We start from the raw sequence: 54,958 nt of genomic DNA, 5'->3' as shown, positions 1-54,958 counted from the left end.
GGTGGACGTGGAGCCATCGGGCAACGCCTTCAACGAAATATCGCTGGCTCCGGGCACCGGCCGCCCGGCCAACGCGATGATCAACGCCGGGGCGCTGACCGCCACCTCCCTGATCAAGGGCAGCGGCGGCAAGACCGGGTTCCGGCGCATCCTCGAGCACTATTCCGCCTTTGCCGGCCGCGAACTGTCGGTCAGCGAACGCACGTTCCAGTCGGAGGCGCGGCACGGCTACCGCAACCGGGCGCTGGCGCACCTGCTGCGCTCCTTCGAGATCATCGAGCAGGATCCGGACCCGGTGGCCGAGGACTATTTCCGGCAATGCTCGGTGCTGGTCACCTGCCGCGACCTGTCGGTCATGGCGGCCACCCTGGCCAATGGCGGTACCAACCCGCTCACCGGCAAGCAGGTGCTGGACCTGGAGGTGGAGGAACGGGTCCTCTCCGTGATGGCTACCTGCGGCATGTATGACGACGCCGGTGCGTGGCTCTCCGACGTGGGCATGCCGGCAAAGTCCGGGGTCGGCGGCGGCCTGCTCGCGGTGCTGCCGGGTCAATTGGGGCTGGCCGTCTATTCGCCGCCGCTGGACGACCACGGCAGCAGCGGGCGCGGGGTGGCGGCCAGCCGGCGGATCTCGCACGACATGGGGCTGCACTTCGTCCGGGCCGCGCGCACCGGCCGCAACGCCATCCGCGCCAGCTACGACATCACCGACGCCCCGTCCGGGATTCGCCGCAACGACGAGGCCGCCGAGGTGCTGCGCGCCCACGGGCACCGCGCCCGCGTGATCGAGCTGAACGGGGACCTGCTGTTCGCCGGCACGGAATCCATGGTGCGTGAGGTCAGCGACCTGGACGAGTCGGTGGAGCTCGTCATCCTGGACATGCGCCGGGTGGATGAGACCGCCCCGGTCGCCCTGGACATGCTGGAGCAGCTTCGGGCCTCGCTCGCGGACGCCGGGCGCGAACTGGTGATGATCGACGGCGAGGGCGCCCTGTCGCAGCGGTTCGAAGACTCCGGGCGGCCGGTGCCGTCGTTCGCCACCCGCAGCACCGCCGTCGAATTCGCCGAAAACCGGTTGATCGCCGCCTATGGCGACGAGCTCTGCAGGCCCGCGACGGTGGACGTGGCCGATTCCCCGGCGCTCAGCCCGCTCGACCCCGAGGACTCCGCCGCGCTCGCGGAGCTGATGGAAGAACGCAGCTATGACGACGGCGAGCTGATTCGCCGGGTTGGCCAGCGCTTCGCCGGTGTCTATTTCATCCTGTCCGGCCGCGTCACCACCACCTCCACCGGGCCGGAGAACACGAGAGTCAAACTCACCACCCTCAGCGCCGGCATGACGTTCGGCGAAATGGCACTGGGCAGCGCGGACCGGCAGGAAACCACCGTGCGCGCCGATGGTCCGGTTCGGGTCAGACTCCTCCCGGCCGAAACCATGAGCCGCCTGGAGAGCGAAAACCCGCGCCTCGCCGTCGAACTCTGGAAAGCCCTGACCCGCGACGCCTACGCGCACGTGGACCGCTACATGCGCGAAACGGCCGTCCGCATCCGCGACTGAACATAGTCAAGGGCAACGAACGCCACCTGTGGAGTTCAAAAAGTTATTGTGACGCGGTCATGCGTGAAACTGTTTCGCCCTCCTCGATCTCCTTCACTCGACGGCAAAGAATTCCAAGCGTACGGAATCAGGCGTGCGAACGCCGGCCCCGATGAACAGCTTCGAATTGACCCAAGCGAAAGACCCGTCGATTGCTGCTGTGAGCCGCGGAGTGAACCGGAAGTAAATCAAAGCAGGGTCAACAGTTTCCCCGGTTACCAACCGGGCCAGGTTCTCCGGTGAGCCGGTCCGGATGGCCTCGTTATCGACGAAAATCCGGCTGCCGTCATCGGCCTGAATGACATACATTGCCTTCAGGTAGGCGGTATCCGCGGAAGGGTACACCTGGAAGTCAGCACCCGCGTTAAGTACTTTTCCGTCCCATCCGTCACCGCGAACAATTCCGCCGAGGATCGGAATGACGCGGCGCCTCCCGTCTATGGTTTCACCGATATCAATTGCTTCGCCTACCTCTACGGAGACGGAGGCGAAAAAAGTCAGCTCCGGCTTCATGAACGTCTCAATCATGCGCCCAATCTAGCAACGGTCTTCCGGCGCTGAAAGACAGAAGGACAAGCCTGACGTCCCGAGCGGTCGAGGCTTCAGGACCGCGGGACCGAACAGCGCTCCCGAGGCACGGCAATCAAGAAAAGTGATGAGGGTCTTCAGAAAGTATCATTTTTGCTTCCCTGTGATCTGGTGCACAGTATTGAGTGTCCTCCTCGGCAAATGGGCCGGGAGGTGCCCAAGAGGAGAACATTTTGAAAATCAAGGCCTTCGCCACTGCCGGACTTCTGGCAGCAACGCTCGCCGGCTGCGGCGCCGCCGGAGCCTCGTCCGGCTCTGCGGGTGATTACCCAACCAAGAACGTAGAGATGCTCGTCGGGTTCGCCCCGGGGGGGCACAATGACACCACCGCCCGGAAGTTTGCGGCCTCACTTGAGAATGAACTCGGAAAGAAGATAATGGTCGTCAACCGTCCCGGCGGTGGTGGCGTTCTCGCGTCCACCGAAGCGGCCAACGCCAAGCCTGACGGATACACCCTCCTCTTTGCTCCGACCGGAGCGTTCACCTCGGGCATGTTGCAACAGGCGGTAACCTACGACTTTGATGATTTCCGCTCTATCCAGCCCACCTCCGACAACGGCTTCGTTGTGGCAGTGCCGGCTGACTCTCCCTTCAAGACCCTGGATGACCTGGCGGCAGCAAAGGAGAGGCTGACGTACTCAAGCTTCGGTGAGGGGCACCCCACGCACCTCATTGGGGCGGAGATTGCGGCGGTCAAGGGTTTCCAAGGCGAAAATGTCGCCTACGACGGTTCCCCGACTGCCCTCCAGGCGATCGTCAATGGCGATGTTGACTACGGCATTCAGGATGTCACAAGTGCGCAGCCGCGCTTGAAATCCGGAGAAATCCGAGCCCTTGCCATCAGCACTGCAGAGCGCATCCCGGCGCTTCCCGACGTTCCGACCGTTGTGGAGGAAGGCGTTGAAAAGGCTGTCTTCTCAGGCTCCCAAGCGCTCGTGGTCCAAGCGGATGCACCTGAAAACGTCATTGCCACGCTTGAAAAAGCCGCATCAAATGCTGCAGCCGACCCGGAGTTTGTCGAGTTCGTCGAGGCTAACGCGGGCACCGTTCCGAGTGTCGAGGGTGAAAAGTGGTTCACCGAGGTCATCCCCGCGGAACGTGACCGCTTCGTGGAAATGTACGAACGCCTTGGAATCGGCAAGTAGCGTGGTCGGCACCGCTGGGTCTGGCCCGCACGATGGTCTGGATGAAGATGAGCGTCCTTCTCCGGACGACTCCGGAGCGGCCGATCGGTACTCACCGTTGTTGGTGGCCGTCATCGCAGTCATGGCCATCGTCGGCTCAATGCAGCTGGGTCTAGGCGGCATCTCCCGCCCCGGCCCCGGCCTGTGGCCCATGTCGGTGGCCATCCTGGCCTTGGTCCTGACACCCGTCATCGCCACGTCCGGGCATCGCTTCCAAGTACCCAGCCGTTCTGGCTTGCGCCGCATCCTTTGGCTGCTGGTCGGATTGTGCCTGTTTCTCATCACCTACCCCTTCATTGGGTTCGTCGGAGCAGGCTTTGCGATGGTTTTGGCGGTGGTTCGATTCTCCGCTGCCGAGAAGTGGGTTACTGCCTTGGTCACTGCTGCCGTTACCCCTGTGGTTGCCTATGTGGTCTTTGCCACCGCGCTCGGCGTGAATCTCCGGCTCTTCTAATCGCAAAGGACATCTCGTTGTGAATATCCTCGAGGGTCTAGGCACCGGCTTCCAAGTCGCGCTAGACCCCATGAACTTGTTGTTCGTGTTCATCGGCGTAACCGTGGGCACGCTCATCGGCCTCTTGCCAGGCCTCGGCCCGGTCGCGACCATCGCATTGCTTCTGCCTCTGACCTTCAACTTGGAACCCGCAACAGCCATCATGATGCTCGCCGGAATTTACTACGGCTCGATGTACGGCGGGCGCATCCCCGCCATACTCCTGCGCCTCCCGGGAGACGCCTCGGCGGTCGTCACGACTTTTGACGGTTATCCGCTGGCGCAGCAAGGCAAAGCCGGGTCGGCGCTGGCCATCACCGGTATCGGCTCATTCCTCGGCGGTACCGTTGCCATCGTTGGCTTGACGCTGTTGGCTCCCACGATGGCTTCAGTAGCAGGTGGAATCAGCGCCCCGGATATGTTCGCGCTGGCAGGCCTCGGACTGCTGATGGTTGTCTTCATCGGTTCCGGGTCAAAGCTGAAGGCTTTGGCGGCTGCCGCACTGGGGATCCTCATCGCGTCCATTGGGCTCGACCCGGTCACCGCTGCCCCAAGGTTCACCTTCGGCAGCACGGACCTTATCGCCGGGGTCCACGTCGTCGCTGTCGCCGTAGGCATGTTCGGCATTGGGGAAATACTGCACAACGCGGAAACCGGGTACTACAAGGCCTTGGGCAACCCTAAGCTCAAGCGCATTCTGCCCGAGAGGGCGGATTGGCTACTGAGCCGGTTCGCAATCTTGCGCGCCTCGATCATCGGGTTTTTCATCGGAATCATCCCCGGCGGGGGCGGAACGATCTCCTCGGTCATTGCCTACGGGGTTGAGCGGCGCTTTTCAAAGCATCCCGAAAAGTTCGGGAAGGGTGCCATTGATGGGCTTGCCGCTACGGAAACCGCCGACAATGCATCTTCTAATTCGGCATTCGTACCGCTGCTGACTCTGGGTATCCCGCCGAACCCGGTACTGGCTCTGATTTTCGGTGCACTGCTGCTTCAGAACATCACGCCCGGACCGCAACTGGTCAACGAGCATCCCGATGTGTTCTGGGGTGTCATCGCGTCGATGTACATCGGCAATATCATTTTGCTGGTCCTGAACCTCCCGCTCATCGGAGTCTTTGTCCAGTTGTTGAGGATCCGCGGGGCCATCATGGCACCGATCATCCTCGTCGTCGCCGTGGCGGGCGTCTACAGCGTACGGAACAGCATGTTCGACGTCATGATGACTGTCGCCTTCGGTGTGCTCGGGTACATCCTGCGCAAATTCAACTATGACCTCGGCCCGTTCATCCTGGGCTTCATTCTGGGGCCGATCCTGGAAGACAACTTCCGCCGCACCATGGCACTGTCCGACGGCAGTTTCTCAATTTTCATTGAGCGTCCGCTGCCTATAGCCGTCGTCGCCGTCGTCGTAGCAGCAGGCCTATGGTTCCTCGTGGACAGGCGCCGCAGACGCCGTCCGATTCTTGCAGGCCATCCCGAGGCTGTCGGGGTTCGTCTTCAGCGGCAGGAAAAGAAGCGGTAAGCCGTGAAAATCAGCCACCCACCGCATGCGAAACGCGCAGCCCGATTAGGCGGCACCGCTTCCCGGGATTTTGCTGTCACCTGCGTGCACGGCCAAGTGCCGGCGGAGGAAGTCCAAGGCGGCATGCACGCGGCGCGGTGGCGTCGTGCCCGGTGCCAAGACCGCACTGATCGGATTTACTGGCAGTTTGTCGGCTATAGGAACGTAGCTGACAGGAAGGTCATCGGATGTCGTGCGGATCGTCGGGACGGTGTTGACGAACGAATAGCAAAGTCCCCGCGCGACCATGGAACGTATGGTCTCCATGCTGGCGCTGGTCCAACGCACTCGCGGCTCCAAGCCAACCGACTGGATGAGGGCCACCACACGGTCCACGGTCGGCGGGATATTCACCAGCACCAGCGGTTCCTCGATGACGTCTTTGAGCCACACCTGGTCTGCGTTCGCGTATCGATGATTGGCAGCGAACATCAAGTGCTGACGCGTCCCGCCGAGAGTTACCTTTCTCAGGTGCGGACCCGCCTGCATCGCATAGATCAAACCGAAGTCCAGCGTGCCGTGGGCGACTGCCTGCTGCAGTTCGTCCGGGTACAGCTCGGAAAAGTCGACCTCGACCAGGGGGTAGTTCTCGACGAAGTGCTCCAGCAGCGGGGGAATCGTCCGAGGCGAGATCGTGCCTGTTACGCCGATGCGCAGGGGCCCGCGCATCTCCTCGACGCCGCCGCGGACAGCATCTGCCAATTGACTGGACAGAAGCATGAGGTGCCGGCCGCGGGCGATGAGCTCCTCGCCGGCTGCGGTGGGAACGACCCGCTTGGAACGCGTACGAAGCAGCAATTCGACTCCGAGTGCTTTCTCCAGTTGCGCGATCGCCATCGACACAGCCCCTTGGCTGACGTGTCGGGCCTCTGCAGCAGCGGTAACAGAGCCGTGATCGGCGATGGCAACAAAGTATTCAAGCTGGCGAAGTGTGAATTCGGACATTTATTTCCCTGATGGATGAATTCGTAGTCCCTAAGTATGGGTGATGGAGCAGAGTGCCGTCACCGGATTGGAAGAAAAAAGACATGTATAAGACACAGATCGTTGCCCTGGGAACCGCCGGAGGACCGCGATGGTGGAAGGTTGATGGAAAGGCCACCGAACGCACCGGAATTTCGACCGCAATCGTCGTAGAGGACGGCTTCTATCTAGTGGATTGCGGCCATGGTGTAGGACGACGATTGAGCGAGGCCAATCTGGAGCTTTCCCGGTTGAAGGGCATCTTCATCACGCACCTTCATTCCGACCATACGGTCGACCTGGCTTCGCTGGGGATATTTGGACTGTACGAGCTCGCACACCGGGCCGGGAACCCCGTGCCCATTATTGGACCGGGGAACCGCTCGGTGCTGCCGCCGGTCTCGCCTCGGGCGCAGGTGCCGCCGACTCCCATCGCCCCCCACTCGCCCACCCCCGGGACACGTGAAATGTTCGAGCAGCTAATGTTCGCGCACGCCACAGACCTCAATGACAGGATCCTAGACAGTCTGCGCCCCTCGCCGCTGGATTTGTTCGATGCACAAGACATCGAGATTCCGGCTGCCAGCGGTTACCACCCCAACGACAACCCGACACCTGACATGGAACCGTTCAAGGTCTTCGAAGACGGTGCAGTTAAAGTCATGGCAACGCTCGTACAGCACCCACCTGTCGCCCCTGCGTTTGGATTCCGTTTCGAGACCGCTAACGGTTCGGTTGCGTTCTCGGGCGACACGACGTACACACCGAATATGGTGAGGCTTGCCCGGGACGTCGACCTGCTCATGCATGAAGCCCTGGATTTTGACTACATTGACATGCTCTATGCCGGCCGGACGGATGAGGTATCCGTCGCTTCCCGCGACCATCATTACAAGTCTCATACGTCCGTTCAGGACGCTGCCCGTATTGCGGAGAAGGCAGGAGCAAAGCAACTGGCTCTGCACCATTTGGTGCCTGGGATGGGTTGGGAAGGGGTGACGGACCAGGCAAGGGAGTATTACTCCGGCACCTTTCATGTACCGGCTGATCTCGACGTGATTACCTTGCGCCCGTAACCCGCCTGCCCAGGCGGGTCACCGCCGTCGTCCACTCACTGGTTCGTCCTGTCGCTGGCTGTTCAGGGCCTTCTGCCCCAACGTGGAGTGTGGGAGGCCCTGAACATCCCTAGAACGGGTACTGCGCGTGCCCGTTCTGCTGGATGGTGATCCAGCGCTCCTCGGTGAACGAATTGATGCCGGCCTGCCCGCCGAACTTGCCGTAGCCCGACTCGTGGATACCGCCGAACGGGGCCATCGGTTCATCCTGCACCGGCTGGTCGTTGACGTGGCTAATGCCGGTCTTGAGCCGCTGCGCCACCTCGATGCCTTCGGCCAGGTTCTCGGTGATGACCCCGGAGGTCAGGCCATAGTTGGTGTCGTTCGCCAGCTTCACCGCCTGTTCCGGGCCATCCACCTCCATAATGGTGGTCGCGGAGCCGAAGATCTCCTCGTCGTAGATCCGCATCTCCTCGGTGATCCCGGAGAGCACCGTCGCGGGCACCACGGCCTGGGCCGCCTTCCCGCCGCCGGCCAACACCGTCGCGCCCTTGGACACGGCGTCGTCGATCAGTGCGTACTGGCGGTCCGCCGAGGCTTGGGTGACCTGCGGTCCGATCACGGTGTCCTGCTTCATCGGATCGCCGGTGGGCAGCTTGGCGACCTTCTCCGCAAACCGGCCCGAGAACTCCTCGGAAATGCGGCGGTCCACGATCACGCGGTCCACCGACATGCAGATCTGCCCGGCGTTCATGAACGCGCCGAAGGCCGCAGCCTGCACGGCGTAGTCGACGTCCGCGTCTTTGAGCACCACCAGGGAGTTCTTGCCGCCGAGCTCAAGCACCGCAGGCTTCAGGTTCTGCGCCGCCAGCGTGCCGATGATACGTCCCACCTTGGTGGAACCGGTGAAGTTCACGTTCCGCACGCGGGGGTCGGAGATCAGGGTGCTCACCACCTCGTTCGCGTCCGCCCGGTCATTCGTGATGACGTTCAGCACCCCCGCGGGCAGGCCCGCGTCCAACAATGCGTCCGCCAGGAACAGGCCGCAGGACAGCGGCGCGTCCTCGCTGGGCTTGAGCACCACCGTGTTTCCCACGGCCATCGGGATGGCCATGGCCCGCATGCCCAGGATGAACGGGGCGTTCCAGGGAGACAGCGCCGCCACCACGCCGTAGGGCTGCCGGACGGAGAACGAGAACTTGCCGGGCAGGTCGGTGGCCAGCACGTCGCCGCGCGGCGCGGTGGTGGCTGCGGCTGCCGAGCGCAGGATATTGGCGGCCAACTGGACGTTGAACCCGGCCCAGACCGCCACACCACCCACCTCGCCGGCCATCAACTCGATGCCCTGCTGCATCCGTTCTTCAAACAGGTCGGCAGCTTTCAGGAAGATCTTCGCCCGCTGGGTGGGAGGCGTTGCGGCCCACGCGTCGAAGGCCGCCGACGCCGCTTCGACCGCTCGCGTGACATCTTCCGGCCCGGCGGCCGCGACGGTGGCATAGGGCTCGCCTGTGTAGGGGTTGATGTCCTGGGTGGTCTTGCCGGAGGCTGCCGGGACGTGCTCGCCGTTGATGATCAACTCACGCGTGATGGGCATGGCGCTCATTCCTTTCCGAAGTGGCTGGGCCACGCCGCCGGCCACAGCCGAAGCACCGGCCGTCCCCGCGGCCCGGATAAGGCGGAGCCTACTCCCGCCGCCGGGCCCGGACAATGGCCGCTCTGTTGCAGGGGGAGAGCGGCCCGGATCGACGACGGCCGTGATGCTCCCCACTCTTCCGGGCGCCAGGGCACAGGAAAGCGCTGCGAACGAGGCCATTTTGTTCCCGCCCATGTACTCCCCACCGCCCTCGGTCGCGCCGCAATCCGGAGCAAGAAGCGGGTGTCATTCGGTGACTTTCAGGTTACCCACAGGTAAATTTCAGGGCTTGGACAGTTACCGAACCGTTATGTACTGTTTTCAACACATCGGCGATCATCCGCTGATGTCCTCGGAGGGTATTGCCTAGCTCTGCCAGCCTTTCCGGGTTCGTTCGCTAGACATCTGGCAGAGGCGGGGGACCCACTTTCCGGGCCCCTCTTGGGGCTCTTGGGGTTAAGCCGTACGGAGTGCATACCGCGCTGCCGCACGGCCGGGTGACTCCCACCCGAACCCGACAGCTTACCTCGCAGGCATTGGGAGAGGTATCTTCTTGCTGCTCAAAAACAATCGCGCACGCCACCGTGCCACCCCGGTCCGCAACACCACCGTGGCCGGTCTGTCCCACGCCGTCTCATCCCGCGCCGGCACCGTCGGCCGCGGCGCCGCCGTGGTCACGGCCGCCGGTGGCCTGATGCTGGGGGCCGGCCTGCCGGCCAACGCCGCCGCCGATGTCACGGTCCCGACCTACGGTGCCGCCGACGCAACCGGCACCGTCGCCGCTCCGGCCAACGCCGGCTTCGAGGTGGAGCGCGCTTCGGTGAGCAGCTCCGCTGCCGACGCCGGTGCTGCTTCCGGTGCCACCACGCACACCGTGGTCGCAGGCGACACCGTCGGCACGATTGCCGCCCAGTACGGCAAAAATGTGCAGGACGTGCTGGCCATCAACGGCCTTGGCGCTTACTCCATCATTTACCCGGGCGACCAGATCGCACTGACCGGATCCGCGCAGGGCACTCAGTCCGGTGGCGGCCCGGCAGCCCCGGGCAACGGCGGAGCCGCTACGACCCTGGCTGCGTCGACAGACGCCGCGACGGTTTCGCTGGCCAGCGCCGACATCAAGCCCGCCTCCACCGGCGGCAACCAGAGCATCGTGGACATCGCCATGTCCGCCCAGGGCACCCCCTACGTCTGGGGCGGCACGTCTACCGCCGGTTGGGACTGCTCCGGCTTCACCCAGTGGGTCTACGCCCAGGCTGGCGTCGATCTGCCCCGCCTCAGCCAGGAACAGGGCAGCGCCCTGACCCCGACCAGCAACCCGCAGCCGGGCGACCTGGTAGTGCAGAACGGCGGCGGCCACGTGGGCATCTACCTGGGCGGCGGCAAGATGATCAGCGCCCTGAACCCGAGCCAGGGCACCATGGTGCACGACGTGAACGCCATGCCCGTTACCGGTTACTACACGATGTAACCACCCCTCATACTCCTGGAACGGCTTCCCCCCAACGGCCGGTCCAGGATCACAGGGAAGCCTCGTCGGCCTTGCGCCGGCGGGGCTTTTCCTCTTTAAACGCGCAGCAGGACTTCGCCTCCTTTTTGTCGCGCAGCAGGACTTCGCCTCCTTAATGTGCGGCGGGCTTCTCCTCCAGCGGCGGGCTTCTCCTCTTTAAGCAGACCTAATGTGAGGCCTCTTCGCGCTGCGCCCTCCCCCGCCGGTCGGAGGTTTTCTCCCGGCGGCGAGCATCGGCGTCGTTGTTTATTTGCGGTTGCCGCGCTCTGGGAATAGGAGTCAGCGGGGGCAGGTTAAGCTACTACTCTGCCGTACGCTCGGCGTTCTTGGGCCATTTTCGGCCGCCTGCAACAGCACGAACTCCACCCGAGGATCCTCCCGTGAATAAAGAACCGTCGACGAAAAAAGCCTCGGCGCAGCCCGGATCAGACAACGGCGGCGGGTTGACGGCTGATGAATTGCGCCGGAACCGCCGCGTGATTGGCATCCTGTTGGTCTCTGCGTTCGTGGTGATCCTGAACGAGACCATCATGTCTGTCGCGCTGACCGAGCTGATGGATGACCTCGGCATCAGCGCCCGCGCGGCCCAGTGGCTGACCACGGCGTTCATGCTGACGATGGCGGTGGTCATTCCGGTGACCGGATTCCTCCTGCAGCGTTTCACCACGCGTCAGGTTTTCACCGCTTCGATGGCGCTGTTCTCCGCGGGAACGCTGCTGGCCGCGCTGGCTCCGGGGTTCGAGGTGCTGCTGGTGGCCCGCGTGGTGCAGGCATCGGGCACGGCGATTATGATGCCGCTGCTGATGACCACGCTGATGAACCTGGTGCCTGCCGAAGACCGCGGCAAGACCATGGGCAACGTCTCGATTGTCATATCGGTGGCGCCGGCCATCGGCCCGACCATTTCCGGCATCATCCTCAACACCCTGTCCTGGCGCTGGATGTTCTGGTTGGTGCTGCCAATCGCGCTGGGCATGCTGGTTGTCGGCAACCGGCGGATCCAGAACGTGACCGAGCCCCGGCCGGTGCCGCTGGACCTGCCCTCCGTGGCGCTCTCCGCCATCGGCTTCGGCGGGCTGATTTACGGCCTCAGCCAGGTCGGCGCCGGGCAGGGGACAACGACGGCGGGGCCGGGCACGAGTGCCGCCATGTGGGCTGCGTTTGCGTTCGGCGGCGTGGGACTGCTGGTATTCCTACTGCGCCAGGTCCGGCTGCAGCGCTCGGAGAAAGCGTTGCTGGACCTGCGGACGTTCCGCTCCGGCAACTTCTCCGTGTCCGTTGGGCTGATGGCCGTCAGCATGGCCGCACTGTTCGGCACCATCATTTTGCTCCCTATATATATGCAGCAGGTCCTGGGGCTCGAGCCGCTGCAGATCGGGTTGATGCTGCTTCCGGGCGGGCTGTTGATGGGCCTGCTGGCACCGCCCGTTGGACGGCTCTATGACAAATTCGGCCCGAGGGTCCTGCTGGTGCCGGGGACGACGGTGGTCAGCGCCGTGCTCTGGTTCTTCTCCACGGTCAGCGAGAACACCGCCCCGCTGACACTGCTGGTGGCGCACATCGTGCTCAGTGTGGGCCTGGCGCTGCTGTTCACGCCGCTGTTTTCCGCAGGTCTCGGCTCCGTGCGGCGGCAACTGTACTCGCACGGAAGCGCCGTCATCGGCACCGTGCAGCAAGTGGCCGGGGCAGCGGGCACGGCCATGTTCGTCACCGTCATGTCCATGCAGGCGGCTGTACTTTCCGCCGAAGGTGCGGCATCCACGACGGCGGTGGCGGGTGGAGTGCGGATGGCCTTCCTGTCCGGCGCCCTCATCTCGATCGTGGCCGTGGTGGCCGCGTTCTTCATCCGGAAACCGGTCGAGGAGCCCGCCAAGGATGCGGCGGCCTTGGAAGGCGCGCCGGTCGCCCACTGAAGACGGAGGTTCACCGGGATCTGGATCGGGAGGCCCGCCGCGCTCAGGAGCGGGGAGGTCCGGCCACATCTGCCCGGTCGAGGTCCCTCTGGAGCTCGAGGTCCGGCGGCATCAGCCGCTCGAGGTTTGGCCGCGCCCCCTGTTGAGGTCCGACTGCACCCAATGAGAACGCCTGGTTCTCGAGGCCCTTGCTCGAGTGCCTCCACTTCTTCTCCACAGAATGCGCCACGAACTTTTCATCCACATACCAGCCCTTGCTTCTCCTACCCTGTTCGGGGGCTTCATAAGCTGTATCTATGGCGATTGAGGCGCTGGATGAGGCTCCGGAAGCAGGGCAGGATGATTCCGCCCTGCTAGCCCGGATCCGCGCCGAGGTCGGTGAACTAAATAATCGCCTTCGAAACGAAGGGCTGACACGCAGTACCAAGTCGGTGGCCAAGACGGCGGCACAGGTTGAAGAGTTGGCCAACATTGTTGGCCAAACCCAGCTGATCGTCGCCGGCATCATCAAGGCGCAAAACATCGCCGCCGTTGGAGAAACGGACAAGCCGCATGACCCCGAGGAACCGAATCATCGTCTGCGCGGCGCCTACAAAACGAACGAAGACTATCTGCGGGCGAAGCTGGGCATTCCGAGGCAGGAGGCCGCACGACGGTTCCAACTCGCGGAAGCCACCGAAGCCCGCCCGGCGCCTCAGGGCAAGCCTGTTGCGCCGCCCAGGCTGCCGGTGCTCGCGCGTGCAATGGATGAAGGAATGGTCTCCGGCCAAGCCGCAACTCTGATCCGGAAGGCTGTCGACGGGTTGCGTCGCACTGCCGACCCGAAACAGCTCCGCGAGATGGAAGAGGCACTGGTTCAGCATGCCTCGGATTACGACGCCGACTCGCTGAGGCTGCTGATCCGGCATTGGGAGGGCGGCCTCAACCCAGCCGGTGCCGACCTCGGGCCTGCCGAGCTCAAAGCACGCCAGGGCCTGTTCTACCGCGGTCGGCGCAATGGCCTGCACTGCTACGAAATTAACGCCACCGATGAGCAGAACGAGGTTCTTGCAACCGTCTACAACACCGCCACAAACCCCCGCTTGAGGGATGGGACGGCCACAGCCGTGGCAGTAGGATTTGAAGCGGTTGACGCACCCAGCACAGACTCTCAGTTGAACGGCGCTATCAATAACGCCGACGACTTCGTCACCACAGACGCTCAGGACCCCGGACCGGACGCCTTTGTTGACGCAACGGTAGAGGACGGGCGTACCCGCCAGCAGAAGCAGCTCGACGGACTCATTGGCGCCTGCAAAACCGCGCTCACCACGGATTTGCTGCCCGCCGCTGGCGGTCGCCGCCCGCAGCTGCTGGTCACCATCGACTACAAGGACTTGGCCTCCGACGTCGGACGTCCGGGAACCAGCACCTTCTCCGGGCCGCTGAGCGCCAAGACGATTCGGCGGATAGCTTGCGATGCCGACATCATCCCGGTGATCCTCTCCGGCACGGGTGCGATTCTGGATGTTGGCCAAACACAGCGGCTGTTTCCGAAGTACATGCGGCTGGCGATCATCGCCAGGGACGGAGGTTGCGCCTTCCCTGGCTGTAATGCGCCCTCTCCTTGGACGGAAGTGCATCACATCCAGTGGTTTGAAAAGGGTGGTCCGACCTCTGTCGACAATGGGGTCTTGGTTTGCGGGCACCACCATCATCTGCTGCATCAAGGAAATTGGCGGGTCGAGGTGATCAAGGGCGTGGCTTGGTTCTTACCGCCGCTCAGTGTCGATCCAGCACAAAAGCCGCTCCGCAACCACGTGTGGATGAAAGACGCGCGGCTGCCCGAACGCCTGCCCGAGCCGGCGGCGGTGGGCTCAGGCTCCCGTCAGTCAGGCGGCCCTTCACCTGGTGGAGACCTATTAGACCCTGACGCGGCGGCCCTCAGGACGCCGATCCGCCAGTCGGGTCCGCTGAAGGTCCCCATGCAGTCGGAACTCGATATCGGAATGGATAGCACCGCGGGAGCCACCGCGCCCGGCAGAAGTTCCAGTCCATTTGACGGTTGGCCGGCCCAGCCTGAAACTCCCCCGTTCTGACAGCCGGCGTTGTCGCAGGGACCCCGCGCCGCAGTCGGGCCTAAAGGCTTTCCCATTCCGCGCAAGAGCGGTTGGGAGTAGTCAGGCGGTTGCCTAACTAGCCAGCGCCGTTGTTGTGGCAGGCCTGCTGCATGGAGGCCAGGGCGTCGGCCGGAATCTGGTCGCCGGATTCGGCGATCTGCGACATCGGGCCGGTGATCTCTGCAGGAACACCGGCTGCGTCGGCGGCGGAAACCAGACCCGCGAGCATCTCCTGTTCCTCTGCACCGATGCTTCCGTCCTGAATCGGGGCGCACACCTGCTTGACTGCTTCCCCGACCGCTGCGTTGGCCAAGTTGGACGCGGCTTCGTTCACGGCCGCGGAAGCAGAGCTGGCGGCTTGGTCGACGGCGTCGGAGGCGGCCTGTTCGACCTGCGCACACCCGGTAGCAAGCAGAGCGACGAGTGGCAGCATGAGCAGTGCGGAGTTTCGACGAATCACCCTGCAACTTTACTATGCCGCGGTTGCGTTCCTGCGCGGGCTCCGCCAGCGGGCTTAGCCTGGACCCTGGGCCGACCAGCGCCAGCACGCCCCTCGGCGCCCGGACAATGGCCGATCCCGGACCCGTCAGAGATGGCCACGTGCTCACAGCTCGGCCTGCCGGCAGCCGCCGATCGCTGCCTGGGCCCAGTCGTCGCACCCTCGGCTGACCGCACCAACCAGGGCCTTCGGCCAACCAGCCGTCAAGGGTAGTCAGCCAGCGGGGCCGTGGCTACGCTGGCAAAGAGGCACAACCTCACGGAGGAATCCAGATGGGCTTTGACCAGTATCACGAACCCGCCGCAGAGCTCTCCGCCGAGACGCGGACCTTTGCGCGTATGTGCGCCAACCTTACAGAGGAAGCCGAGGCCATCGGCTGGTACGAACAACGGATGTCGCTGGAGAAGGACCCGGAATCGGTCGCCATCATGGAGGACTCCCTGGCCGAAGAGTTCAAACATTTCAGCATGGACTTGGAGTTCCTCCTTCGGAGGAAGCCGAAGTGGCGCCAGATCGCCCGGGGAACCCTCTTCCAAGACGGCGACATTGTGGCCAACGGCGGAGCGGCCGAGGCAGCAACTGCTGCCGGTATAGGCACGGAGGGGCCGGTTCCAGTCTCTGCTCATGGGCCCGCTGGCCGCTCTCCGTCGGGTGCGGCAACTCATACGTCCCCTCGCCGGGGGCCGGCCGGTTCTGATTCGTCGCTGGGAATCGGCAGCCTCAAGGAGGACTTCTCATGACCATGGATCACCTGCTGCGCGAGCATGCCCCAGTCTCCGACGGTGGTTGGGCGCTGTTGGACCGCGAGGCCAAGGAGCGACTCACCGTTGCCCTCGGCGCCCGCAAAATGGTGGATTTCGCCGGTCCATTCGGCTGGGAGTATTCGGCCACAAACCTTGGCCGCACCGAAAGCATCACGGGGCCGGCACTGGCCGACGGCGTGACGACGCGACGGCGCGGCGTGCTTCCCTTGGTGGAGCTGCGGGCACCTTTCAAGGTTTCCCGGTTGGAACTGCTTGACCATGACCGGGGTGCGGCCGATGTGGACCTGACGGACTTGGCCGAGGCGGCGATGCAAATTGCCATCGCGGAGAACGCGGCCGTATTCCACGGCTGGAGACAGGTGGGCATTGAGGGGGTCACGAGCGCCACCCCGCATTCACCGGTGCCTCGCGTGGCTGACTTTAATGACTACCCAAAGCGCATTGCCAAGGCTGTCTCGGCCCTGCTCCAGGCCGGCATTGGAGGTCCGTTCGGCCTGGCACTCGGCCCAGGGCATTACACAGCCGTAGTAGAGGCGACCGAGCGCGGCGGCTATCTGTTGTCCGAGCACCTGCGCAAGTTGCTGGGCGGTCCGATTGTTTGGGCGCCGGGAGTCCGCGGGGCCATAGTGATGAGCCTGCGCGGCGGGGACTTCCTGTTTGAATCCGGCCAGGACCTCTCGGTTGGCTACGACCGGCACGATGAGGAGTTCGTCCACCTGTACATCGAGCAGTCCTTCAGTTTTCGGGTGGCCACGCCGGAAGCCGGGATCCATCTCACCGGCAGCGACGGCTAGGACAGCGGAACCGGACCCCATTCCGTGGAGGTCTGGCCGGCGCACCCGCCCGACGGAACCGGGGTACAAGGCATAGATTGGGATGGACCACACCGAAAGGAACCCCATGTCACGCATTGCCATTTTCGGAGGCCACGGCAAGGTCGCGCTGCACCTGTCCCGCATCCTCACCGCGCAGGGCCACGAAGTCAGCTCCATCATCCGCAATCCGGACCACGTCGCCGACGTCCGGGACACCGGAGCGGTGCCCGTGATCGCCGACGTCGAGACGACGACCACCGACGATTTAACAGACCAGCTGCGCGGCCACGACGCCATCGTCTGGTCGGCGGGCGCAGGCGGAGGCAATCCCGCGCGGACGTATGCGGTGGACCGGGACGCGGCCATCCGATCGATGGACGCAGCCGTGGCGGCCGGGGTGCAGCGCTACATCATGGTGTCTTATCTGGGCGCCGGCAAGAACCACGGAGTGCCGGCGGACCACGCGTTTTTCCCGTACGCAGATGCCAAGGCCGCCGCGGACGACTACCTGAAGTCCTCGTCGCTGGACTGGACGATCCTGGGGCCGAGCTCGTTGACGTTGCAGCCCGCGACCGGGAAGATCCAAGCCGGACCGGGCACTCCCGGCGGTGAAGTGAGCCGCGAAGACGTTGCAATGGTGGCGGCCGAAGTACTGGCGGTGCCTGCCACGGCAGGCAAGGTGATCGAGTTCATCAACGGCGGCACGCCGATCAGCGAGGCCGTCCGAAGCGTGTGATTTTAACCATAGAACCCCGCGCCGGTCTCAGCGCGGGGTTCTGAAGGTTGAGGATTTAGCCTTCGCAGTCGCGGCAGTACTTCTCGCCGTTCTTTTCGCGGGCTACTTGGCTGCGGTGACGGACGAGGAAGCAGGAGCCACAGGTGAATTCGTCCTCACGGGGAGGAACAACCTGGACCACCAGTTCTTCACCGGAGAGGTCGGCACCGGGCAGATCGATGCCCTCGGCGGTGTCCGAATCTTCGACGTCGATCAGCGCCGTCTTCGCACCGCCGGAGCGCTGAGCCTGAAGGGCTTCGAGCGACTCATTATTGTTGTCGTCGTCCTTGTTGCGCGGTGCGTCGTAATCGGTTGCCATGCGGGTTTAAAACTCCTGAAGCTCTCGTTGTTTTGACCTATCTGCGAGCGCCCATCATAGCCGCTCTTCCAGAGATTTCAACATCGGTCAACAACGCCTCACCCACGGCGATAATTCCCATTTCCCCGCGCCGTTGCTCGGCGGGCCCGAGCCGAATGACACCGCTGTGAGCAAGGCCACTGCCTGAGGCCGAGGGGGTCCAATTGCGAGGGGATTAACCAGTCACAGCCGAGGGTCGACCAGCCACTGGCAGTAGCCCGCTCAGTTACTGCCAGTGAGCCGCCCTCAAGAGGGCGATCAGCCGGTGCCAGGGATCCTCAACAGGGACTGTCGAGGGACTCCGTTAGAGAACCGCCAGCGGGCCAACAGCGGCCACGGTCGCCACGGCAGCCGCCCAGCAAAGCAGGATGACTACAGCGAACCCGGCCAGCCAGAGCGAGGCCGGCACTCCGGTCCGCCGCGCCATGATGAACGCGTCGGAATTAGCCAGTTGATGCCGGCGCCGGGTATGCACGCTCAGCAGATTCAGCCAGTCCCGTACAGCTCCCACCAGAAGTCCGGCGCCAATGGCGAGCGTGAGGTGCCCGAGCATCTCCACCGGTGCGAACCACACGAGCAGTTGAGCGCCCACCGCCAACCCGACAGCGATGACGACGCCCTCGAGGTTCCGGATGAACAAGAGCGTGGCAAGCAGCAGCAGCGCGCTGATGGACAGGGCGGCACCGGCCCAGCCGACGAACGCGGCCCACACTAACGCCGCCCCGACCAGCGCGGGCACCGGGTATCCCCAGAAGCCGGTCCAGGCAGCCGACGCCCTGCCCGCCCCGCGGCTGATCATGGCGCCGGATTGGTCGAACCGCAAATGGATGCCGCGCACCAGCCGCCCCGTGGCCAGCGCCGCGAAAGCGTGCCCCAGCTCGTGGACCGCTGTGACAAACAACCCGAAATAGCGCCAGCTGGCCCGGGGCACCGACAACAGCAGCGCCACACCAAGGATGAGTCCCAACTCCAGCACTCCGGTTTCGAGTGGTTCACCGCGCATGAAGCCGGCGGTGATCCGCGTCCACCATTCGGCGGCGAATTGCTGCAGCAAGGTTCCTCGTTTCATCCGTGACTACGCGATATAACTAGACCACATCGCCGACCACCGGAGAGCTCCCCATGGACAAGCTGGATTTCAAGAAGGACCAGAAGGAGCTGTACGCCCCGGGCAAGGATTTCCAGCTGGTCACCGTGCCACCCATGCCGTTCCTGCAGGCGGACGGTCACGGCGATCCAAACACGACAGACGGGTACGTCCAGGCGGTCGAGGCCTTGTACGCAGTCTCCTACACGCTGAAGTTCGCCAGCAAGAAGCAGTTCGGTCGCGACTACGTTGTCGGTCCGCTGGAAGGCCTCTGGTGGGCGGAGGACATGACCGCGTTCACCCGACGGGCCAAGGACGAGTGGTCCTGGACGATGATGATCCGCCAGCCTGACTGGCTGGAGCCGGCACACATTGAAGACGCAATGCGCCAAACGGCAGCCAAAAAGGGGCTTCCTGCGGTGGAATCGCTCCGGCGCGGGTTGCTGGACGAAGGGCTGAGCGTCCAGATCATGCATGTTGGTTCGTACGACGACGAAGGTCCGGTTTTGGCCCGGCTGAGGGATGAATTCCTGCCGGCCAACAAGTTGGAACCGAACGGGCACCACCACGAGATCTATCTCGGCGACCCACGCAAGACCGAACCGGCCAAGCTCAAGACAATCCTGCGCCAGCCGGTGCGCGGTACCTGAGCGCCCGGCCAAGCGGGCATGCCCTGTGAGACCTGGGCTTGGTACGGACCGGACGGCCGGCGCGGGTTCGGCCAGTTCAGTCCGTGGTCCTGCCTCGTGCCTCAGCCGGACAGCCGAAAGTTGACACTTCAACATAATTGCTGCCAATATTTGATTGAAGCGTCAAGTTATTGATGCTTATCGCTCGTTCCAGACGGCCGATCCATAGACCATCGAAACGGTGAAAACATCATGACTAATTCCGCTTTGACCACCACTGCACGCACAGTTCTTCGCGTCGTCCTGGGCTTCCTCTTCGTTGCCCACGGTTGGCAGAAGTTCAACGAATGGACCATCGCCGGCACCCAGGCCTCCTTCGGCCAGATGGGCGTCCCGGCCGCCGACATCGCCGCACCGATCGTGGCCGGCTTGGAGCTCGGCGGCGGCATCGCCCTGATCCTCGGCCTGCTGACCCGGCTCGTGGCAGCCCTGTTGACGCTGGACATGCTCGGCGCCCTGGTGCTCGTCCACGCTCCCGCCGGCGTCTTCGTGGACGGCGGCGGCTACGAACTGGTGCTGCTGCTCGGCGCCGCATCGCTGGCGCTGGCGCTGGTTGGCCCCGGCCGGATTTCGGTGGACCGCGCCGTTTTCGGCAAGACCAAGCTGGCCCCCCTGGCCTAACCACTCAGGTGGCCCGGCCACAGCTCGCCGGGCAACCGCCGGAACGGGCAGGCGCAACCGAAAGGCTGCACCTGCCCGTTTTGCTGTCCCCGGCAGCAGCCGTTCACAGCACACCGCCGCAAGTGCGGTGTGCGGCGCGCGGCGAGCAACGGCGGTGGTGCGCTGTCGGAACACATCCGGCCGCGTGGCCCATGTGCACGGCGGCTGGATACCTGCCCGTCCGCGCCGGGCATGCAGCGGTGTCACGTCAGGCGGCCACCAGAATGGGCGGCGGCCCGCCTCGAGCGCGACCGTCCAGTTGCCTGCCCGCGTCCATCGGGGCATGCGGCGCCAGGTCCCGGTCGGCCAGGCCGACAGAGGTCGGTTCCTGCCGCGCCTCTGCAGCGGGCCGCACGGGCGGTTTGGCCTGAAGATCCAGCACGGTCCTTCCTTCGACCGCCGCGAGTTCACGATGCACTGCTGCCAGGAAGGCGGCCAGCCCGGAGCCCAGCGACGCACAGACCGCCGCAAGGATCTCCGAGGAGGCCTCCTTACGTCCGCGTTCGATCTCCGACAGGTACTGAAGGGACACGCCGGCCCGGCTGGCTACGTCGTCGAGGGTGCGCTGCTGGCGACGGCGCTCCCTGCGCAGGACCGCCCCGTAGATGTCGCGGAGCAAGGGTGGCGGCCCTGAACCTGGACGACGGTGAAGCTGTTGAAGTTCGAGCACGACGGAACTCCCTTCTGGCTGCTTCCATCGTAGGAAGCTGCGCGGCCGGCGTCAGCAGGGTCTGCTCAGGGCAGAAGGCGGCCCCGTGGTGATGGCTGAGCGCGCCACAGCGCACTGGTCCGGATGGCATCATGCTCGCTCCAGGGATGCTGTGGTCTTGGATTGGCGGCGTGTTCGGAAGTTTGAGTCGCTAGGCGGCGATTTCGGCCGATCGGCGGCGTGTGCGGACGTTACAGTCGATCAGCCGCGCGGACCCTTGTAGGGTGGCGGCATGGCACCTCTACGACCCATCGGTTATTGGCTGAAGCTCGTTGACCGGCTGCTCGACGAGCAGTTCGTCGAGACCATGGAGGAACACGGCATCACCCGCCGGCAGTGGCAGATGATGAACCTGCTGGCGGACAAGCCGTCCACGGCCGCTGAACTCGCGGAAGCTCTTGGACCTTTCATTCCGGAGGCCGAGGGCGAAGGGCCCCAGGAACCGGTCGAAGAACTTGTGGAAAGCGGCTGGGTCAGCGCCGAGGACGGTCACTACGCGCTGACCGATACCGGACGGGCCAGCCTGGCCTCACTCGGTGAGGTGATCGACCGCACGCGTGCCCGCATGGCCGACGGCATCAGCGAAGAAGAATACGCCGCCACCCTTGACGTGCTGGAACGGATTGCCCGCAACCTCGGTTGGGACGGTTAGGAAAGACGCGGCGCCGTCGTCGTCGTTTCAACGGAAGTTCGACTCGCCCAGGTAGGGCTCCAGTATCGTCCGCTGGCGCTCATTCAGGCGCAACAGCCGGCCTGTATCTGTGTGGAAGAAGGCGAGCGTGGTTTCCGCCAGCACGCATTGCTCGGCGGTTACAGGGTCCATGATCCGGTAGGCGATGGTCAGGCTGGCGCCCTTGATCGCGCTGATCCAGACCTCCACGTGTGCCGGGATGTTGCGGTAACTGAGCGGCCGGACGTACTTCACCCGGTGCTCCGACACCAAGGCCTGGGTGGATTCGGGCAGGTCGGAAAAGACCGGCAGGTCCACCTCGAGCCCGGGGCCGCCGGTACCTGCGGGAGGCCCGAACGCATGGATGCGCGCCTCCTCCAGGATGCGCAGGATTTCCACATTGTTGATGTGCCCGTAGGCATCCATGTCACCCCATCGCATCGGGACGTTGCAGGTGAGGCGCTGGTCGGAAGGTGTCTGAGTCATCGCCCGATTTACTTTACCGGCCGTTTACGCAGGGGAAACTGTTTGGCATTCCGGATCGTGAACCCTATAGTGGGAGGGCGCCACAGAGTGTGATGCGCAACACAGGTCTCATGATGAATACATACAAAACAGAAGATACAGCCAGCAACACTGTGGGATTCGACGTTTGGGTGGACGTCGAACTGCACGTAGATACCCAGCTGGGACTCATCCAGTTCTGCCTCGAGGGTGAACGCGTTCTGGGTTGGTCCGACGACATTGACGCCATCGCTGCGGCTGCCTCGGATTCCGGCGGCGCCGCCCAGTGGTGCGAAAAATACTCCAAGCTCCTGGTGCCGAGTTCGCGCAAGGGGGCGGGCAACCGCTTCTTCACCGTGGCCCGCTTGGATCAGGAGAACGACGACGACGAGGACCGGCCGGCAGCCTGACACCTGGCCCGCATCGGGTTCGTTTCGTCCGACTGGGCGCGGGCATCCGGCCGTGCCGTTAAGCGACGCATGTGCCAGCGTCGCTTGCCATGTGACGTCGCCGTCGCCGCGCCGACTGCGGAGATGGTTACCATGAAGCCGTGCCTACTTCTTCACCCTCGCCCCGCCCGGAACGCAGCAAACTCGCCGATAAACTGCTGCGCGGCGGCACCGAGCCCGACCCGCGGTTCACGCTGGCCAACGAACGCACATTCCTGGCGTGGATCCGCACGTCGCTTGCCCTCCTGGCGGGCGGCATCGCGGTTGAGGTTTTCACCGGCGGCGTCTTCGTCCCGGAGATCCGCAAGACCATCGCCATCATCCTCCTGGTCCTGGCCATGGCGATAGGCGGCGGCTCGTTCTTCCGCTGGCTCAACGTGGAGCGGGCCATGCGGCATAAGACTCCCCTGCCGTTGCCGCTGATTGCCCCGATCCTGGCCATAGGCGGCGGTGTGGTGGCGGCGCTGCTGGTGGTCTTCGTAGTCCTGCGGCCGTCCTGATGCGACGCGCCCGTGCCATGCCGGAGCCGGAACACCACGACGCCGGCCTGCAGCCCGAACGCACCTCCCTGGCCTGGAGCCGGACCACCCTGGCCATGATCGTCGCAACAGCCATGTTCCTGCGCTGGATGCCGGAATACGGCTGGTTCACCGGCACTTTGGTGGCCGTGGCCTTGTGCACGGCGTTCGGCATCTACATCACGCAGAAGCTCCGGTACCGACGTGCGGTCTCCGGCGTGGCCGACGAGAGGATCCACGCCGACGCCGCCGCTGCCGCCTGGGTTGCCGGCAGCGTGGTGGTGCTCGGCGCGCTTGGCATCTATGCCGTCCTGTTCCTGGCCTTGGACTGAACCACGACGACGGTGCCCGCGTGCCGAGCGGCGTGACGTCTGGGCGGCACGGGCGACTAACGGCGTGGTGAGCCGCGGCGATGAGCAGGTGCGGTGAAAAGCGGCGGTCGGCGCGCTCCGGCGTGGAGGCCGCCACGGTGGTTAGCAGCAGCGCGGCGCCGTTGTCAGCAGCTGTGGTCGGCCGCGGCGGAAACCAGCGTACGGGTTGCGCGGGAGTCAGGCCAGTGCGTCGCGGTAGACCCAGCGGCCGTCCTCACGCACGAACGTGCTCTTTTCCTGCTGCGCCCGGTTCTGGCCGCCTTCGCTGTAGGTGGCGCGGAACTCCACGGTGCCCGCGCGGTCGGATTCGCCGCCGCGGACGGTCTTGAGGATCTCCAATCCGGTCCAGTGCAGTGCGGGGTCCAACTCAAGCTGGGCGGGCCGCGTTTCCGGATGCCAGGTGCGCAGCAGATAGGCGGCGTCGCCGGCGGCGAACGCCGTGTAGCGCGACCGCATCAGGACTTCCGCGGTCGGCGGCTCGGCATCGCCGCGGTGGAACGGCCCGCAGCACTCGCCGTACGGCCGGCCGCTCCGGCACGGACAAGGCATCGTCAGGGGTGTCACCGCGGGCTGAGCGTCGCCCCGGGTTCGCGCGTTCCGCATGGTCAGTGGGACAACTGCAGGGCAGCCGCGTAAATGTCCGGCAGGTTGTCATTGCGGCCGGCCTCGCGCCGGGCCACCCAGACCTCGAAGGCAACCCGGACCACTGCCGCACAGGTCTCGAACGCGAGCCTGATCTGCAGGTCATTGACCCCGTCGCGGCCGAACCGATCCGTCAGGGCGTCCACCAGTCCCGTTGTCCGGGTGGCGTTGTGTTTGAGCATGGCCGCTTTAAGCAGGGGCTCCTTGCGGATGAGCTGGTTAACGAGCAACATGCGGCGGGCCGCCGGGGCGTCGTTGTCCGCATACCCCTGCATTACTTCTTGGTAGACGCGCTCAAGCTCTTCGCGCGGGTTGCCCGCCGGATCGATCGTGAGCAGCCCGGCCTCAAGCGCGGCGTCGAAATCCTGGTGTGCCGGCAGCGCGGCTTCTTCCTTGCTGGCGAAGTACCGGAAGAACGTGCGCTGGGAGATCCCGGCGGCGTGGGCTATGCCGTCCACAGTGGTGGCATCCACGCCGTGTTCCTGGAACAAATGCAGCGCAGCCTCGCTGATTTCCGTCCGGGTCTGGCGCCGCCGCCGCTCCCTCAATCCGGGTGCAGCGACAGGGAGCTCAGCCGTGGTCGGGCCGGGCACATCGGTTCTGGAAGCGCCGCTGGTCGGCGTTTTCTGTGGCATAGCAGCTTCCAAGATACCCCATATTTGAGTATTCGCTGCCAATGTGGCAGTATCTGCCATAATGGCATGAAAGGGCATCAATGAACATTAAAGTTGGCGACACCCTCGTCTATCCCCCACACGGCGCTGTTACCGTGACCGATCTGCGGACCCGTCCGTTCAAGGACTGCCAGACCAAGTTCGTGCAGTTCCGCGCACACCATGACGGACTGCTGATCGAACTGCCGCTGGGCAACGCGGAAACGGTCGGCGTACGCAAGGCCATCAGCAAAAAAGGCGTCAAGGAAGTCTTTGCGATCCTGAAGGCGAAGGTGCCGGAGGATCAGGAAAACTGGTCACGCCGGTTCAAGGCCAACCAGGAAAAGATCAACAGCGGCGACATCTACCGGGTCAGCGAAGTGGTCCGCGACCTCTCGCTGCGGGCCATCGAACGCGGCTCCTCGGCAGGTGAAAAGCACCAGCTTGAACAGGCCATGCGGATCCTGTCCTCGGAGCTTGCCCTGGCCGAGAAGACTGACAACGACACGGCGCGGGCCATGATCGAAGCCGTTTTCGGTCCGCTCGAGGCCACCGTATAAAGGGCGGCATACGGAGGAATAACGTCCGGGCGCTGCCCATTGACGCACCGACGGCGCCCCACTCCACCAGGAGTGGGGCGCCGTCGGTGTTTACAGGATTCCCAGCTGCTGAAGCTGGTTCGCCAGGCCTTTCCCGTCGGAAGCGTAGATCCAGGGGATGCTGCGCGCGGGTCCCACCGGGCCGTCCTGTGAACGGCCACCGGCCAGCACCGCCTCGCTGACCGACAACTGGCGGATGGCGATGGCCGCCACATGGTCGGGATAACGCAGCGCAAAGCCGGCGTAGATGGCTTCGTCGTGCTGGCCGTCGTCGCCGATCAGCAGCCACTTGATGTTCGGGAATTCTTCGGCCAGCCGCCGTAACTGGTCCACCTTGTGCATCTGGCCGCTGCGGAACCAGCGGTCCTTCGTCGGCCCCCAGTCCGTGAGGAGCAGCGCGCCGTCCGGATACATGTTCCGGGACAGGAAGCGCGTCAGCGTCTGCGCAACGTTCCAGGCGCCGGTGGACAGGTACAACACCGGGCTGCCCGGATGCTCACGCGTCACCCGCTCCAGCATCACCGCCATGCCCGGCGTGGCGTTGCGCGCATGTTCGTCCAGCACGAACGTGTTCCACGCCGCGAGCATCGGGCGGGGCAGCGCCGTGACCATGACCGTGTCATCGACGTCGGACACCACGCCGAAGCGCGCCTCCGGGGGCACCACATAGACCGCCGCTTCCACGGGCTCCGAGTCCTCGCAGCGCAGCGTGACGGTGTGCCAGCCGGGAGCCAGGTTCACGGAGACCTTGGAGTCCACCACGCCACCGCGGTCCGCCACCACTTCGTGCTCGGTGCCGTCGGCGTGGATCGTCACCCGCGCATTGGCCACTGGCGGGCTGATGAAATTCCGCCAGCCGCGGATGCCGTCGGCAACCAGTTTGGAGGGCATGCGGCCGTTGTCGAACGCGCCGGGCCGCGCCATCACTACCCGGGCAAGCACGCGGATCCAGCCGTCGGTGCCGTAGCCGGTAAACGGCATCACGGTGGCTACGTCGCCGCGCTGCCGCGCCCGCCGTTCCCGGACCGCCTGCCAGCGGTCTTCAAGGCGCATGCCGATGTGGGCTGCCTTCTCATGGAGATCTTCGCCGTTGCCGGTAATGGATGCCATGGTCCAAGTCTGTCATGCACACGCTTTCCGGCCCGAACCCGCACCAGCGCGCCGCCTCGACGTCAACCGCGGGCACGCCCCACGGCGCTGACTTCCACACGGGGTCTCTTGCCCGACGTCCGCTTCCCCGCGGGGCCCTCCCGACCGACGCCGCTCCCCCGACGGCGTTGGCTCCCCCGCGGGGCCCTCCGGACGGCCTCAATACCCCGTGGATCCTCTCGACCGCGCCGACCGTTCCGCAGGTCTTGCCCGCGTCGAAGCGAACCTGAAGACTGGCCACATGACGTTTGCATCGCGGCACATCAGCATCGCCATCAACCGCCCCGTTGGGGAGGTCTACGAGTTCGCCGCCAAACCCGAGAACCTGCCGCAATGGGCCGCCGGACTCAGCTCCTCCATCGGTGTGGTCGACGAGGCCTGGGTCGCCGAGACTGACAACGGACCGGTGCGGGTCACGTTTACCGAGCGCAATGAGTTCGGCGTGCTGGACCATTACGTGACCTTGCCGTCGGGCGAATCTGTCTACAACCCGCTGCGTGTGCTCGGCAACGGCGACGGGACGGAGGTGGTGTTCACCCTGTACCACCGTGATGGCATGGACGAGGCGGCGTTCGAAGCCGATGCCGCCGCCGTGGACCGGGACCTGCACACGCTTAAGAGACTGCTCGAGGCCTAAACCGGCCCTCCGCCGTCGTGATTTTTCCCCGCCGCAGCGGGCCAGCGGACGTAAACTGAAAGCGCTGGTTCTGACGTCAGATGCGCCCCTACCAACAGCCGAGTTGCTACTCGACGAAGTTTCGAAACTCACTTGTATGGGAGGAGAAATGACGACCGCATCACCGCACGCCCATCACGCACACGTCTCCCGCGGAAACGTGCGTAATGCCGCGATGACTTCGGGAATTGTTCTCTTTGTGATCGGTGTCCTGGGCTTCATTCCCGGCATCACCATGGACTACGGAGAAATGGCTTTCGCCAGCGGCTCCGGCGCCATGTTGATCAACGCGTTCCAAGTGTCCATGCTGCTCAACATCGTCTATTTGGTGGTAGGCGTGGTGGGCTACATCATGAGCCGCACCGCCAGTGGTGCCCGGGACTTCCTCATGGGAGCGGGCATCCTGTACTTGGTGATGTGGCTGTACGGCCTGATTGTCGGCCCCGGTGAATCCGCGGCCAACTTCCTGTCCACCAATACAGCCACCAACTGGCTCAACTTCGTCCTTGGCGCCGTGATGCTGGCCCTGGCCATCGCCTACATGGTGCGCCATCGGGACGAGGCGCGCGAAACACGCTAAATACAGCCGTCCCGCCGGGTTTTCGGCGGGACGGTTCGCTTCCAGACCCCCAGTCGAAATGACTGGGGTTCGCTGGCTTCCGGGACCGTCGGATACTGGCCCCGTGATACTCATGATCCTGTGCGGCCTGCTGGTGGCCGCCGGACTGGCTGCTGTGGCCTTCCGGGGCGGGGAGCGCTTCCGGCCTCCGTCGGGCCATGACGCGGGCCTACGGCGGGACGACGGCGGGACCCACGGGAAGGGCGACGGCGCCGAGCTGGAAGACGGCACCCGCGGGAACGACGACGGCGCCCTCGTGCTGGACGGCGGCACAGTCGTGGACGACGACGGCGGTGTGCTCGTACTGGACGGCGGCAGTGCGCTCAACAGCGACGGCGCCCTGGTGATCGAAGGCGGTACCCGCGGGAACGATGACGGTGCGCTCGTGCTTGAAGGCGACCCTCACGTGGACGACGACGGCGCCCTCGTTCTCGGCCGCGGCACCCACGGGAACGGCCACCGAGCGTTCGTCCTCGACGGCGGCACCACCAGGAACGACGACGGAGCGCTTCTGCGCGGCGGCAGTTCCCTGCCAAATGGCGGCGGTGCACTCCTGGCGCACGTTGCGCGCCGGGTGTTGTGGTGGGCGACGGTAATGCTGGTCGGCGGCGGGGTGGCCGGGCTGTGCATGGCGGGCGCCGGCGGCCGGTTGATCATGCGCCTGCTGGCGGTGACGTCGCCGGAAGACGACGGAAGGCTGACCGATAACAACCAAACCATCGGGGAGATCAGCCTGGAAGGGACGGCCGGCTTCGTCTTGTTCGGCGTTGCCATCGGCTGCGGGACTGCGCTCCTTTACGGCTTGGTGCGGCGGTGGCTGCCGGCCGGCCGAACTGGTGGGGCGGCTTTCGGGCTGCTGTTGTTGCTGGGACTCGGCACCGTGTTTGGCCCGTTGCAGCCGGACAGCCGGGACTTTCAGGTGGTGGGCCCGGGCTGGCTCTCGATCGCGGCCTTCTCCGCGCTGGCCATTGCCCACGGCATGCTCCTCGCGGTGGCCACCGCCTGGCTGTCCCGTCGCGTCCCGCTGCTTCGCACGGCCAAGGACGTGCAGTGGTACCTACCGCTGCTGCTCCTAGCGGTCCCCCTAAGCGGTGCCAGCGTGGTGGTCGCGGCCTGGATCGTTGCCGCCATCGGCGTGGGCTGGGTACTGGCGGCTCTCAGGTTGCAGTACTTCGCAGGCCGGCCGGCTGGGCTGCATGCGGAATCGGGGTCGCGGCGAGAACTGTGGCAGCGGCGGGTAATGCTGGGCGGACGCGTTGCTTTGGTCGTGTTGGCTGTAGCCTGCGCGCCCGGTTTCGTCATCTCCATGGCCACCATCCTGGCGGCCGACGGCGGGTAGCCCACTGACGACGTCGGCGGAGCAGCTTACGGAATCTTGCCGCGTCCCTTAAACAGCACCACCCCCGCCGAATGGGGAAACGGCGGGGGCGGTGCTGGCCGGCACGGAATGCCGGCGGCAGGACAGCCCGCCGAACGGAGACGGCGGGCGGACCGGGCTTGGGGTTCTAAGCGGCGACGTCCTGCGGAGTGCGGATGGTGGCGAAGCCTTGTGCCCACAGCACGAGCTGGTCGATCATCGGAGCCAGCGTTCCGGCATTCTGCTCGGTCGGCTTGAACTCGGAGAAGTTCTCGAAGTCGGTGAACAGCGAGAACATCACCTGGTTGCGGACCACGGCCACCTGCAGCTCGGCCAGCATATTTCGCAGGTGTTCGGCAGCACGGACGCCGCCCATCGAGCCGTAGGAAACGATGCCGGCAGCCTTGTTGTTGAACTCAACGTTCAAGTAGGACAGCGCGTTGGCCAGTGCGGATGAGACCGTGTGGTTGTATTCGTTGGCCACGAAGATGTAGCCGTCAAACTCGCTGATCTTGGCCGACCAGGCCTTGGTGTGGTCGGCCTGGTAGTTCTGGTACGCGGCCGGGTAGGCCTCGTCCAGCAACGGCAGGTCAAAGTCGGCGATGTCGACGACCTCAAAGGTGGCGTCCGTCCGAGCGGCCAGTTCGGCGGCGACCCAGTTGGCGACGGAGTCATTGACCCGGCCCGGGCGCGTGCTGCCGGTGATGATGGCGATCTTGGGGAGAACGGCGACGGCGTCGCTGCCAGCGGCCTCGAGCGGCTGGGCGACGGTTGCATCCGTACGGGGCTCGGCCGCGGTGGCCGCAGGGTTGGCGGCAGACCGGCGGGCGCTGGACTTGCTGAAAAGATTCTTAAACCAGGACATTGCAGCCTTCGATTGATTGCTTGAGCTTTCAACTATCCTAGCGGTGCGGATAATGACATGTCAACAAAGGAGCCGGGCCGCCGGTTCCGAGGCGGCGCGGGCGGAATTCCGGGCCGGAGCCGGCTTATCTCCGCCGTCAAAGGGCCGGCTGGCTCCGGGCGGCCCTGTCCCCATCACGGAGCGAGCGAACTGCCGGGCGGGCGGACGTGTTCGAAGATGACGGTGGTATTGGTGCCGGCCACCTCCGGGCGGACGCTGAGGTTGTTCGCGACCAGGTCGCGCAGCGCGTTGGAGTCCGCCACAGCTACATGGATCAGGAAGTCGCGGTCGCCGGTCACGAAGAAGATCCCCTCTACCGCCGGCAGGCCTGACAGAAAGTCCTTAAACTCGCTCAGGTTCGACCGCGCGTGCGCCTGCAGGCGGATGGAGATCAGCGCCTGCAGGCCGCGCCCCACGGCCGCAGGGTCCACATCGGCATGGAAGCCGCGGATCACCCCGCGCTCGCGCAGGGAGCGGATCCGGCTCAAGCACGTCGAGGGGGCAATGCCGGCGGCCGCCGCGATCGCGTTATTGGGGGTTCGGGCGTCGGCTTGGAGCATCTCGACGATCAACCGGTCGATGCGGTCCAGCCCCGACCCCGCGGGAGCCCCGAACGGACGTCGAAGATCATTCGATTCGGCCATGTGATCGCCACCACTTCCTGAACTTATTGTCACCGTGCCTCACTCTTCCAGAATCATCTCCTAATCGCTTGAGAAACGGGTAAACATTCTTCAGGATAGGTGCCGAGAGCAGAGTCGACCCGAGGAGCATACGATGTACTCTCGTGCACACGCCCCGAGCACCGCCGTCGTCGTGGGTGCCGGCATGGTGGGCCTGGCCACCGCTTGGCATCTGCAGGAACGCGGCGTGGAAGTCACCGTACTGGACCGATCGGGCGTCGCCGCTGGCGCCTCTTGGGGCAATGCCGGCTGGCTCACGCCCGGTATGGCCATGCCATTGTCGGACCCGACCGTCTGGACCTACGGGCCCAAGGCGCTGATGGACCCGACGGCGCCGCTGCACATTCCGGCCCGCTTGGACCCGCAGCTCTGGAAGTTCCTGGCCCGCTTCGCGCTGCACGGCACGCAGAAGGCTTGGGACCGGACCATGGCTGCGCTGACGCCTATCGACAAGATGGCGCTGGAGAGCTTCGATGAACTAACCGATAACGGCGTCGAATCGTGGACCCGCAAGGGACCCTTCATCGTCGGTTTCGAGGAGGAGAAGGAAAGCCGCCACTTTGTCCACGAGCTGGCCAGCGTGGAGAAGGCCGGCCAGTCCGTCCCGCTGAATCGCCTGGACAACCCCCAGGCCAAGGTGCCGCAGCTGTCCGCGGGCGTCTCCACGGTGTTCGAGCTCGAAGGCCAGCGGTTCCTTGAGCCCGGCCCGTTCGTGGAGGCCCTCGCTGCCTCCGTGGTGGCACGCGGCGGGCAGATCATTTCCGGCGCCGAGGTCCGCTCCCTGCGCCACGGCCCCACCGGGATCTCGGTGGAGACCTACGCTCAGGAGCCGTTCCACGCCGACGTCGTTGTCCTGGCCACCGGCGCCTGGCTGCCCGATCTCGCCAAGCCGCTGGGCGTTCGCACCATAGTGCAGGCCGGGCGGGGATACTCCTTCAGCGTGGCCACAGACCATCCGGCCGAGTTCCCTATCTACTTCCCGGCCCGCCGCGTCGCCTGCACTCCGTACCAGGGACGGCTGCGCATCGCCGGAACCATGGAGTTCCGCGGCCCGGACGAACCGCTGCAGACCGGGCGGATCGACGCCATCCTCGCCGCCGTGCGGCCGTTGTTCACCAACATGGACCTGGAGAACCTCGAGGACATCTGGGTTGGCCCCCGCCCGGTCACGCCCGACGGGCTGCCGCTCATCGGCGCCACCCGCTCCCCCGGCGTGTACGTGGCCGGCGGTCACGGCATGTGGGGCATCGTGCTGGGCCCGGCGACCGGCAAGCTGCTGGCCGAACAGATTGTCACCGGCCGGGTGCCCGAGGCGATCCGGCCGTTCGACCCGCTGCGCTGACGACCCCCTGACAGCTCATAGGGGCGGGACTATCATGGGCGGCATTCGGGGGGCGCAGCGCCCCTCAAGGAAAGAAGGCTGCCATGGAATCACTCACGGTGCCGGATCTGGATTCGCGGACGATGGAAGGACTCCGGATCCTCGCCGATACGCACCATCGCTCACCCGAAGCTGAAGCCCGGGCGATCCTTGTCCAAGCAGTCCGTGGGCTGGGCGAGGCCGACGAACTCCTGGCCTCGATCGTCGGCGACGACGATTCAGCAAAGGACGGGAAACGCCGGACCGGCCCGCAGTAGGTGGGCTGCCGCGCCGGATCCGGCTGGCAGTAGGCGTGCCGCCGCGCCGGACTGCCTGGCAGTAGGCGTGGCGCCCGGCACCGCCGCCGGCGGTTTGGCCCGCGCCGCCGCGCGCCGCCGTCGTCGTTGGTTAAACAGCGCTGCCCCGCACCGAAAACGGTACGGGGCAGCGGAGCGTGCAGGAAATCAGCCGCCGAAGAGCGGCGAGATGGAGTTCCACAGCTGGTAGACACCGAGGACCACGAACAGCAGGGCGCAGAAGCCCAGCGCGATGTTCGTGTGCAGGCGGTTGGCCCATTCCTTCGGGATCCGCTTGCCATTGAGCAAGCCCAGCAGCGTCAGTGCCAGGAACGGCATGAACAACGAGCCCAAGGCGCCGTACAGCAGGATCAGCGCGATCGGCTTGCCCAGCATGAACAGCAGCATGGGCGGGAACGTCAGCCAGAGGACGTAGAACTTGAAGTACTTGCCGCCCACGCGGGTGTCCGGGTGGCCGGACTCCTTCTTGCGCATGTTGCCCCAGAAGTCGGCGAACATCAGGGACACGCCGTTCCAGACGCCGATGATGGAGGAGAACGACGCGGCCCAGAAACCGACCAGGAAGCCGGTGCCGACCACGTCTCCGTACTCATCCTTGAGTACCTCGTACAGATCCAGCAGTCCTTCGTCGCCGGCGCTCAGGGAAACGCCCGCGGTGCGGACCACCTCGGCGCCGACAATCAGCATGGCGATCACGAAGATGCCGGTCATGACGTAGGCCACGGAGTTGTCGATCCGCATCACGCGCATCCACTTGGGCGTGTGCCAGCCCTTCTCGCGCAGCCAGTAGCCGTAGGCCGCCAGCGTGATGGTGCCGCCCACGCCGCCCGCCAGCGCAAGGGTGTAGAACACCGCGCCCTCTTCCTGCGGGATCATCGGCACCAGGCCGCCGATCATCTCCGGAATGTTGGGCACGGCGATGATGGCCAGCCCGACCACGGTGACGAACATCAGCCCGACGAACACGGCGGTGATCTTCTCGAAGGTGGCGTACTTGCCGAACCAGACCATGACAAATCCGGCCAGGCCCATCATGATCGCCCAGGCCCAGAGCGGCAGCACCGGGAACATCGCGGCCAACGGCAGCGCTGCCGATGACATGGCCGTGGCACCGTAGACGAAGCCCCAAATCATGATGTACGGACCGAAGTACCAGGTGGTCCAGCGGCCCAGCGAGCGCCAGCCCTCGAAGATCGTCTTGCCGGTGGCCAGGGAGAACCGTCCGGCGCCTTCGACCAGGATGATCTTCAGGATGACGCCGACGATCACCGCCCAGAACAGCCCGTAGCCGTAGCGGGACCCGGCGACCAGGGTGGCCACCATGTCCGCGGCGCCGACGCCTGTGGCGGCGACAACGAGACCGGGACCAACGATCTTCCACTTGGCGGGAGCGCCGCCGTCGTTATCCACCCGGGCGGCGGCATCGAGCGTGCCCGGGGCATTGTTCTCAGTGGCCATGAGCCATGTATTCCTTACCGTGATGGGGCTTGTCCGCAGAAAAACGGGCGGCAAGAGTGCCGCCCGTCACCGGACCCCGTCTAGTTTCTCACGCGTTCCGAACGCCCGGTCGGTAAATAGCCGAAGGGGCCACTTGCGGGACCGTTCGGCGCAGCACGGGCACCCTTCGGCGGGGAAGTCGCCCGCGAGTGTGTCCGTTCGCATAGGCCATCCGGCTGGTCACAGGGGTCGGTGCCCGCGTGTGCTCCCGCCGGCGGGCTGCCGCATGCCCGACCGCGTACCGGTCGACGCCGGTGCCTGGCCTTCCACCACGCGGGTCTTCCCGCCCCCGCGACGTAGGCCTGCACCGCGGCGCGCACGACCTAGCGGTCCCGGGCCGGCGCCCAGGGGTCGCAGGCTTCTACCGCCAGCCGCCGGTACCCCTCGGCATTGCCGGACACCACGGTCAGGCAATGCCGGGAGGCCGTTGCGGCGATCAGCGACTCGACGGCCGGCACGTCCTGGATGGCCAGCGGCGCCCATGCCTCGGCCACCTGCTGATCCACCGGCAGGATAAAAGCCGAGAACCGCGCGGTCAGCGCGGCCAGCCACGCGTCGGCCTGCCCGGTCAGCGCCTCGTCCTGGGTGCTCAGCGCGCGCAACTCCCCCAGCGTCAGTGCGGAAATGTAGACCCGGGAGCGGCGGCGCCGCTGCAGGAAGTCGACGACGGCGGGGTCCGGGCTTTCGCGCCTGAGCTCGACCACGACGTCGGTGTCCAACAGCAGCCCACGGGCGCGCCGCGGTATGGAAGCCGCGGCAGGCGCCTGCGCATTGGCCGTCGGCGCGGCCCCGGTCCGCGTGCGTCCAGGGGCCGTAGGCGCGGGCCCGGTCCACGTGCTTCCGGGGGTATTCGCGGTGGGCGCGGTCCGCGTGGTCATTGTGCCGCGGAGATGTCGCTCTGCTGCCCGCGGGCTTGCCGCCCGGCATCCAGCAGGAAGTCCACGAAGGCCTCCCGCGCTGCGGAGACCTGGTCATAGTCGGCCAGGCTCAAGACCTGGAGTTGCGGGGAGTAAGGGATGTCCATGGCAGCCGGCGCCGGGCGCCGCGTCCTTTCGCGTGCTCTTGCCCGCACCGGTAGCCAAGGGCTGATGCGGGCCGCTTCGTCATCCGAACCACCCAACGAGCGTGGGGTTGGTATGTGGCCAAGTCGGAGCTTGGCGGCCACAGTTCTTGAAGCTTTTGGAAGTATAGCCAGTTCGGCCACCGGGCCGTTGGAGATCGCGGTCACATCGCGTAACAGGCACCGAGGGCCGGGCGGCCGTGCCCCTTTCGCGAAAATGTCGGTGCCGGGCGGTAGACCTTTAAGTGCCGGCAGGCGCCGGCTGGCGGCGGGTTATCGTTGGGGGGACCCGCCGCCGGCCGGGTTGGCACCTGCGCACCTGCTTGAAGGAGGCACCGTGTTTCTGCTCGACTCCGACGTCGACGGGGCTGACCGCGATCTGATCTACACAGCCAGCGACCTCGTCATCGCCGCGCAGTGCGAGTACCAACTGCTGCGCAAGCTGGACGAGAAGCTGGGGCGCTCCCCCGTGGCGGATTTTGGCGGCGACGAGATGCTCGAGCGCACGGCGGAGTTGGGCGATCTGCACGAACACCGGGTACTGCAGCACTTCCGCGACACCTTCGGCGCCGGCGTCGTGGAGATCGCCGAGACCCGTAGCTACACCCGGAAGGACTTGCAGGCCAAGCACGCCGAGTCGATCGCGGCGCTGCGCTCCGGCGCAGACGTGGTGTTCCAGGCGTCCTTCTTCGACGGCCGGTTCCATGGACGTTCGGATTTCCTGGTTAAAACCCATGACGACGGCGGAGCTGCCGCCTACGCGGTCTATGACACCAAACTCGCCCGCCACGCCAAGGTCACGGCGCTGCTGCAGTTGGCCGCGTACGGCGACCAACTCCTCCAAGCCGGCATAACCGCGGCTCCCACCGTGACGCTGGTGCTGGGCGACCGGCGGCACAGCGACCACAGCCTCACCGACCTGCTGCCGGTCTTCCGCGAGCGCCGGGCCAGGTTCCTGGACCTGGTCGCCATGCACCGCGAACAGCCGGAGCCGGTCCGTTGGGGAGACGAAAGAGTCGGCGCCTGCGGCCGCTGCAACTACTGTTCCGAACAGGTTGAGCTACACCGGGACCTGCTGCTGGTGGCGAAAATGAGCACGCTGCGCCGCCGCAAACTCCGCGCGGCAGGAATCTTCACCATCGACCAGTTGGCCGCCCTGGAACTTCCCGCTGGCGAAGCGCCCGACGGTTCGCTGGCCCGGCTCCGCGATCAGGCGCGGATGCAGACCGGCTCCATCGAGCCGGACGGCCGGGTGACTTACCGGAAGGACGGCGGAGAACACGAGGTTTCGTACCGCGTGCTGGAGCAGCACACGCTGTCGCGCCTGCCTGCGCCCAACCCCGGCGACATCTTCTTCGACTTCGAGGGCGACCCGCTCTGGCAGGACGAGAACGGCGTGTGGGGCCTGGAGTACCTTTTCGGCGTGGTCGAGAATCCGCCGGCTGCCGGCGCGGCCCCGCCGTTCAAACCCTTCTGGGCGCACAGCCGCTCAGGCGAACGGCAGGCGCTGGCGGACTTCCTGGATTATGTCGCCGATCGGCGACGCCAGTATCCGGGGATGCACATCTACCACTACGCCAACTACGAGAAGGCCGCGTTGCGCCGGCTGTCGCTGCAGCACCTGGTGGGCGAGGAAGCCGTGGATGACCTGCTGCGCGAGGGCATCCTGGTGGACCTGTACGACACGGTCCGGCACAGCCTGCGGATCTCGGAAAACTCCTACAGCATCAAGAAGCTCGAGCCCTTGTATATGGGCGACAACCTGCGCTCCGGCGATGTCAAAGACGCCGGAGCCTCGGTGGTCGCGTACGCCCGCTATTGTGCGGCCAGGGACGCCGGCAACGACGCCGAGGCGGACACGGTCCTGAAAAGCATTGCCGACTACAACGAATACGACTGCCTCTCCACGTTGGAACTGCGCAACTGGCTTCTGCGGCTGGCGGCCGAGCGCGGCGTCGTGCCGGGGCGCATGGTTGCCCCCGCGGTGGTTGCTGCATCCTCGGTGAGTGGGACGTCGGCTGCTGAGGAGGAGCCGTTGCCGCCAGAGGAGCGGCGGCTGCAGGACTACGTCGCGGCTGCCGCCGAAAGTGCCGCCCGTCGGAACCAAACGCTGTCCGCCGATGAACAGGCCGTCGCCATGGTCGCTGCCGCGGTCGGCTACCACCGGCGGGAAGACAAGCAGTACTGGTGGGCGCATTTCGACCGGCTCGATGCCCCGGTTGAGGACTGGGCGGATACCCGCGACGTCTTCACCGTGGATTCGGCCCGCGTGGTTTCGGAGTGGGAGAGGCCGACGTCGCGCAGCAACCCGGTCCGCGTGCTGCGGCTCACCGGCCGGCTGGCCCCGGGATCCACCATCAAGGAAGGCAGCCTGCTCTGCCGGCTCTACGACCAGCCCTTCCCGGCGTTTCTCTGCGACCAGAACGACGGCGTCAATCACCGTGCGTTCTGCTTCGGCGCCGAAGTGCTGGAACTGGGTGCGGACGGCGAAAAGGACACGCTTCTGGTGAAGGAGCGGCTGCCGCGCGGTGCCGACGAGTACATTGAGCCCCCGGTGGCGCTCACGCCGGACCAGCCGCTGCGCACCACCTCCATCCGCCAGGCCCTCGCGGACCTCGCCGCCGCGGTCGCCGGCACGCTGCCCGGCTTCCCCGCCGAACCGGCGCTGGACCTGCTGCGCCGACGCCCGCCGCGACTGGCCACCCTGCCACGGCTGCCCGAGGTCCAGGACCATCCGGACGGCTATGTTGACGCGATCACTGCCGCCGTCGCAGATCTCCACGATTCCTACCTGGCGGTCCAAGGGCCGCCGGGTACCGGCAAGACGTACGTCGGTTCGCACGCCGTGGCCAGGTTGGTGGCCCGGGGCTGGAAGGTCGGCGTCGTCGGCCAGTCACATGCCGTGGTGGACAACATGCTGCGCGCCGCCATCGAAAAGGCCGGAGTGCCGCCGGAAGTCGTTGCCAAGAAACCCAACGGTGACCATGATCTTCCCTGGCCCAACCGGAGTAATCACGATGTGGCACGGCTGCTCGCGTCCCCCGGAGGCGCGCTGGTCGGCGGCACGGCATGGACCATGACAGGCTTTGCTGTCCCGCCGAAGTCGCTAAACCTGCTGGTCATCGACGAAGCCGGCCAGTTCTCGCTGGCGAACACCCTGGCGGTTTCCCGTGCCGCCAAGCGCCTGCTGCTGTTGGGCGATCCGCAGCAACTGCCCCAGGTGACCCAGGGCACGCATCCCGAACCGGTCGACGAGTCGGCACTCGGGTGGCTCTCTGACGGCCACGCCACGCTGCCGCCGGAGCTGGGCTATTTCCTCGCCCTGAGCTGGCGCATGCACCCGGACCTATGCCGGGCCGTCTCGGTCCTGGCTTACGAGGGCCGGCTCAAGTCGGCGCCGGCCGCCGCCCTGCGGCAGCTGGAAGGAGCTCCGCCCGGGGTGCAATGCGTTTACGTGGACCACCACGGCAACGCGACATCGTCGCCCGAAGAAGCCGCCGAAGTACTGGCCCAGGTCCGCCGGCATCTGGGCCTGCCCTGGCGCGAAGACGGCACGGCCCGCCCCCGCACCTTGGTCGGATCGGACATTCTCGTGGTCGCACCCTACAACGCCCAGGTGCAGCTGATCCGTTCCGTGCTGGACGGCGCCGGACTGGCGGAGGTCCGGGTGGGCACGGTCGACAAGTTCCAAGGCCAGGAAGCGCCGGTCGTGATCGTGTCCACCGCCGTGTCCGCCGCGGCAGAGGCGCCGCGCGGCATGGAATTCGTGCTGAACCGGAACCGCAACAACGTCGCCGTGTCGCGCGGACAATGGCGGGCCGTCATCGTGCGCTCGCGCGCCCTGACCGATTACTTGCCCGCCCGGCCCGCCGGTCTGGAGGAGCTCGGGGCCTTCGCGGGGCTCTGCGGCTGCCCGGATGAGCCTCGCTTAAGCTCCTAGCGATGGTCCGGCTACAGTGCCGGCCGCAGACATGTTTGAATGTGAAGAGGCAGCCCCGCGGGCCACCCCGGCCCGCGCCGGGCGGAAGTGTGCACTGAGTAGTTTCCCGCACAGTAATTCCGACGAGAGGAAGAACATGAGCAAGTACGAACTGCCCCAGCTCGACTACGATTACGCGGCCCTGGAGCCGCATATCTCGGCGAGGATCATGGAGCTGCACCACTCCAAGCACCACGCCACCTACGTGGCCGGCGCGAACACCGCGCTGGAGCAGCTGGCCGAGGCCCGCTCGAAGGGCGAATTCGGCAACGTGCCGAAGCTGTCCAAGGACCTGGCCTTCCACCTGGGCGGCCACACCAACCACTCGATCTTCTGGAAGAACCTCTCCCCGGAAGGCGGCGACAAGCCCACCGGCGAGCTGGCCTCCGCCATCGATGAGTACTTCGGCTCGTTCGACGCGTTCCGCGGCCACTTTGGCGCCGCAGCCCTGAGCCTGCAGGGCTCGGGCTGGGCCGTGCTGGCCTACGAGCCCCTGGGCGGCAATCTGGTCATCGAGCAGCTCTACGACCAGCAGGGCAACATCCCGGTGGGCACCATCCCGCTGCTCATGCTGGACATGTGGGAGCACGCCTTCTACCTTGACTACGTCAACGTCAAGGCCGATTACGTCAAGGCGTTCTGGAACATCGTCAACTGGGCCGACGTCGCCGCCCGCTTCGATGCCGCCCGCGCCGGCGCCTCCGCGCTGATCACCCCGGCCAAGTAACACCGGCCGGCCGAGCTCCAGGCACGGAGCTTGACCCAGGCACCGCCGTTGCGCCGGACAACCGGCCTAACGGCGGTGCCTCGGCTTTAAAGCCCCGGCGAGGCACCGCGAGTGCAGCCCATGCCTGGGTTGGGACACAGATCCGGAACGCTTATAGCCACGGCAAAGGCCCGGTTTGGGTGGTTGTGCTGCGCTGGTGCGCGTCGCTAAACCACCCCCGACCGGGCCTTCGTCATGCTCAGCGGTGGAAGTTCATTCAGTGACCGACGCTGGCGAGGATCTCCTCAAAGCTTTTTGATTCGACGCCGCCCCGGCCGCGCTCGGTTACCGGAGCGCCCTCCACCAGGTCGACCAGTTCTGCGGCCGCCCGATCCGAGCGCTCGGACAGCCCGCCGGTTCCGGCCTCGCCGGCACCCCAGTCCTCCGGTGCGGCGAAGACTGTTGTCTGCACCGTGCGGGCCCTGAGGTAGCTGAACAGCGGACGGACGGCATAGTCCAGCGCCAGCGAGTGGCGGGCGCTGCCGCCGGTGGCGCCCATCAGCACCGGCTTGCCGGCGAGCGCGCGCGGCTCGACCACATCGAAGAAGGACTTGAACAGCCCGCTGTAGGAGGCGCTGAAGACCGGGGTCACCACGATCAGCGCATCCGCTGCCACCGTTGCCTTGAGCACTTCGTCCAGCTTCGGCGCGGCGTAGCCTGTCACCATGTTGTTGGCGATATCAACAGCGTAATCACGCAGTTCCACCATTCGGACCTCGGCCTCGACGCCCTTCAGGCGGAACTGGTCCACGGCAGAGGCAGCCAGTTGGTCGGCCAGCATCCGGCTGGAGGACGGTACGCCGAGTCCGGCGGATATAACAACGATCTTGCGCTCTGACACTGAGGCCCTCCTTGTTTCTTCATGCAATCGCATCTACATGGGCCAACCAAGGCATCGCCGAGATTATTCCGGAACGTGCCGACGGCGGACGGCGCGGTCGGCATGCCTGGCGCAGCGGGCGTCGTGCATCGGCAGGAAAATCCACGCGGCCCCACATCCGTTTCCACCGCCGAGCGTCTGCTCGCCCCACTTGTTGAGGGCATTGCCGGCCACAAGAGTTGCGGGACTGCAGGGGCAAGGGGCCCCGACCCTAGCCAGCCCCCGGCCGAGAGGGCTACCGTGGCACCCACCACCCTTGACTCCGGATCAGAGAGAATCCCCATGAGCAGCAATCGAGCAGTGGCTTACAAGGAACCCGGCAAGGTCGAAGTGATCGACATCGACTATCCGAGCTTCAAGCTCAAGGACGGGCCGGGCGTCCACCCCGACAACGTGGGCCGGCAGGTATCGCACGGAGCGATCCTGCGCACCGTTGCCACGAACATCTGCGGCTCCGACCAGCACATGGTCCGGGGCCGCACTACTGCCCCGAAGAACCTGGTCCTGGGCCATGAGATCACCGGCGAAGTCGTGGAAGTTGGCTCCGACGTGGAGTTCATCAAGGTCGGCGACATTGTCTCCGTCCCCTTCAACATCGCGTGCGGACGCTGCCGGAACTGCAAGGAGCGGAAGACCGGCATCTGCCTGAACGTGAATCCGGAGCGCCCGGGCAGCGCCTACGGCTACGTGGACATGGGCGGCTGGGTGGGCGGCCAGGCGGAGTACGTGCTGGCGCCCTACGCCGACTGGAACCTGCTGAAGTTCCCGGACAAGGACCAGGCGCTGGAGAAGATCATGGACCTGACCATGCTCTCCGACATCTTCCCCACCGGCTTCCATGGCGCCGTCACCGCCGGCGTCGGGGTCGGCTCCACGGTGTACATTGCCGGAGCCGGACCCGTCGGGCTAGCCGCCGCCGCCAGTGCGCAGTTGCTGGGCGCCGCCGTCGTGATTGTCGGGGACATGAACGAGGGCCGCCTCGCCCAGGCCCGCAGCTTCGGCTGCGAGACCGTGGACGTCTCCCAAGGCCATCCGAAGGACCAGATCGAGCAGCTTCTGGGCGTGCCGGAGGTGGACTGCGGCGTGGACGCGGTGGGTTTCGAGGCCCGCGGGCACGGCAAGGACGCCCAGGAAGCGCCGGCCACCGTACTGAACTCACTGATGGAGGTCACGGCGGCCGGCGGTGCGCTGGGCATCCCGGGGTTGTACGTCACCGGCGACCCGGGCGGGATCGATGAGGCCGCGCAGAAGGGCTCGCTCTCGCTTTCGCTGGGCACCGGCTGGGCCAAGTCGCTCTCCTTCACCACCGGACAGTGTCCGGTGATGAAGTACAACCGCGCCCTGATGATGGCCATCCTGCATGACAGGGTGCAGATCGCGAAGGCCGTGAACGCCACGGCCATCCCCTTGGAGGACGCGCCGAAGGGCTATGCGGAGTTCGACGCCGGTGCCGCCACCAAATATGTGCTCAATCCCAACGGTTACATCAGCTAGGCCGCAACGGGGCCTTGGATCTAGGAGCAAACATGGACACCGTCACTCTGGAAGATGCCCGCCGGGTCATTGCCGCCGCGGAAGCCAAGGCCGCCGAGATCGGCCAGCCGATGAACATTGCCGTGGCCGACGCCGGCGGGAACCTGGTCTCCCATGTGCGGATGGACGGGGCGTGGCTGGGCAGCATCGACATCTCAATCAACAAGGCGTTCACCTCGCGGGCGTTCGACATCCAGACCAAGGACCTGGGCGACAACTCGCAGCCGGGCAACCAGTTCTACGGTATCCATGCCAGCAACCACGGCCGGATCATGATCTTCGCCGGCGGCATCCCGCTCTCCCGCGACGGCCAAGTGATCGGTTCGATCGGCGTCAGCGGCGGCTCCGGGGAGCAGGACCAATCCGTGGCGGAGGCCGGAGCGGCCGCGCTCTAGCTTGGGGTTTTCGGTCCGGGTCTGCCCCGGATTGTCGGCGACGGGTGGCCGGCCGGGGTCCGGCGTCTGCTCGCCTTGGCTTGGCCTGCTGCGCCAGCCTGCCTGACCGGTACGGGGCTGGATCGGGCGCCAGCCCTGCTTGTTACGTTCATCACGGCAGGCCTTCACCACTCCGGCCGCCTGCGCCGCCACGATCCGCTGCGTACATTCTTCCAGGGAACAGCGTCGCGAAGGCTTGGCGCGCGCCGGGCCGCTAATGCTAACTGGAGGCTGCCCGGCGGCGCAGTTACTTCCCGGCTGGGGGTTCCGGTAACGGCCCGGGGGCGCCATGAGCTTTTGGGTGCATTCAATACTCGACCTGATTGAAGGAATCACCAACGCCCTAACGTGCTTCTGGTGATGAGGAACACGGATAACGAATTTGTAACGCCGCGTGTCGCTCCGGTAATTTTGAGTTTGTTCCTATCTATCTAGGTAGGCATCTGGCCCGCCCGTCGAACCCTGCCAGCGGGCCAGAAGTTATTCGAGCTTTACGTCGAAGGCAGGGGCGGAGGAACCACTTACGGTGCTTGGGGGCACCTTGGGGTGAAGTCCTCACCGGCGCAGTCCGATTCTGACATCCGACTGCCGGCGGGACCGAGTGAACTCTCGCTCGAATCCGACAGCTAACTTCGCAGGCGCAAGAGAGGAAACCCTGTGAAAAACCCTGTGCGCGGTCGTCGCCGTTCCGACACCCCCACGAACTCCCTGTCCAAGATCTCCCGTTCTACCTGGAAGAAGATCACCCGTTCTACCGAGGGCTCCCCTGCCCGCCGCGAAGGGGAAGCGTCCCCGGCGGCCTACTCCCTCGCCCGCAAGACCGGCCTGGCTGCGGTTGCCGCCGGCATCCTGGCCGCGGCAGTGGTTCCGGTGGCCCAGGCTGGCGGCACCGCCGATGTTGGCACTGACCGAGCCTCGGAGCAAAGCCCCATGCAGATTCAGGCCGCCAAGGAGGCCGAACTCGGGTTTGACCGGGCCAAGGTAGACAGCAAGGCTGCCCACGAGGAAGCCCAGGTTGCCGCCGCGGCCGCCGAAAAGAAGAAGGCCGACGAAAAGGCAGCGGCCGCCAAGAAGGCCGAGGCGGAGAAGAAGGCCAAGGCCGAAGCTGCGGCCAAGGAAGCTGCCGCCAAGAAGGCCGCGGCGGAGAAGAAGGCGAAGGCCGCGGCCGCGGCCAAGAAGGCCGCCGCAGCTAAGGCGAAGACCGCCGGCTTTGCGACCGGCAAGCTGGCCGCTCCGATCCCGAACATGAACCAGACCTCCGGCTTCGGCTACCGGCAGAACCCGATCACTGGGGCAGCCGGCGAGCTGCACACCGGCATTGACTACGCCATGGCCTGCGGCACCCCTGTCCATGCGGCCGACGGCGGCAAGGTCGTTGAGGCCGGCTGGCAGGTCGGCGGCGGCGGCAACCGCATTGTGGTTGAGCACAGCAGCGGCCTCAAGACCACCTACAACCACCTGCAGTCGATCGGCGTTTCGCTGGGCCAGAAGGTCGCCCAGGGCCAGGTCATCGGCCAGCTGGGCACCACCGGCAACTCCACCGGCTGCCACCTGCACTTCGAGGTGGTCAAGGACGGTCAGCTTGTGGATCCGGCCGGCTGGCTGTAACCCACCATTGACGACGGCGGAGCTTCCGCCACCGACGACGGCGATGCCCACGGGCGTCGCCGTCGTCGTTAAGGGCCGGTCAGGCGAAGGGCCGCGACGCCCGGTCCAAGGCGGCAACTTCCTCGGCGGTCAGCTCCACATCCGTGGCGGCCATCAGGTCCGGCAGTTGTTCGGGCGTGCGTGCGCTGGCCAGCGGCGCGGTAATGCCGGGCTTGGTGAGCAGCCAAGCGAGCGCCGTCGTCGTGAGGGAGATGCCGCGTGACTGGGCGACCGTCTCCAAGGCGTCCACCACCGCGAAGCCCTCGACCGTGAGGTAATCACGGAGCATGCCCCCGCGCTCGCTGCTGTCGGCGTCATCCGCCGAGTGGTACTTGCCAGCCAGGAAACCCGCTGCCAGCGAGAGATACGGGAACACGGAGAGGTTGTGTTCCCGGGCCAACGGAGCGTAGCCCTGCTCGTAGTCCTTGCGGGCCACCAGGTTGTAGTGCGGCTGCAGCGCGACCGGGAGCGCAAACCCGTTTTGCAGTGCGATGTTCATCCACTCGGTGATCCGCTCCGGGGACAGGTTGGACAACCCGATCTGGCGGACCTTGCCTTCCCGCACCAGGGCGTCGAAGGCGGCGGCCGCCTCGATCAACGGGGTGCCCTCGTCGTCGTAATGGGCGTAGTACAAGTCGATGTAATCGGTGCCCAGCCGCTGCAACGAAGCCTCGGCGGCAGCGGCCACGTTCACCGCCGACAGTCCCTGGAGCTCGGGATGGCCGCCGACCTTCGTGGCTATGACCACCGATTCGCGGTTTTTCCGGTCCGCCATCCAGCGGCCGATGATCTCCTCGGATTCGCCCCCGCGGTTTCCCGGAACCCATGCGGAGTAGCTGTCCGCGGTGTCGATGAAGTTGCCGCCGGCCTCGGTGAAGGCATCCAGCACCTGCTGCGAGCCGGACTCGTCGGAGGTCCAGCCGAAGGTGTTGCCGCCCAGAGCGAGCGGGAAGATCTTGATGTCCGAAGTGCCGATCAAGCGCATCGAAGGTCCTTTCGAAGGTAAGGGGCGGCCTTCGCATGCCGCTTAGGTTTAACCTAGCAGCGGCAGCCGGGTTTCCAGGACGCGGGAACGGCGTACCTTGGCGGCCGGCGGCCCGCCGGGCGGTTCCGCCGTTCCCCTAAACTTTAGCTATGGCCGACTCGCTGACCCCGCAGCAGCGCAGCGCCAACATGGCCAAGATCCGCGGAAAGAACACCAAACCCGAACTAGTGGTCCGCAAACTGCTGCATGCCAGGGGATACCGCTACCGCCTGCATGGCAGCTCGGGCGGTGCGAAGCTGCCGGGCAAACCGGATCTGGTCTTCGCCGGACGGCGGAAGGTGATCTTCGTCAACGGCTGCTTCTGGCATGCCCATGACTGCAAGGTCGGCCGGCATGCGCCGAAGTCCAACGCCCGGTTCTGGGAAGCCAAACGGTCGCGTACGGCTGCCCGCGACGAAGCCCAGCGGTCGGCGCTGCAGGCGGCCGGCTGGCAGGTCCTCACGGTCTGGGAGTGCGAGTTCAAGAAGACCGGCGATCTTGCTGCGCTCGAGGACAGGCTGGTCGCGTTCCTGGCCTGAGCCGGCCCGCTGATGACCAGGCCCCTCCGCCCACGGGGAGAATCCCGGGGCGGAGGGGCGAGGGTGCCGGCCTAAACGCTGCGATGGTCCCCCTCGGCCTGGGGCCGGGTCAGACGTGCGTGGGGGCGAACATCTTGAGCAGAGTCTCCACGACGACGACGTTCGGTCCCTCGGCGGCAAAGCTTTCCTGAAGCGCGGGGCCGATATCCTCCGGCGCCACCCGGCGAGCCGGCACGCCAAAGGCCTGCGCCAGGGCCACAAAATCCGGCCGGGCCAGTTCCGTGGCCGTCGCCCGGCCGAACGCGCCTTCCATATATTCGCGCAGGATGCCGTAGCCGCCGTCGTCCACAATCAGCCAGGTGACCGGCAGGTTGTGCTGGCGGACGGTGGCCAACTCGCTGATCGAATACATGGCCGAGCCGTCGCCGGAGACGGCCAGCACGCGGGCCGGCTTTCCCTGGCTGGCCAGGCCGACGCTGCCGCCGATGGCGCCGGGAAAACCGTAGCCGAGGCCGCCCGCGCCCTGGGCAGAGTGGAACTCCCCGTCCCGCGAGTCCCAGCAGCTCCAGGCCCAGTAGGCGGAGATGGTCATGTCCCAGAAGGTTTGCATGTCGTTTGGCACGGCCTCGCGGATATCCGCCATGAAGGTCCGCTCCTTGGCCAGATCCTGGCTGTCCAGGCGGGCCTGGACCCTGGCCAGCGTGTCCTTGACCAGCTGCTCGGGCGTTTGGCCGTGCCAGTCGGGTCCGTTGCCTGGATCGCCGGAGAGGGCTGCGTCCAGCGCCTGCAGTGCCTGGCCTGCGTCTGCGCGGATGCCCAGGGCCGGGCCGTTGGATTCGAGGACGCGGGGTTCGGCGTCGATCTGGATAATCCGTCCCCGCGGTTCCATCGTGAAATAGTTGCTCGTCACTTCGCCCAGCGACGAGCCCACGACCACCAGGACGTCGGCATCTTCGAGGAGGTCGGTGACGTGACGGTCCTCGACCCAGGACTGCAGCGAGAGCTCGTGGTTCCACGGGAACGCCCCGTTACCGCCCGGCGAACAGACCACCGGGGCACGCAGCTTTTCCGCGATGGAGCGCAGCCACGGTTCGGCCTTGCCCCGGCGGGCGCCGCCGCCGGCGATGATGGCCGGCCGCTTGGCTTCGGAGAGCCAGTGGACGGCTTCCTTAACCAACTCCGTCCGCGGCGGATTGTCGAATGCCTCGGCCAGCGCGTCCTCCACCGGCGGCACCATGATCGGGTCCAGCAGCACGTTCTGCGGCACCTCCACCCAGACCGGCCCCTGCGGCGACGAGATCGCTTCGGTCCACGCGTCCTGGATGGCCGACGGGATGCCGGAAGCGTGCTGGATCAACCGCTGGCTCTTGGTGACGTTGGCCGCCGAGGCCTTCTGGTCGTCGAGCTGGTGCAGCATGCCCTTGCGGCGCGCGCCCAGGCCTTCCAGCGGAATCTGGCTGGCAATGACCACCATCGGCACGCCGGTGGCGTAGGCCTCCTGCAGCCCGGCCAACGAGGTCAAGGCGCCGGGGCCGGTGGAGAGGAACAGCACGCCGACCTCGCCGGTGGCACGCGAGAACCCGTCCGCCGCGAATGCGGAGTTGTTCTCCACCCGGGAGGAGACGAAGTGCAACGGCGACCGGGACAAGGCGTCGAACAATCCCAGGGCATGCTGTCCCGGAATACCGAACACCGTCGTCGCGCCCAAGGCGCTGAGGGTTTCGACGACGAGGTCCCCGCCATTGCGGACGGTCGGTCCAGCGGAGGCCGCTTCGGTGGAGGGGGCCTTCCCTGTTTCTGTCATTCGAAGGACCCCTGATCCGAACCGTCGCCGCTGCCCACCGTGGCGCCGGCGCGCTTCAGCGCCTGGGCGCTGTAGCCGTTGCCGGACCCGCCGCCGGCAGCGTTGTCGGCCATCAACGAGACGAGTTCGTAGGCCACATGGCTGCCGGCCACCCCTGTCATCTCCGCGTGGTCGTAGGCCGGGGCCACTTCCACCACGTCGGCGCCGACGAGGTTCATGCCGCGGAACCCGCGGATGATTTCCAGCAACTCGCGGCTGGTGATGCCGCCGGCCTCCGGGGTTCCGGTGCCGGGTGCGTGGGCCGGATCCAGCACGTCGATGTCGACCGAAATGTAAAGCGGGGTGTCGCCGATCCGGTCGCGCAGCTTGGCCACCACGTCACGGACGCCCTCGTAGTAGACGTCGGAGCTGGTGACAATGCCGAAACCGAAACGGTGGTCGTCGTCGAGGTCCTTCTTGCCGTAGAGCGGGCCGCGGGTGCCCACGTGGCAAATGGCCTCGGTGTCCAGGATGCCTTCCTCCACCGCGCGGCGGAACGGAGTGCCGTGCGTGTACTCGGCGCCGAAGTAGGTGTCCCACGTATCGAGGTGCGCGTCGAAATGCAGCATGGCGACAGGACCGCCCGCACGCTCGGCGGCCGCGCGGAGCAGCGGCAGCGCGATGGTGTGGTCGCCGCCGAGGGTGACCAGCTTGGTGCCGGACGCGGTCAGGTCGAGCGCGTTCTGCTGGATGGTTTCGATGGCTTCGTTGATGTTGAACGGGTTCACGGCCATGTCGCCGGCGTCGGCCACCTGGACCTCTTCGAACGGGCTGAGGTCCCAGGCGGGATTGTACGGTCGCAGCAGCCGAGAGGCCTCGCGCACGTGGTTGGCGCCGAAGCGGGCGCCGGGACGATAGGAAACGCCGGAATCGAAGGGGACGCCGACGACGGCGATGTCCGCCTGCTGCACCTGGTCCAAGCGGGGCAGCCGGGCGAAGGTGGCGGCTCCGGCGTAACGCGGGATGCGGGACGAATCGATCGGGCCAAGATGGCCGTTGGCTTCCACACGAAGCTCTTCCATGGTTCTCCTCTGAGGGACGCGGGCGGTGGGTCAAATGCGGATCGCGGGCGGCGGGTCAGTTGCGGTTCGCGGGCGGCGTCAGCGGGCTGCGACCGACTCGGCGTGGTTGCCTTATGTGCAACATCTGTTGCCTGAGATGTTATTTGTGGTGGGGGTAACAGTCAAGACCGCGGCCCGTGTAGCACGAGCGCTCGCGCGCGGTCCGGGCACACTAGCGCACTGCCGCTCGCGCGGTCCGGGCACCCTAGCGCGCGGCCGCCGGGACCAGCGTCCAGGTGACGATGGCCTCTTCGTCACTCTCGTTGATCCAGGTGTGCGGCTCCCGGCCGGAGAAGGAAATGGTGTCGCCGGCGCCGAGTTCATAGCGTTCGGAGGTGAAGACCAGGGTGATGCTGCCGGCGATCACATGCAGGACGTCCACGTCGCAGTCCACCGAGTAGAGATCGGCTTCCCCGCGGCCGCGCGGTTCGATGACGGCACGGATGATCTGCAGCCGGCGCTCGTGCCGGGCGGTCAGCAACTCCTCCCTGATGCCTTCGCCGCCCAAGTTGATCCGCGGCCCCTCCCCCGCGCGCGAAACATGTGTTTCCGGCATCGAGAAGAGGTCCCCGATGGAAATGGACAGCACCTGGCACAGGGTGACCAGCGATGCCACCGACGGCGAGGTCAAATCGCGCTCCACCCGGCTGAGGAATCCCTTGGTGAGCCCCGTCGAATCCGCCACCTGTTCGATGGTCATGCGCTGGCCTTGGCGTGCGGCGCGGATCCGCGACCCTATGGCCACCGGGTCATTGCTGGGTTCGACTGGCAGTGCCTTCACTAATCATCCTTCTCGGTGCAGAGTTGACGGACACGGCGTGCGCGGGCAGGGAAGCACCCCGGCGAAGCCCCGGCAGCCCGCCGAGTTGACCTGTGCCCCGTGCCACATTTAGCTTAACACTCAACACTTGTTGCCTCACAGGCAATTTCCGGCATGTCGTCCCGCGCTATTCTCGCTTGGAGCCCCCATGGACAATCAAATCGTCAACGTCGTGATTGTGGTGGCCTATCTGGCCGCCATGCTGCTCTTCGGGTGGTGGGGCAAAACCCGCACCAAGAACACCAGCGACTATCTGGTGGCCGGTCGCCGCCTCGGCCCAGTCCTCTACACCGGCACCATGGCCGCCGTCGTCCTGGGTGGAGCCTCCACGGTCGGCGGGGTGGGCCTGGGCTACAAGTGGGGCATCTCCGGGATGTGGCTGGTTGTCGCGATCGGCTCCGGCGTGCTGCTGCTGAGCCTGCTCTTTGCCCCGACCCTGCAGAAACTGAAGATCTACACCGTGGCACAGATGCTCACCCTGCGGTACGGCGTGCACGCCACCAAGGTGTCGGGCATCGTCATGCTGGCGTACACGCTCATGCTCTGCGCCACGTCCACCGGGGCGTACGCCACCATCATGGTGGTGCTCTTCGGCTGGGAGCGCTGGCTGTCCATCGCCGTCGGCGGCGCCATTGTGCTGATTTACTCCACGGTCGGCGGCATGTGGTCGATCACGCTGGCCGACATGGCACAGTTCATCATCAAGACCGTCGGCGTCTTCCTTCTGATGCTGCCGTTCACCTGGTCGGCCGCCGGCGGGCTGGACGGCATCCGCGCGCGCGTCGATGCGGAATTCTTCTCGCTGACCGGCATCGGCGTGCAGACCATCATCACTTACTTCGTGGTCTACACACTGGGCCTGTTGATCGGCCAGGACATCTGGCAGCGCGTCTTCACCGCCCGCAACCCCGGGGTCGCCCGCTGGGGCGGCGCAACGGCCGGCATCTACTGCATCCTCTACGGAGCCGCCGGCGCCATGATCGGCATGGCAGCCTCCGTGGCGCTGCCCGCCATCGAAGTCGAGGACGACGTCTACGCGGACGTGGCCATGAACCTGCTGCCCATCGGCATCGGCGGCATCGTGCTGGCCGCGGCCGTGGCCGCGATGATGTCGACGGCGTCCGGCTGCCTGATTGCCGCGGCGACCGTGGCGCGCGCCGACGTGGTGCCGTTCGTCGCCTCCTGGTTCGGCAAGCACGTCCACTACGACCACGAGAACACCGAACACGACGTGGCCGGCAACCGGTGGTGGGTCTTCGGATTGGGTGCGGTCTCGATCCTGCTGGCCATCGTGGTGCAGGACGTGGTCGCCGCGCTGACCATTGCCTACGACATCCTGGTGGGCGGCCTGCTGGTCGCAATCCTGGGCGGGCTCGTCTGGAAGCGCGGCACCGGCCTGGGCGCCGCGTGGTCCATGGCGGCCGGCACCATCGTCACGCTGACCACCATGATCGTGCTGGAAGTCAACGCCGAGGAACAATATGCCGGCGTCTACGCCAACGAGCCCATCTACTACGGCCTGATCGCCTCCGCGCTGGTCTACGTGGTGGTTTCGCTGCTCACGAAGCCCACCGATGCTGCCGTGCGGCAGGCATGGGACCGCCGGGTGGCGGGGCAGGCAACGGAGGAAGTCCCGGTCGAGGGCCCCGACGAGGTCGCCACGCGCTGAGGCTCCTGCCCATGTCGCGGTAGGAGACGCCGACGGCGGGGCGGTCCTCAAGGGGCCGCCCCGACCGGCTACAATGGAGGTTGCGAAGGGGAGTAGCTCCACCGCCGCGCGCGTAACGCGCACTGGGCGTGGAGGCCTGTCGACATACTGGTTAGCGTGTGCGGCCCGGCAGTCCACCTGAGCGCACGGCAGGTACCGCCTGATCCGCTGCGCCCGGGCGAGCGAGACCTTCGGTCAGTTGATGGTTAACTGACCGGAGATCGTCGAATCGTCTCCGGTCCGACTCAGGAGCAGCGTGACAACGAGCCCCGATCCAGCCGGCCCCGACCCTATGGACTCCTACCCCGATGGCAAAGCATCGCCGTCGAAATCAGACATCCGGCTGTGGCGCCGCTATCTGGCCGACGAACGCGCCGAAGCCGCCATCTACCGCGACTTGGCAAGGCGCCGCGACGGCGAGGAGCGCGAGATTCTGCTGGCCCTGGCCGACGCGGAGGGCCGGCACGAGAAACACTGGCGCGATCTGCTGGGCGAGCACGCCGGGCAAGGGCTGCGGCCGTCGTTGCGCCGCACCGTGCTGCGGTTCCTGGCCCGCAGCTTCGGCTCGGTGTTCGTGCTGGCTTTGGCGCAGCGGGCCGAGAGCCGCTCCCCCTACGGCAGTGAGCCCGCTGCGACCGAGGCGATGGCCGCCGATGAACTAATTCACGAAGAGGTCATCCGCGGCCTGGCCACCCGCGGCCGCGCCCGGCTCTCCGGCAACTTCCGCGCGGCGGTCTTCGGCGCGAACGACGGGCTGGTCTCGAACCTGGCGCTGATCATGGGCATCGGTGCCACCGGGGTCTCCAGCGGATTCATCCTGTTCGCCGGCTTTGCCGGCCTCCTCGCCGGGGCGCTGTCCATGGGCGCCGGCGAATATGTTTCCGTGCGCTCCCAGCGCGAATTGCTCTCTGCCACCCGTCCCACCCAGATCACCCTGCAGGCAGCACCGGACCTGGACCTGAACGAGAACGAACTGGTGCTTGTATACCGCGCGCGGGGCATGACCCCGGAAGCTGCCGAACACCGTGCCGCCGAACGGATGGGCTATCTGGACTGCGACTGCGATCCGAGCCTCTCCCTGCAGCCGCCGGAAACGTACATCAACGACTATCAGGAGATCGGCACCGGCTGGAACGCCGCCCTCTCCAGTTTCCTGTTCTTCTCCAGCGGAGCGCTGATTCCGATCCTGCCCTACATCTTCGGCATGCAGGGCACCGCGGCCGTGGTGGTCGCACTGGTGCTGGTCGGCTTGGCACTGCTGGTGACCGGCGGAATCGTGGGCCTGCTGTCCGGGGCCTCGCCGCTCAAGCGTGCCCTGCGGCAGCTGGCGATCGGCTTCGGTGCGGCCCTGGCCACCTACCTCTTGGGTTCCTTGTTCGGCACCACGGCGGTCTGATCCCGCGTCGGTGGCCGGCTTGTTCATCTGCCGGCCATCGGGCAGACACCTACCGTTTGTCTCACGCTTTGGTTACCCTGAGGCAAGCGGGGCAAGGATGCACCGCCGTCCGCCACGCCAAGGGGGACCATGAGTTGGCCACCGACCGGGGGCCCGGGCCATGCACCGGGCGGGGGCCGGCATGTGCCGGGATTCGGGACGGGGCAGGCACCACAGTTGGTCCCGTCCGACGCCGCCGAGCGCCCGCATGCGCACCCGGGCCAGGGGCAGGTCTGGATCAACCCGACGGCGCGGCAGGGGTGCGTCCCCGGGAAGCAGCCCACACCTGCCTGGCAGGCCCCGGCCGCCCGGGCCGAACCGAACCCGCGCGGCGGCCCGTCACCGTTCGGCAAGTTCCTCCTGCTGGCCGCGGCTGCGGCGCTGGCCGCGTGGGCCTTCATCTGGATGGCACAACCACGGCTCGCCTCAGCGGTGCAACCCGGCGGGGCCGCCGCCCTTGAGGGTGTTCCGTTTGACGCCGGATCCGCTGTCAAGGGTCCGGGCCACGGCGGGTTTCCGCCGTCGGGAGTCGACGTCGCGGACGAACCGCTGGGGGTGCCCGCGCCCGTCTACGAGGAGAACGACTCCTACCGTTTCCTGGCCTCGCCGTCGACCAGGCAGGACTACATCGCCTACGACCCGTGCCGCCCGGTCCGCTATGTGGTCCGCACGGCAGGCTCCCCCGCGGGCAGCACCGAGTTGGTCCATGAGGCGGTGAAACACGTCTCGGAGGCCACTGGCCTGCAGTTCATTTACGAAGGGACCACCACCGAACAGCCCGCCGAGCGGCGCCGATCCTACCAGCCCGAACGCTACGGCGAGCGCTGGGCACCAGTGCTGATCGCGTGGTCCGACCCGGAGCAAAGCCCCTCCTTGTCCGGCCCGACCATCGGCCTCGGCGGCAGCGGCTGGGCATCGCGGGGCGGGGTTTCCGCTTACGTGTCGGGCCAAATCGAACTGGACACTCCGCAGTTCCGCCAGCTGCTCGGTTCGCCCGGGGGCAACGACGCCGCGCGGGCCATCATCATGCACGAGCTGGGCCACCTGATCGGCCTGGACCACGTCGATGATCCCACCCAGCTGATGTACGCCCAGGCCTCGCACGACATCCTCACTTTTGCAGACGGCGACCTCACCGGATTGTCGTTGCTGGGCCAAGGCGAGTGCGTGCCCGAGCTATAGAACGTCCAAGGCCTGTTCCACGGTGTCCACCAGATGCACCGCGCCCTCCATGGACCGCCCGCGCGCCAGCGCCTGCAGCAACGGCCAGGCCGGCAGCTCCTCGGTCCAGTACGTGCGCCCGACCAACACCATCGGCGAGAGCGCTTCCGGGGTGGCATAGTAGTTTTCGCAGGCGTCCTGGAAAATCTCCTGCACCGTGCCGCCGGCGCCGGGCAGGAACACGATCCCGCCGTCGCAACGCTGCAGCAGCACCGCCTCGCGCAGGGCGTTGCCGAAGTACTTGGCAACGTGGGTGGCGAACAGGTTCGGCGGCTCGTGCCCGTAGTGCCAGGTGGGAATGCCCAAATTCGCAACGCCGGGTCCGGCCTCGGCGAGCACGTCGGCCGCGGCGCGGGCCCAGTCGGTGATGGACGGCCGGAAGCCGGGGACGCCGGCCAGCCGCTCCAGCGCGCCCGCGAACTCGTCATCGCCCGACGCGGAGAGGCGAGCGCCCAGGTTGGCTGCCTCCATCGCGCCCGGACCGCCGCCGGTCGCCACGGCAAACCCCTCCCTGGCGAGAAGCCTGCCCAGCCGGGCGGCGCCGTCGTAAATTGTGCTGCCCCGCGCGGCGGCGTGCCCGCCCATCACTCCCACCATCCTCCGACCCGCGAACACAGTGGAGAACAGCGCCTCCATGGCGTCGCCGATGGCATGGTCATGCAGGCTTGCCGCCAGGGTGGAGTCCAGGTCGTGGCGGGTGGCGGAGCGCGACGACCAGGCGTAGACCTGCGCGTCCAGCGTCCCCTCGTATGGTCCTGTGCCCAGCCCGCTGTAGAGTTCCTCGGCGGTGTAGACCTGGCCCCGGTACGGGTCGAACGGGACGCCGGGCAGCGTGGGGAAGATCAGCGCACCGTTGCGGTGCAGCCACTCCTCGGTGGCGGCCTCGAACGCGCAGCCCAGGAACATCGCTCCGGCCGGGTCCATGCTGCGCAGGGCCTCGGTGCGGCCGGTGAGATCCACCGACTGGAAGTGCCAGCCGTTCATCGACGGGGGTCCCCCGCCGGGCCCCGGTCCCCCGGTTGGCCGCGGGCCGCCCGATGGCCGCCGCTCGCCGTCCTCCGATGCCCTGGCCCGCGGCGCCCGGT

54 protein-coding genes and 3 riboswitches (2 of these 57 only partly in view) are annotated in these 54,958 nt (G+C 66.1%); of the genes, 32 read left to right on the top strand and 22 right to left on the bottom strand.

The genetic code is table 11. The features are described 5' to 3' along the window. Positions 1 to 1,558: the 3' portion of a glutaminase A gene (gene glsA, locus AC5RV3_RS12670; protein WP_494122430.1), read on the top strand. Its footprint begins 257 nt before the window's first position; the window shows 1,558 of its 1,815 coding nt (coding positions 258–1,815); its start codon lies off the left edge, out of view; it ends in the stop codon at positions 1,556 to 1,558. A gap of 93 nt (positions 1,559 to 1,651) precedes the next feature. Here glsA and AC5RV3_RS12665 read toward each other — a convergent pair whose 3' ends face one another. Continuing rightward, on the bottom strand, positions 1,652 to 2,125 hold the full coding sequence (locus AC5RV3_RS12665; protein WP_494122429.1) for a DUF3237 domain-containing protein: 474 nt from the start codon (positions 2,123 to 2,125) through the stop codon (positions 1,652 to 1,654). A 233-nt stretch (positions 2,126 to 2,358) separates the two neighbouring features. On the opposite strand from AC5RV3_RS12665, the gene AC5RV3_RS12660 reads away from it, so the two are divergent. The 3 genes from AC5RV3_RS12660 (at position 2,359) to AC5RV3_RS12650 (ending at position 5,387) form a co-directional block, all read left to right on the top strand. After that, positions 2,359 to 3,330: a tripartite tricarboxylate transporter substrate binding protein gene (locus tag AC5RV3_RS12660; RefSeq protein WP_494122428.1), complete on the top strand. Its 972-nt coding sequence runs from the start codon at positions 2,359 to 2,361 to the stop codon at positions 3,328 to 3,330. A 1-nt stretch (position 3,331) separates the two neighbouring features. Then, a complete protein-coding gene (locus tag AC5RV3_RS12655) occupies positions 3,332 to 3,823 on the top strand; it encodes a tripartite tricarboxylate transporter TctB family protein (RefSeq protein ID WP_494122427.1) in 492 nt (163 codons plus the stop codon). Between the two features lie 70 nt (positions 3,824 to 3,893). After that, positions 3,894 to 5,387, top strand: a complete 1,494-nt coding sequence (locus tag AC5RV3_RS12650; protein ID WP_494122426.1) for a tripartite tricarboxylate transporter permease — start codon at positions 3,894 to 3,896, stop codon at positions 5,385 to 5,387. Positions 5,388 to 5,432: 45 nt separating this feature from the next. Here the strand turns inward: AC5RV3_RS12650 and AC5RV3_RS12645 are convergent, their stop codons facing one another. Beyond that, positions 5,433 to 6,371 carry a LysR family transcriptional regulator gene (locus tag AC5RV3_RS12645; protein ID WP_494122425.1) on the bottom strand — a complete coding sequence of 313 codons (939 nt, stop codon included), beginning with the start codon at positions 6,369 to 6,371 and terminating at the stop codon, positions 5,433 to 5,435. A gap of 83 nt (positions 6,372 to 6,454) precedes the next feature. Between AC5RV3_RS12645 and AC5RV3_RS12640 the strand changes: the two genes are divergently transcribed. After that, positions 6,455 to 7,465, top strand: coding sequence for an MBL fold metallo-hydrolase (locus AC5RV3_RS12640; RefSeq protein WP_494122424.1), 1,011 nt, complete (start codon positions 6,455 to 6,457; stop codon positions 7,463 to 7,465). 109 nt (positions 7,466 to 7,574) lie between these two features. On the opposite strand, the gene AC5RV3_RS12635 is transcribed toward AC5RV3_RS12640, so the two are convergent. Continuing rightward, positions 7,575 to 9,038, bottom strand: a complete 1,464-nt coding sequence (locus AC5RV3_RS12635; protein ID WP_494122423.1) for an aldehyde dehydrogenase family protein — start codon at positions 9,036 to 9,038, stop codon at positions 7,575 to 7,577. A gap of 424 nt (positions 9,039 to 9,462) precedes the next feature. After that, positions 9,463 to 9,627: riboswitch (cyclic di-AMP (ydaO/yuaA leader) on the top strand. A 3-nt stretch (positions 9,628 to 9,630) separates the two neighbouring features. On the opposite strand from AC5RV3_RS12635, the gene AC5RV3_RS12630 reads away from it, so the two are divergent. The 3 genes from AC5RV3_RS12630 to AC5RV3_RS12620 all read left to right on the top strand — a co-directional run bounded on the left by AC5RV3_RS12630 (position 9,631) and on the right by AC5RV3_RS12620 (position 14,578). Next, complete coding sequence (locus AC5RV3_RS12630; RefSeq protein ID WP_494122422.1) at positions 9,631 to 10,548, top strand: C40 family peptidase; 918 nt, start codon at positions 9,631 to 9,633, stop codon at positions 10,546 to 10,548. Between the two features lie 419 nt (positions 10,549 to 10,967). Beyond that, complete coding sequence (locus AC5RV3_RS12625) at positions 10,968 to 12,500, top strand: MDR family MFS transporter (protein ID WP_494122421.1); 1,533 nt, start codon at positions 10,968 to 10,970, stop codon at positions 12,498 to 12,500. A gap of 296 nt (positions 12,501 to 12,796) precedes the next feature. After that, positions 12,797 to 14,578 (top strand): HNH endonuclease signature motif containing protein, encoded by a 1,782-nt coding sequence (locus AC5RV3_RS12620; protein WP_494122420.1) that lies wholly within the window; start codon positions 12,797 to 12,799, stop codon positions 14,576 to 14,578. A 97-nt stretch (positions 14,579 to 14,675) separates the two neighbouring features. Here AC5RV3_RS12620 and AC5RV3_RS12615 read toward each other — a convergent pair whose 3' ends face one another. Further along, complete coding sequence (locus AC5RV3_RS12615) at positions 14,676 to 15,059, bottom strand: hypothetical protein (RefSeq protein ID WP_494122419.1); 384 nt, start codon at positions 15,057 to 15,059, stop codon at positions 14,676 to 14,678. Positions 15,060 to 15,370: 311 nt separating this feature from the next. Between AC5RV3_RS12615 and AC5RV3_RS12610 the strand changes: the two genes are divergently transcribed. From AC5RV3_RS12610 to AC5RV3_RS12600, 3 genes are all read left to right on the top strand, one after another. Continuing rightward, complete coding sequence (locus tag AC5RV3_RS12610; protein ID WP_494122418.1) at positions 15,371 to 15,838, top strand: ferritin family protein; 468 nt, start codon at positions 15,371 to 15,373, stop codon at positions 15,836 to 15,838. After that, positions 15,835 to 16,656 carry a family 1 encapsulin nanocompartment shell protein gene (locus tag AC5RV3_RS12605; protein ID WP_494122417.1) on the top strand — a complete coding sequence of 274 codons (822 nt, stop codon included), beginning with the start codon at positions 15,835 to 15,837 and terminating at the stop codon, positions 16,654 to 16,656. The genes AC5RV3_RS12610 and AC5RV3_RS12605 overlap by 4 nt, the downstream gene beginning before the upstream one ends. Positions 16,657 to 16,762: 106 nt before the next feature. Continuing rightward, on the top strand, positions 16,763 to 17,413 hold the full coding sequence (locus AC5RV3_RS12600; RefSeq protein ID WP_494122416.1) for an SDR family oxidoreductase: 651 nt from the start codon (positions 16,763 to 16,765) through the stop codon (positions 17,411 to 17,413). Positions 17,414 to 17,468: 55 nt separating this feature from the next. On the opposite strand, the gene AC5RV3_RS12595 is transcribed toward AC5RV3_RS12600, so the two are convergent. Together AC5RV3_RS12595 and AC5RV3_RS12590 are read right to left on the bottom strand one after the other, a co-directional pair. After that, positions 17,469 to 17,771, bottom strand: a complete 303-nt coding sequence (locus tag AC5RV3_RS12595; RefSeq protein WP_493979582.1) for a DUF4193 domain-containing protein — start codon at positions 17,769 to 17,771, stop codon at positions 17,469 to 17,471. 343 nt (positions 17,772 to 18,114) lie between these two features. Beyond that, the gene (locus AC5RV3_RS12590) at positions 18,115 to 18,864 is read right to left on the bottom strand and encodes a M50 family metallopeptidase (RefSeq protein WP_494122415.1); all 750 of its coding nucleotides are present in this window, start codon (positions 18,862 to 18,864) and stop codon (positions 18,115 to 18,117) included. A 68-nt stretch (positions 18,865 to 18,932) separates the two neighbouring features. Here AC5RV3_RS12590 and AC5RV3_RS12585 point away from each other — a divergent pair, with 68 nt between their 5' ends. Further along, on the top strand, positions 18,933 to 19,547 hold the full coding sequence (locus AC5RV3_RS12585) for a GyrI-like domain-containing protein (protein ID WP_494122414.1): 615 nt from the start codon (positions 18,933 to 18,935) through the stop codon (positions 19,545 to 19,547). 231 nt (positions 19,548 to 19,778) lie between these two features. Next, a complete protein-coding gene (locus tag AC5RV3_RS12580; RefSeq protein WP_493987694.1) occupies positions 19,779 to 20,207 on the top strand; it encodes a DoxX family protein in 429 nt (142 codons plus the stop codon). A 247-nt stretch (positions 20,208 to 20,454) separates the two neighbouring features. Here AC5RV3_RS12580 and AC5RV3_RS12575 read toward each other — a convergent pair whose 3' ends face one another. After that, positions 20,455 to 20,916, bottom strand: coding sequence for a helix-turn-helix domain-containing protein (locus AC5RV3_RS12575; protein ID WP_494122413.1), 462 nt, complete (start codon positions 20,914 to 20,916; stop codon positions 20,455 to 20,457). Positions 20,917 to 21,187: 271 nt separating this feature from the next. On the opposite strand from AC5RV3_RS12575, the gene AC5RV3_RS12570 reads away from it, so the two are divergent. Further along, positions 21,188 to 21,607, top strand: coding sequence for a MarR family winged helix-turn-helix transcriptional regulator (locus tag AC5RV3_RS12570; RefSeq protein WP_494122412.1), 420 nt, complete (start codon positions 21,188 to 21,190; stop codon positions 21,605 to 21,607). Between the two features lie 27 nt (positions 21,608 to 21,634). On the opposite strand, the gene AC5RV3_RS12565 is transcribed toward AC5RV3_RS12570, so the two are convergent. Then, positions 21,635 to 22,111, bottom strand: a complete 477-nt coding sequence (locus tag AC5RV3_RS12565) for an acyl-CoA thioesterase (protein WP_494111598.1) — start codon at positions 22,109 to 22,111, stop codon at positions 21,635 to 21,637. A 110-nt stretch (positions 22,112 to 22,221) separates the two neighbouring features. Here AC5RV3_RS12565 and AC5RV3_RS12560 point away from each other — a divergent pair, with 110 nt between their 5' ends. From AC5RV3_RS12560 to AC5RV3_RS12550, 3 genes are all read left to right on the top strand, one after another. Continuing rightward, entirely contained in the window at positions 22,222 to 22,539 is a 318-nt protein-coding gene (locus tag AC5RV3_RS12560) for a hypothetical protein (RefSeq protein ID WP_494122411.1), read from the top strand. A 140-nt stretch (positions 22,540 to 22,679) separates the two neighbouring features. Beyond that, positions 22,680 to 23,078 (top strand): YidH family protein, encoded by a 399-nt coding sequence (locus AC5RV3_RS12555; RefSeq protein ID WP_494111597.1) that lies wholly within the window; start codon positions 22,680 to 22,682, stop codon positions 23,076 to 23,078. After that, positions 23,078 to 23,428, top strand: a complete 351-nt coding sequence (locus tag AC5RV3_RS12550; RefSeq protein WP_494122410.1) for a DUF202 domain-containing protein — start codon at positions 23,078 to 23,080, stop codon at positions 23,426 to 23,428. The genes AC5RV3_RS12555 and AC5RV3_RS12550 overlap by 1 nt, the downstream gene beginning before the upstream one ends. A gap of 216 nt (positions 23,429 to 23,644) precedes the next feature. On the opposite strand, the gene AC5RV3_RS12545 is transcribed toward AC5RV3_RS12550, so the two are convergent. Next, positions 23,645 to 24,016, bottom strand: coding sequence for a YchJ family protein (locus AC5RV3_RS12545; protein ID WP_494122409.1), 372 nt, complete (start codon positions 24,014 to 24,016; stop codon positions 23,645 to 23,647). Positions 24,017 to 24,072: 56 nt separating this feature from the next. Further along, positions 24,073 to 24,744, bottom strand: a complete 672-nt coding sequence (locus AC5RV3_RS12540; RefSeq protein WP_494122408.1) for a TetR family transcriptional regulator — start codon at positions 24,742 to 24,744, stop codon at positions 24,073 to 24,075. Between the two features lie 80 nt (positions 24,745 to 24,824). On the opposite strand from AC5RV3_RS12540, the gene AC5RV3_RS12535 reads away from it, so the two are divergent. After that, positions 24,825 to 25,322 (top strand): CarD family transcriptional regulator, encoded by a 498-nt coding sequence (locus AC5RV3_RS12535; protein ID WP_494001708.1) that lies wholly within the window; start codon positions 24,825 to 24,827, stop codon positions 25,320 to 25,322. Positions 25,323 to 25,412: 90 nt separating this feature from the next. Here the strand turns inward: AC5RV3_RS12535 and AC5RV3_RS12530 are convergent, their stop codons facing one another. After that, positions 25,413 to 26,471, bottom strand: coding sequence for an App1 family protein phosphatidate phosphatase (locus AC5RV3_RS12530; protein ID WP_494122407.1), 1,059 nt, complete (start codon positions 26,469 to 26,471; stop codon positions 25,413 to 25,415). A 280-nt stretch (positions 26,472 to 26,751) separates the two neighbouring features. Between AC5RV3_RS12530 and AC5RV3_RS12525 the strand changes: the two genes are divergently transcribed. The 3 genes from AC5RV3_RS12525 (at position 26,752) to AC5RV3_RS12515 (ending at position 29,144) form a co-directional block, all read left to right on the top strand. Beyond that, entirely contained in the window at positions 26,752 to 27,147 is a 396-nt protein-coding gene (locus AC5RV3_RS12525; protein ID WP_494122406.1) for an SRPBCC family protein, read from the top strand. Positions 27,148 to 27,295: 148 nt separating this feature from the next. Further along, positions 27,296 to 27,766: a DUF4383 domain-containing protein gene (locus AC5RV3_RS12520; protein WP_494122405.1), complete on the top strand. Its 471-nt coding sequence runs from the start codon at positions 27,296 to 27,298 to the stop codon at positions 27,764 to 27,766. Between the two features lie 103 nt (positions 27,767 to 27,869). Further along, entirely contained in the window at positions 27,870 to 29,144 is a 1,275-nt protein-coding gene (locus tag AC5RV3_RS12515) for a hypothetical protein (RefSeq protein ID WP_494122404.1), read from the top strand. A 166-nt stretch (positions 29,145 to 29,310) separates the two neighbouring features. Here the strand turns inward: AC5RV3_RS12515 and AC5RV3_RS12510 are convergent, their stop codons facing one another. Next, positions 29,311 to 30,027 carry an NADPH-dependent FMN reductase gene (locus tag AC5RV3_RS12510; protein WP_494122403.1) on the bottom strand — a complete coding sequence of 239 codons (717 nt, stop codon included), beginning with the start codon at positions 30,025 to 30,027 and terminating at the stop codon, positions 29,311 to 29,313. Positions 30,028 to 30,200: 173 nt separating this feature from the next. Next, positions 30,201 to 30,710 (bottom strand): Lrp/AsnC family transcriptional regulator, encoded by a 510-nt coding sequence (locus AC5RV3_RS12505; protein ID WP_494122402.1) that lies wholly within the window; start codon positions 30,708 to 30,710, stop codon positions 30,201 to 30,203. Positions 30,711 to 30,843: 133 nt separating this feature from the next. Between AC5RV3_RS12505 and AC5RV3_RS12500 the strand changes: the two genes are divergently transcribed. Both AC5RV3_RS12500 and AC5RV3_RS12495 read left to right on the top strand, forming a co-directional pair. After that, a complete protein-coding gene (locus AC5RV3_RS12500; protein ID WP_494122401.1) occupies positions 30,844 to 32,091 on the top strand; it encodes an NAD(P)/FAD-dependent oxidoreductase in 1,248 nt (415 codons plus the stop codon). Positions 32,092 to 32,174: 83 nt separating this feature from the next. Next, positions 32,175 to 32,387: a FitA-like ribbon-helix-helix domain-containing protein gene (locus AC5RV3_RS12495; RefSeq protein WP_494122400.1), complete on the top strand. Its 213-nt coding sequence runs from the start codon at positions 32,175 to 32,177 to the stop codon at positions 32,385 to 32,387. Positions 32,388 to 32,573: 186 nt separating this feature from the next. Here AC5RV3_RS12495 and AC5RV3_RS12490 read toward each other — a convergent pair whose 3' ends face one another. From AC5RV3_RS12490 to AC5RV3_RS12480, 3 genes are all read right to left on the bottom strand, one after another. After that, on the bottom strand, positions 32,574 to 33,884 hold the full coding sequence (locus tag AC5RV3_RS12490) for an Nramp family divalent metal transporter (RefSeq protein WP_494122399.1): 1,311 nt from the start codon (positions 33,882 to 33,884) through the stop codon (positions 32,574 to 32,576). 362 nt (positions 33,885 to 34,246) lie between these two features. Beyond that, the gene (locus tag AC5RV3_RS12485; protein WP_494122398.1) at positions 34,247 to 34,801 is read right to left on the bottom strand and encodes a PIN domain-containing protein; all 555 of its coding nucleotides are present in this window, start codon (positions 34,799 to 34,801) and stop codon (positions 34,247 to 34,249) included. Continuing rightward, positions 34,798 to 34,947 (bottom strand): hypothetical protein, encoded by a 150-nt coding sequence (locus AC5RV3_RS12480; RefSeq protein ID WP_494111583.1) that lies wholly within the window; start codon positions 34,945 to 34,947, stop codon positions 34,798 to 34,800. The genes AC5RV3_RS12485 and AC5RV3_RS12480 overlap by 4 nt, the downstream gene beginning before the upstream one ends. A gap of 29 nt (positions 34,948 to 34,976) precedes the next feature. Beyond that, positions 34,977 to 35,099, bottom strand: a riboswitch (SAM riboswitch). A 221-nt stretch (positions 35,100 to 35,320) separates the two neighbouring features. Between AC5RV3_RS12480 and AC5RV3_RS12475 the strand changes: the two genes are divergently transcribed. Both AC5RV3_RS12475 and AC5RV3_RS12470 read left to right on the top strand, forming a co-directional pair. Next, positions 35,321 to 38,923, top strand: a complete 3,603-nt coding sequence (locus tag AC5RV3_RS12475) for a TM0106 family RecB-like putative nuclease (protein ID WP_494122397.1) — start codon at positions 35,321 to 35,323, stop codon at positions 38,921 to 38,923. Between the two features lie 136 nt (positions 38,924 to 39,059). Continuing rightward, positions 39,060 to 39,689, top strand: a complete 630-nt coding sequence (locus AC5RV3_RS12470; protein ID WP_493979557.1) for a superoxide dismutase — start codon at positions 39,060 to 39,062, stop codon at positions 39,687 to 39,689. Positions 39,690 to 39,945: 256 nt separating this feature from the next. Here AC5RV3_RS12470 and AC5RV3_RS12465 read toward each other — a convergent pair whose 3' ends face one another. After that, positions 39,946 to 40,569, bottom strand: coding sequence for an FMN reductase (locus AC5RV3_RS12465; protein ID WP_494109728.1), 624 nt, complete (start codon positions 40,567 to 40,569; stop codon positions 39,946 to 39,948). 321 nt (positions 40,570 to 40,890) lie between these two features. Between AC5RV3_RS12465 and fdhA the strand changes: the two genes are divergently transcribed. From fdhA to AC5RV3_RS12450, 3 genes are all read left to right on the top strand, one after another. After that, entirely contained in the window at positions 40,891 to 42,102 is a 1,212-nt protein-coding gene (gene fdhA / locus AC5RV3_RS12460; protein WP_494122396.1) for a formaldehyde dehydrogenase, glutathione-independent, read from the top strand. Positions 42,103 to 42,134: 32 nt separating this feature from the next. Continuing rightward, positions 42,135 to 42,536 carry a GlcG/HbpS family heme-binding protein gene (locus AC5RV3_RS12455; RefSeq protein WP_494122395.1) on the top strand — a complete coding sequence of 134 codons (402 nt, stop codon included), beginning with the start codon at positions 42,135 to 42,137 and terminating at the stop codon, positions 42,534 to 42,536. A 516-nt stretch (positions 42,537 to 43,052) separates the two neighbouring features. Further along, positions 43,053 to 43,229, top strand: a riboswitch (cyclic di-AMP (ydaO/yuaA leader). Positions 43,230 to 43,232: 3 nt separating this feature from the next. After that, the gene (locus tag AC5RV3_RS12450) at positions 43,233 to 44,183 is read left to right on the top strand and encodes a M23 family metallopeptidase (RefSeq protein ID WP_494122394.1); all 951 of its coding nucleotides are present in this window, start codon (positions 43,233 to 43,235) and stop codon (positions 44,181 to 44,183) included. 79 nt (positions 44,184 to 44,262) lie between these two features. Here the strand turns inward: AC5RV3_RS12450 and AC5RV3_RS12445 are convergent, their stop codons facing one another. Then, positions 44,263 to 45,207 (bottom strand): aldo/keto reductase, encoded by a 945-nt coding sequence (locus AC5RV3_RS12445; RefSeq protein WP_494122393.1) that lies wholly within the window; start codon positions 45,205 to 45,207, stop codon positions 44,263 to 44,265. A 149-nt stretch (positions 45,208 to 45,356) separates the two neighbouring features. On the opposite strand from AC5RV3_RS12445, the gene AC5RV3_RS12440 reads away from it, so the two are divergent. Next, positions 45,357 to 45,785 (top strand): very short patch repair endonuclease, encoded by a 429-nt coding sequence (locus tag AC5RV3_RS12440; protein WP_494122392.1) that lies wholly within the window; start codon positions 45,357 to 45,359, stop codon positions 45,783 to 45,785. A 109-nt stretch (positions 45,786 to 45,894) separates the two neighbouring features. On the opposite strand, the gene AC5RV3_RS12435 is transcribed toward AC5RV3_RS12440, so the two are convergent. The 3 genes from AC5RV3_RS12435 to AC5RV3_RS12425 all read right to left on the bottom strand — a co-directional run bounded on the left by AC5RV3_RS12435 (position 45,895) and on the right by AC5RV3_RS12425 (position 49,470). Next, positions 45,895 to 47,589 (bottom strand): thiamine pyrophosphate-binding protein, encoded by a 1,695-nt coding sequence (locus AC5RV3_RS12435; protein WP_494122391.1) that lies wholly within the window; start codon positions 47,587 to 47,589, stop codon positions 45,895 to 45,897. Beyond that, on the bottom strand, positions 47,586 to 48,650 hold the full coding sequence (gene speB / locus AC5RV3_RS12430) for an agmatinase (RefSeq protein ID WP_494111575.1): 1,065 nt from the start codon (positions 48,648 to 48,650) through the stop codon (positions 47,586 to 47,588). The genes AC5RV3_RS12435 and speB overlap by 4 nt, the downstream gene beginning before the upstream one ends. Positions 48,651 to 48,894: 244 nt before the next feature. Further along, complete coding sequence (locus AC5RV3_RS12425) at positions 48,895 to 49,470, bottom strand: helix-turn-helix domain-containing protein (RefSeq protein WP_494122390.1); 576 nt, start codon at positions 49,468 to 49,470, stop codon at positions 48,895 to 48,897. A 187-nt stretch (positions 49,471 to 49,657) separates the two neighbouring features. On the opposite strand from AC5RV3_RS12425, the gene AC5RV3_RS12420 reads away from it, so the two are divergent. The 3 genes from AC5RV3_RS12420 to AC5RV3_RS12410 all read left to right on the top strand — a co-directional run bounded on the left by AC5RV3_RS12420 (position 49,658) and on the right by AC5RV3_RS12410 (position 53,834). Beyond that, positions 49,658 to 51,178, top strand: a complete 1,521-nt coding sequence (locus AC5RV3_RS12420) for a sodium:solute symporter family protein (protein WP_494122389.1) — start codon at positions 49,658 to 49,660, stop codon at positions 51,176 to 51,178. Between the two features lie 331 nt (positions 51,179 to 51,509). After that, on the top strand, positions 51,510 to 52,613 hold the full coding sequence (locus AC5RV3_RS12415) for a VIT1/CCC1 transporter family protein (protein WP_494122563.1): 1,104 nt from the start codon (positions 51,510 to 51,512) through the stop codon (positions 52,611 to 52,613). Between the two features lie 129 nt (positions 52,614 to 52,742). Next, the gene (locus tag AC5RV3_RS12410; protein ID WP_494122388.1) at positions 52,743 to 53,834 is read left to right on the top strand and encodes a matrixin family metalloprotease; all 1,092 of its coding nucleotides are present in this window, start codon (positions 52,743 to 52,745) and stop codon (positions 53,832 to 53,834) included. Here the strand turns inward: AC5RV3_RS12410 and AC5RV3_RS12405 are convergent. Further along, positions 53,829 to 54,958 carry the 3' portion of an LOG family protein gene (locus tag AC5RV3_RS12405; protein WP_494122387.1) on the bottom strand. It continues 79 nt past the right edge of the window, so the window shows 1,130 of its 1,209 coding nt (coding positions 80–1,209); its start codon lies beyond the right edge, outside the window; it ends in the stop codon at positions 53,829 to 53,831. The two genes, AC5RV3_RS12410 and AC5RV3_RS12405, sit on opposite strands and share 6 nt — an antisense overlap.

The organism is Arthrobacter sp. Y3221114 (genome assembly GCF_059092625.1).
Note: the sequence above shows the minus strand (reverse complement) of the source record. Positions and strands in the feature narration are given on the sequence as shown.

What these genes read in the sequence shown, in the direction of transcription:
- AC5RV3_RS12505 (WP_494122402.1), bottom strand. Translation starts at nt 30,710, where the DNA reads ATGGCCGAATCGAATGATCTTCGACGTCCGTTCGGGGCTCCCGCGGGG.
- AC5RV3_RS12420 (WP_494122389.1), top strand. Translation starts at nt 49,658, where the DNA reads ATGGACAATCAAATCGTCAACGTCGTGATTGTGGTGGCCTATCTGGCC.
- AC5RV3_RS12565 (WP_494111598.1), bottom strand. Translation starts at nt 22,111, where the DNA reads ATGACTCAGACACCTTCCGACCAGCGCCTCACCTGCAACGTCCCGATG.
- AC5RV3_RS12455 (WP_494122395.1), top strand. Translation starts at nt 42,135, where the DNA reads ATGGACACCGTCACTCTGGAAGATGCCCGCCGGGTCATTGCCGCCGCG.
- AC5RV3_RS12560 (WP_494122411.1), top strand. Translation starts at nt 22,222, where the DNA reads ATGATGAATACATACAAAACAGAAGATACAGCCAGCAACACTGTGGGA.
- AC5RV3_RS12645 (WP_494122425.1), bottom strand. Translation starts at nt 6,371, where the DNA reads ATGTCCGAATTCACACTTCGCCAGCTTGAATACTTTGTTGCCATCGCC.
- AC5RV3_RS12585 (WP_494122414.1), top strand. Translation starts at nt 18,933, where the DNA reads ATGGACAAGCTGGATTTCAAGAAGGACCAGAAGGAGCTGTACGCCCCG.
- AC5RV3_RS12410 (WP_494122388.1), top strand. Translation starts at nt 52,743, where the DNA reads ATGAGTTGGCCACCGACCGGGGGCCCGGGCCATGCACCGGGCGGGGGC.
- AC5RV3_RS12500 (WP_494122401.1), top strand. Translation starts at nt 30,844, where the DNA reads ATGTACTCTCGTGCACACGCCCCGAGCACCGCCGTCGTCGTGGGTGCC.
- AC5RV3_RS12485 (WP_494122398.1), bottom strand. Translation starts at nt 34,801, where the DNA reads ATGACCACGCGGACCGCGCCCACCGCGAATACCCCCGGAAGCACGTGG.
- speB (WP_494111575.1), bottom strand. Translation starts at nt 48,650, where the DNA reads ATGGAAGAGCTTCGTGTGGAAGCCAACGGCCATCTTGGCCCGATCGAT.
- AC5RV3_RS12610 (WP_494122418.1), top strand. Translation starts at nt 15,371, where the DNA reads ATGGGCTTTGACCAGTATCACGAACCCGCCGCAGAGCTCTCCGCCGAG.
- AC5RV3_RS12525 (WP_494122406.1), top strand. Translation starts at nt 26,752, where the DNA reads ATGACGTTTGCATCGCGGCACATCAGCATCGCCATCAACCGCCCCGTT.
- AC5RV3_RS12600 (WP_494122416.1), top strand. Translation starts at nt 16,763, where the DNA reads ATGTCACGCATTGCCATTTTCGGAGGCCACGGCAAGGTCGCGCTGCAC.
- AC5RV3_RS12490 (WP_494122399.1), bottom strand. Translation starts at nt 33,884, where the DNA reads ATGGCCACTGAGAACAATGCCCCGGGCACGCTCGATGCCGCCGCCCGG.
- AC5RV3_RS12550 (WP_494122410.1), top strand. Translation starts at nt 23,078, where the DNA reads ATGCGACGCGCCCGTGCCATGCCGGAGCCGGAACACCACGACGCCGGC.
- AC5RV3_RS12620 (WP_494122420.1), top strand. Translation starts at nt 12,797, where the DNA reads ATGGCGATTGAGGCGCTGGATGAGGCTCCGGAAGCAGGGCAGGATGAT.
- AC5RV3_RS12530 (WP_494122407.1), bottom strand. Translation starts at nt 26,471, where the DNA reads ATGGCATCCATTACCGGCAACGGCGAAGATCTCCATGAGAAGGCAGCC.
- AC5RV3_RS12635 (WP_494122423.1), bottom strand. Translation starts at nt 9,038, where the DNA reads ATGCCCATCACGCGTGAGTTGATCATCAACGGCGAGCACGTCCCGGCA.
- AC5RV3_RS12580 (WP_493987694.1), top strand. Translation starts at nt 19,779, where the DNA reads ATGACTAATTCCGCTTTGACCACCACTGCACGCACAGTTCTTCGCGTC.
- AC5RV3_RS12470 (WP_493979557.1), top strand. Translation starts at nt 39,060, where the DNA reads ATGAGCAAGTACGAACTGCCCCAGCTCGACTACGATTACGCGGCCCTG.
- AC5RV3_RS12495 (WP_494122400.1), top strand. Translation starts at nt 32,175, where the DNA reads ATGGAATCACTCACGGTGCCGGATCTGGATTCGCGGACGATGGAAGGA.
- AC5RV3_RS12650 (WP_494122426.1), top strand. Translation starts at nt 3,894, where the DNA reads ATGAACTTGTTGTTCGTGTTCATCGGCGTAACCGTGGGCACGCTCATC.
- AC5RV3_RS12605 (WP_494122417.1), top strand. Translation starts at nt 15,835, where the DNA reads ATGACCATGGATCACCTGCTGCGCGAGCATGCCCCAGTCTCCGACGGT.
- AC5RV3_RS12595 (WP_493979582.1), bottom strand. Translation starts at nt 17,771, where the DNA reads ATGGCAACCGATTACGACGCACCGCGCAACAAGGACGACGACAACAAT.
- AC5RV3_RS12545 (WP_494122409.1), bottom strand. Translation starts at nt 24,016, where the DNA reads ATGCCTTGTCCGTGCCGGAGCGGCCGGCCGTACGGCGAGTGCTGCGGG.
- AC5RV3_RS12535 (WP_494001708.1), top strand. Translation starts at nt 24,825, where the DNA reads ATGAACATTAAAGTTGGCGACACCCTCGTCTATCCCCCACACGGCGCT.
- fdhA (WP_494122396.1), top strand. Translation starts at nt 40,891, where the DNA reads ATGAGCAGCAATCGAGCAGTGGCTTACAAGGAACCCGGCAAGGTCGAA.
- AC5RV3_RS12665 (WP_494122429.1), bottom strand. Translation starts at nt 2,125, where the DNA reads ATGATTGAGACGTTCATGAAGCCGGAGCTGACTTTTTTCGCCTCCGTC.
- AC5RV3_RS12445 (WP_494122393.1), bottom strand. Translation starts at nt 45,207, where the DNA reads ATGCGCTTGATCGGCACTTCGGACATCAAGATCTTCCCGCTCGCTCTG.
- AC5RV3_RS12520 (WP_494122405.1), top strand. Translation starts at nt 27,296, where the DNA reads ATGACGACCGCATCACCGCACGCCCATCACGCACACGTCTCCCGCGGA.
- AC5RV3_RS12570 (WP_494122412.1), top strand. Translation starts at nt 21,188, where the DNA reads ATGGCACCTCTACGACCCATCGGTTATTGGCTGAAGCTCGTTGACCGG.
- AC5RV3_RS12540 (WP_494122408.1), bottom strand. Translation starts at nt 24,744, where the DNA reads ATGCCACAGAAAACGCCGACCAGCGGCGCTTCCAGAACCGATGTGCCC.
- AC5RV3_RS12480 (WP_494111583.1), bottom strand. Translation starts at nt 34,947, where the DNA reads ATGGACATCCCTTACTCCCCGCAACTCCAGGTCTTGAGCCTGGCCGAC.
- AC5RV3_RS12440 (WP_494122392.1), top strand. Translation starts at nt 45,357, where the DNA reads ATGGCCGACTCGCTGACCCCGCAGCAGCGCAGCGCCAACATGGCCAAG.
- AC5RV3_RS12510 (WP_494122403.1), bottom strand. Translation starts at nt 30,027, where the DNA reads ATGTCCTGGTTTAAGAATCTTTTCAGCAAGTCCAGCGCCCGCCGGTCT.
- AC5RV3_RS12415 (WP_494122563.1), top strand. Translation starts at nt 51,510, where the DNA reads ATGGACTCCTACCCCGATGGCAAAGCATCGCCGTCGAAATCAGACATC.
- AC5RV3_RS12640 (WP_494122424.1), top strand. Translation starts at nt 6,455, where the DNA reads ATGTATAAGACACAGATCGTTGCCCTGGGAACCGCCGGAGGACCGCGA.
- AC5RV3_RS12435 (WP_494122391.1), bottom strand. Translation starts at nt 47,589, where the DNA reads ATGACAGAAACAGGGAAGGCCCCCTCCACCGAAGCGGCCTCCGCTGGA.